Below are 57,671 nucleotides of genomic sequence, written 5' to 3' on the forward strand. Positions count from 1 at the left end.
TTACGACGCTCCATTTCATCACGTAAGTTTTGCTGCATCTTATGCCATTCAGTTACATCATGGCTAATTGACAGCGTCCCTATCATTTCCCCAGTTTGAGACACTAGTGAATTCTGATTCACTTCTAGCAAACAACTGCGTCCTTGAGGATCCGTTGTCCAACGACGGTCACTTTTTCTAGCAGACATCGAACTGGATTTTGAAGTGCATGCTTCGTTTTCTCGACCTTGCCAAAATTGATCAAACGCGCGGTTAGTGGTCAGTACTTTACCTTTTTGATCTTGCAAACAAATCAATTCAGACAACGAGTCCAAGGCAGAACGAGCAATGTTTAGTTGGGCCAGTTCTTGTTGCTGATCTTTCTGGGTCATTTGATGACTTTGAGCATACAGAATCCATACTCTTTGCCTACGCAGTAAGCTCTTTCGACCAGATAACTCAACTTTGATGCTTTCACCATCGGATAAACGCCAGTCAAAAATTTGCTGGCTAAATTGTCGGTTTGAAAAGCTATCAAGCAATACGACAAGTTCATCTAAATTAAATGAAGCCGGATAAAGAAAACCAGAACCTAAAGGACGAATAGCCAATAGTTGCATCGCGGGATGGTTAGATAACAGAAGCTGCCCATGGTTAGCATCAACCACAAGCACAGGATAAGGAGAATCAGTAACAACGTACTTTAAAGCGGTTTGAAAACGTAAATAAATTAATGTAACGGCAACGGCAAACACGAAAAAGAGCAGGACTACAAATTCGTAGTTGCCCCACCCATCCCATAACCAATCGAGTAACTGATCCATTTTTCCGACCTTTAATGCAAATCGGGAAAAATATACCAGTTATTAATCGATCAATCTGCCTTTAATTCTGGCTTACTATAGATGAAAGGGTCACCATTCAAACTGCCCTGAGCCCCCTCGCGATCCAAAGCTCTTCCTATCTCTGTCATCGCTAGCCAACGATTTTCACACCACAACGGGGAGAGCAATGTTGGGCGACGTGCAGCCGAAGAGACACGATGATAAATCACCTCTTTAGGGGTCATACGGATCATTTCACTGGCAATCGCTACATACTCTTCCAATTCTGGAGCTTCTAGTTTTCCAGCACGCCATGCCTTTGCCATCGTGCTACCATCAACAATATGCAAGCCATGCAACTTGATGCCATCAGTGCCTACTTCAAGGACTTTACGCAGTGTTTCAATGTTATCGCTGCGTGTTTCTTTTGGTAAGCCAACAATAAGATGAGTACATACTTTGATACCTAGCGCACGAGCGCGCTTGGTGATATCAGCATAGCACTCAAAATCGTGACCTCGGTTGATTCGCTTAAGTGTGTCGTTCTTGGCAGTTTGAAGGCCCAATTCCAACCAGATCTCATAACCTTGATTGACATAATCCGACAACAGATCCAATACGGCATCAGGAACACAATCTGGACGAGTGCCTACACACAACCCCACGATGTCAGCGGCCTTGAGAGCTTCTTCATACATATTTTTCAATACCTGCACTTCCGCGTATGTGCTGGTATAGGCTTGGAAGTAAGCAAGGTACTTTTTCGCACGATGGATCTCTCCCGCACGATCTTTCAATTGATCATGAATGCTTTTGATCTGGACTTCTTCATCCGCAAAGGACGCGACATTACAAAACGTGCAACCACCTCGACCAATGGTGCCGTCGCGGTTTGGGCAGCTAAAGCCACCATGTAAAGTCAGCTTATGGACTTTTTCGCCGTAACGACGCTGAAGGTCTTGACCTAGTGTGTTGACCAACTCATGTAACTGCATAGATTCTCACCAATCGTAAACCGTAATAAATCTCACTACGATCTATGTAAATAAATTACATCCCTGCAAGAAAAAACAAATAATTCTAGTCAATTCAAACAAGAGCATAATGGTTTGAAATCAATAAAACTGCATAAAACCAACCTAAAAGCAGCCATGTTGCGCAATTGTTAAACAAAAAGTGCATATTTAAACGAAAAAATTGGGTCACAAAAGCGACTTTTCATTGCATTACGAAGTCACAAAATTGTAGGATACTTACACAACCCCGCTGTTTTTGTGACTTTTATTACAATGACAACTGCGGGAATTGTCGGCGATACCCCGCTCCCACCGATATAAATCACTAGATAGTGATAATAAATAAAGGGATATCACCAAGGATTGTTTTTCTCGCAAAATTTTTCCTGCGAGATACGGAAAGGAATCAAAACTGACCAACCTAGGTCGGTTTCGAATCATAAATATAAAGGACAAGACGCACAGAGTGTACCTAAGACAGCCAAGATCTGTCTGGGATTCTTGCGTCGACATTGAACTGGAAGGATGTATCTATGGTAGATAGAGAGCAAAATTCACAGGGTCTGTACACTCCGGAGCTGGAGCATGACGCTTGTGGTATCGGTTTTGTTGCTCACCTTAAAAACCGTAAATCTCATGAAGTAGTGACTCAAGCACTAGATATGCTGGCTCGCATGGAACACCGTGGTGGTCAAGGCTGTGACCCATGTAGCGGTGATGGCGCAGGTATCTTGCTACAGAAACCTCATGAATTCCTATTAGAAGAAGCCGTTAAGCTAGGCATTAAACTGCCTTCGTTTGAAAAGTATGGTGTTGGTGTCGTTCTTTTCCCGAAAGACGAATACAAACGCGAACAATGCCGTGACATTCTAGAACGTAACGCACAACGTCTAGATCTTGAAGTTATCGGTTACCGAGTACTGCCAACCGACAATTCAATGATCGGTGCAGACCCACTAAGCACAGAGCCTCAGTTTGAGCATGTGTTTATCTCTGGCGGTCCTGGCATCACACCTGAAGAGCTAGAACGCAAACTGTACGTACTTCGTAACTACACTGTACGTGTTTGCCTAGAAAGCGTTTCGAACATTGGTGACGACTTCTACATTAACTCAATGTCTTACAAGACATTGGTGTACAAAGGTCAGTTAACAACCGAGCAAGTACCTCAGTACTTCCTTGATCTGCAAAACCCGACCATGGTGACTGCACTAGCACTTGTACACTCTCGTTTCTCTACCAACACCTTCCCGAAATGGCGTCTTGCACAGCCTTTCCGTTACATTGCCCACAACGGTGAAATCAATACAGTTCGCGGTAACTTGAACTGGATGAAAGCCCGTGAAGCAATCCTAGAATCAGACCTGTTTACTCAGGCTGAAATCGACATGCTTCTTCCAATCTGTCAGGAAGGCAGCTCGGATTCATCTAACTTTGACATGGCACTTGAGCTCCTAGTTCTTTCTGGTCGCAGCCTGCCACACGCATTGATGATGATGATCCCGGAAGCATGGCAAGAAAACAAAAACATGGATCCGAAGCGTCGCGCGTTCTATCAGTACCACGCGAACATCATGGAACCATGGGATGGTCCTGCTTCAGTATGTTTTACTGATGGTGTTCAAGTTGGTGCGACACTAGACCGTAACGGTTTGCGCCCTTCTCGCTACACAGTGACCAAGGATAACTTCCTAGTGATGGCATCAGAGTCTGGTGTTGTGGATATTGAACCAGAGAACGTTGAGTTCCGTGGTCGTCTACAACCAGGTCGTATCTTTGTTGCAGACCTAGAGCAAGGTCGCATCATCTCTGATGAAGAAGTGAAAGACACCATCGCAACGGCGCAGCCTTACGAGAAGTGGGTAGAAGAAAACCTACTGAGCTTGAAAAAGCTGCCAGACGCGAGCAACCAGTTCAGCCAACCTTCTCCAGAACGTTTGCTACACCGCCAACAAGCTTTCGGTGTGAGCACTGAAGAAGTGAACGAAATCATCGTTCCAATGGCGAATGATGCGAAAGAGCCATTATCAGCAATGGGTGCCGACTGGCCTCTTGCGGTTCTATCTCATCAATCTCAGCATCTTTCAAACTACTTCAAGCAGCTGTTTGCACAGGTAACTAACCCACCGATCGACCCGATCCGTGAGCGTATGGTTATGTCGCTGAACACTTACTTGGGTAAAGACCAAAACCTTCTGACTGAAACACCACTTCACTGTCAGAAAGTAGAATTAGAATCACCTGTTCTGGCGAACTCAGAGCTTGAAAAACTGCGTGCGATCGATAACGAGCACCTGCAAGCGAAGACGCTGGATATCGTATTCCAAGCTAATGAAGATCAAGGCAAGCTTGAGCGCGCACTAAAACGTATTTGCCAATACGCAGAAGACGCGGTTATCGATGGTTACTCAATCATCCTACTAACTGACCGTGCAGTGAACTCAAACCATGCGGCGATCCCAGCAATGCTGGCGGTTGGTGCAGTACACCACCATTTGATCCGTAAAGGTCTACGTGCGAAGTGTGACATCGTGGTTGAAACCGGTGACGCACGTGAAACGCACCACTTTGCAACGCTACTTGGTTACGGTGCGAATGCAGTTAACCCATACCTAGTGATTGAAACCATCATTGAGCTTCAACGTACTAAGAAATTGGATCCAGAAGCGAACCCTCGCGATCTGTTCAACAACTATCGTAAAGCGATCAATGGCGGTCTTCTGAAGATCTTCTCGAAGATGGGTATCTCTACGCTACAGTCATACCACGGCGCGCAAATCTTCGAAGCCTTGGGCATCCACAAATCAGTGGTCGACAAATACTTCACAGGTACAGTTTCTCGTATCCAAGGTCTAACCCTTGATGATATCGCCAAAGAAGTGCTGATCCGTCACCGCATCGGTTACCCACAACGCGAAATTCCAATTCAAATGCTGGATGTTGGTGGTGTTTACCAATGGAAACAGCGTGGTGAGAAGCACCTATTCAACCCAGAAACCATTTCTCTACTGCAAGAGTCTACACGCAACAAGAACTACGATCAGTTCAAGCAGTACGCGACAGCAGTAGATAAACAAGGTGACAACGCGGTAACTCTGCGTAGCCAACTTGAGTTTATTAAGAATCCAGCCGGTTCTATCTCTATCGACGAAGTCGAGCCAATTGAAAGCATCGTGAAACGCTTCGCGACAGGTGCTATGTCATTCGGTTCTATTTCTTACGAAGCACACTCCACACTGGCAGTTGCGATGAACCGTCTTGGCGCGAAATCGAACTCTGGTGAAGGTGGTGAAGACCCAATGCGTTTCGAGCGCAAAGAGAACGGCGATTGGGAACGCTCTGCAATCAAGCAGGTGGCTTCAGGTCGTTTCGGTGTAACCTCTTACTACCTAACTAACGCTGAAGAGCTGCAAATCAAAATGGCTCAAGGTGCGAAGCCAGGTGAAGGTGGTCAGCTACCAGGCGATAAAGTGGATGATTGGATCGGTGCAACACGTCACTCGACTCCGGGCGTTGGCCTTATCTCGCCACCACCACACCACGATATCTATTCAATCGAAGATTTGGCTCAGCTTATCTACGACTTGAAGAACGCGAACCGCGCGGGCCGTGTAAACGTGAAGCTGGTATCGGAAGCAGGCGTAGGTACGATCGCTTCTGGTGTAGCGAAAGCGAAAGCGGACGTTGTACTAATCGCAGGTTTTGACGGCGGTACTGGTGCATCACCAATGTCTTCAATCCGTCATACCGGTCTTCCTTGGGAACTTGGTTTGGCAGAAACGCACCAAACACTACTGAAGAACGGTCTACGTAACCGTATCGTGGTTCAAGCAGATGGTCAGATGAAGACACCTCGTGACCTTGCAGTGGCAACACTACTTGGTGCAGAAGAATGGGGCGTGGCAACCGCAGCATTGGTGGTTGAAGGTTGTATCATGATGCGTAAGTGTCATAAGAATACCTGTCCTGTTGGTATCGCAACTCAGAACAAGACGCTTCGCGAGCGCTTTGATGGCCGCGTAGAAGACGTCGTAACCTTCTTCCAATACATGGCACAAGGTCTGCGTGAAATCATGGCTGAACTTGGCTTCCGCACTATCGATGAGATGGTCGGTCAAGGTCAGAAACTGAAGATTCGCCAAGACGTTTCTCACTGGAAATACAAGAACCTAGATCTGTCTCCTGTTCTCCACGTTGAGCAACCACGCGAAGCTGATGGTGTATTCAACCAAGCTCAGCAGAACCACAACCTAGAAGAAGTGCTAGACCGCAAGCTGATTCAAGCAGCGATTCCTGCACTCGAGAAAGGCGAAGCGGTGAATGCCGAATTCCCTATCGTCAACACAGACCGCTCTGCAGGTACCATGTTGTCGAACGAAATCTCGAAAGTGTACAAAGATGCGGGTCTACCTCAACCAATGAACGTGAAGTTCAAAGGTTCTGCGGGTCAGTCATTCGGTGCATTCCTAGCTAAGGGCGTGAAGTTCGAAGTGGAAGGCGACGCGAACGACTACTGGGGTAAAGGCTTATCTGGCGGTACGTTAGTACTTTACCCAGATGCGAAATCAAGCATTGTCGCGGAAGACAATATCGTGGTTGGTAACGTGTGTTTCTACGGTGCCACTTCGGGTGAGTCTTTCATTCGCGGTATGGCTGGTGAACGTTTCTGTGTTCGTAACTCAGGCGCGAAAGTAGTAGTAGAAGGCGTTGGTGACCACGGTTGTGAATACATGACGGGCGGTGCAGCCATCATCCTTGGTTCAACAGGTCGTAACTTTGCCGCAGGTATGAGTGGCGGCGTGGCTTACGTATGGGATAAATCAGGTGACTTTGAGTCAAAACTGAACCCAGAGCTAGTAGACCTAGATCCAATCGAGCAAGAAGACAGAGATCTATTACTCGACATGCTAACTAAGCATGTTCAATTCACAGGAAGTGAAGTCGCTCAGTCTTTCCTAGACAACTTTGAAGCAAGCCTAGCCTCTATGGTTAAGGTAATGCCGCGTGACTACAAAGCGGTTCTTCAAAAGCGTAAAGCTGAAGCACAGTCTCAAGGAAACGAAACTCAAGTGGAGGCCGTATAATGGGTAAGCCTACTGGATTTTTAGAGCATGGTCGTGAACTACCACAGAAGATCGACCCAGCTGAACGCATCAAGAACAACAAAGAGTTCGTTCTGAACGAGGAGTTTGGTGACAAGATCAATACTCAGGCTTCTCGTTGTATGGATTGTGGTGTGCCGTTTTGTCATAACGGCTGCCCTATCGGTAACATCATCCCAGAGTTTAACGATGCGGTTTATCGTGATAGCTGGGAAGAAGCATGGAACATTCTAAGCTCAACCAATAACTTCCCAGAGTTTACTGGTCGTGTTTGCCCGGCTCCATGTGAAAGTGCTTGTGTACTTGGCATCAACCAAGATCCAATCACTATCTGTAATATCGAGAAAACCATCGTAGAAACGGCGTATCGTGAAGGGTACGCCAAGCCAAAAACACCACGCTCTCGCACTGGCAAAACCGTTGCGATCATCGGTTCGGGCCCTGCTGGCCTTGCGGCTGCTGAGCAGCTAAACAGCGCCGGTCATACTGTGACGGTATTCGAGCGAGACGAGAAAGTAGGCGGTCTGCTGCGTTTTGGTATCCCAGATTTCAAACTGGGTATGGACGTGATTGATCGTAAGATCAACCTGATGGCAGAAGCGGGTATTGAATTCAAAGTTAACCAACATGTTGGTGTTGATGTGAATGCTCAGCAGCTGCGTCAAGAGTTCGATGTGGTTCTACTGACTGGTGGTTCAACCGTTCCTCGTGATTTGCCAGTTCCGGGTCGTGAACTAAAAGGCGTTCACTTCGCAATGGAATTCCTAGGTCAAAACAACCGCCGTGCCAACGACATGGATCTTAAAGGTGAAGAACTTCACGCCGCGGGTAAACATGTTGTCGTTATCGGTGGTGGTGATACGGGTTCTGACTGTGTAGGTACCTCAAACCGACATGGCGCAGCAAGCATCACTCAGGTTGAAATCATGCCGATTCCACCTGAGAAACGCCCTGCCAATATGCCATGGCCACAGTACCCAATGATCCTGCGTACTTCGACGTCTCATGAAGAAGGTGTTGATCGTCACTGGAACATCCTAACCAAAGAGTTCATCGGCAATGACAAAGGTGAAGTTACAGGCCTTCGTTTAGCTGATATCGTTTGGCAAGATGCGAAACCAGGCGAGCGTCCAAGCTTCAAAGAAGTAGAAGGCAGCGAACGTGTGATTCCATGTGATATGGCATTCCTAGCGATGGGCTTCCTGCACCCAGAACCAACTGGCGTGCTTGCTCAACTGGATATTGCTCTAGATGATCGCGGTAACGTAGCAACTCAAGGTTTTGCTACTAACCAAGAAGGTGTATTTGCTGCTGGTGATATGCGAACAGGCCAATCTTTGGTGGTTCGTTGTATCAATGAAGGCCGCGAATGTGCCCGTGCTATCGATGATTACCTAATGGGTGGCACAAACCTAGAAGCAAAAGCAGATTCACTGATGCTTTCTGCTTAAAGGGAGTGCGCTCACTTCCTCTTTTCGAGGCATAAACCCAGCCATCAGTACTATCGATGGTTGGTTGTCAGGAAAGAAAACAGTTCCTTCCAATCTTTTTATTTTGACCAGCATTTTGTGCTGGTCTTTTTTATTCCCGCCAGAATCAAATGTTACTTTTTTGTAACAATCACTTTTCTATCTCACTGTTTTTCTTGAACTATTTCAGCCAATTAAATGGTAAATCGCATATTCACGCGATGATTCACTAATAACTTGACCTTTTTTACAATAAGCTATAGCTTGTGAAGTTGGTGAAAATAAAACACACAATTTTTGTTAAGATATTTGACGAATTTTATTGAATAGATATACATAAAACTTAGAAAGTGACGCATAGTTAGTCATCATTATCAACTTGAGCAGTGTTGATATATCTGTCGGGATGACAGATAAGCAAAGGGAGAATTGCAATGGCTCTTTATGATCCAAGTCTTGAGAAAGACAACTGTGGATTTGGCTTGATCGCGCACATGGAAGGCGAGCAAAGTCACAAGCTGGTACGTACAGCAATTTCTGCACTTGACCGCATGACCCACCGTGGTGGTATCGCCGCCGATGGTAAAACCGGTGATGGTTGTGGTCTTCTTCTACAAAAGCCCGATTCCTATTTACGCCTTATCGCTGAAGAAAATGGCTTCAACCTTGGCAAGCAATACGCCATAGGGATGATTTTCTTCAACCAAGACCCGGTGAAAGCTCAACTCGCCAAAGACATCATCAACAAAGAGCTCGCACAAGAGACTTTGACGGTAGCAGGGTGGCGTGAAGTACCAACCAATTCAGAAGTACTCGGCCCAATCGCCGCCGATTCACTTCCAGACATTCAACAAGTCTTTATCTCTGCTCCGGCAGGTTGGCGCGAGCGTGACATTGAGCGTCGTCTCTACATTGCACGCCGTCGCATCGAGAAACAAATCACCGAAGATCCTGATTTCTACATCTGTAGCTTGTCGACACAAGTTTTGGTGTACAAAGGCTTGTGCATGCCTGCGGACTTACCGCGCTTCTATCTTGATCTTGCTGATCTACGCATGGAATCTGCTATCTGCCTGTTCCACCAGCGTTTTTCTACCAATACTCAACCGCGTTGGCCACTAGCTCAGCCGTTCCGTTACCTTGCTCATAATGGTGAGATCAACACCATTGAAGGTAACCGCCAATGGGCACGAGCGCGAGCTTACAAGTTCTCGTCACCACTGCTGCCAGACCTACAAACCGCAGCACCGTTTGTGAACGAGACAGGTTCAGATTCTTCCAGCTTAGATAATATGTTGGATCTATTCCTTTCTGGCGGTATGGATATCTTCCGTGCCATGCGCATGCTTGTGCCACCAGCATGGCAAAACCACCCAGACATGGACCCGGATCTGCGAGCGTTTTACGACTTCAACTCTAAGCACATGGAACCATGGGATGGTCCGGCAGGTATCGTATTGTCTGACGGCCGTTACGCTGCCTGTAACCTAGATCGAAATGGTCTGCGTCCTGCACGTTATGTGATTACCAAGGACAAATTTATCACCCTAGCATCAGAGGTAGGGATTTGGGACTACGCTCCCGATGAAGTTGCCGAGAAAGGCCGTGTTGGTCCGGGTGAGCTGCTGGTTGTCGATACTCGTAAAGGTAAGCTTTGGCAGTCTAGCGAGATCGATAACGATCTGAAATCCCGCCACCCTTACCGCGAATGGATGGAAAACAACGTTCGCAAACTCACTCCTTTTGCTCAGCTACCTGAAGATCAAGTGGGTGAGCGCAGCTTTGATGAAGACTTACTCAAGACTTATCAAAAGCAATTTGCTATGAGCAATGAAGAGGTCGATCAAGTACTGCGTGTTCTTGGTGATATGGGCCAAGAAGCGGTCGGCTCCATGGGTGATGACACCCCAATGGCCGTTCTCTCGTCGAAAGAGCGCTTGGTGACTGATTACTTCCGTCAGAAGTTCGCTCAGGTAACCAACCCGCCAATCGATCCATTGCGTGAGAAACACGTAATGTCACTGGCGACCAGTATCGGTCAGGAGATGAACGTCTTCTGTGAAACCGATGGCCACGCCTACCGAGTGACCTTCGATTCGCCAGTATTACTTTACTCAGACATGCAGCAATTGCTTGAGCTTGGTGACGATCACTACCGTAATACCATTCTCGATATCAATTACGATCCACAACAAAAAGATCTCAAACAAGCCATTGATGATCTGTGTGAACAAGCAGAACAGGTCGTACGTGAAGGCACGGTTCTAGTCGTGCTTTCAGATCGCGCTTTAGTCAAAGGCAAGCTGCCAATTCCTGCAGCAATGGCGGTCGGTGCGGTTCAAACTCGCTTGATCGATGCCAACTTACGTTGTGATGCCAACATTGTTGTTGAGACCGCAACAGCTCGTGACCCACACCAATTTGCTGTCTTGCTTGGCTTTGGTGCTACTGCGGTTTATCCATACCTTGCTTATGAAGCACTAGGTAAGCTGATTGATGATAAAGCGCTAGAAAAAGACTATCGCGATGTGATGCAAAACTACCAATACGGCATCAACAAGGGTCTGTACAAGATCATGTCGAAAATGGGGATTTCTACTATCGCCTCTTACCGTTGCTCACAATTGTTTGAAGCAGTTGGCTTGAGCCAAGAAGTCGTCGCCTTATGCTTTAAAGGCGTGACGACTCGTATTGAAGGCGCGAACTTCGACGACTTCCAACAAGATTTGTACAACCTTTCTCGTAAAGCTTGGGCGAAACGTAAAGCCATCGAGCATGGCGGCTTATTGAAATACGTCCACGGTGGTGAATATCACGCCTACAACCCAGACGTGGTTGGCACACTGCAAACTGCGGTGAAATCAGGCGAAAGTAACGATTATCAGAGCTTTGCTAAACAGGTGAACCAACGTCCTGTTGCCATGCTGCGTGACTTAATGGCACTGAAAAAATCGGATTCCCCATTACCACTTGAGCAAATCGAGCCAAGCACAGAACTCTTCAAGCGTTTTGACTCTGCGGCAATGTCTATTGGCGCACTCAGCCCAGAAGCGCACGAAGCACTTGCAACAGCGATGAACCGGCTTGGTGGTTACTCCAACTCGGGTGAAGGTGGTGAAGATCCACGTCGCTTCGGTACCGAGCGTAACTCGCGTATCAAACAGATTGCTTCTGGGCGATTTGGTGTCACGCCTCACTACCTAACCAATGCAGACGTGCTGCAGATCAAGGTCGCACAGGGTGCGAAGCCGGGCGAAGGTGGTCAGTTACCGGGACACAAAGTCACCGCAGAAATTGCAAAACTGCGTTATTCGGTACAGGGGGTAACTCTGATCTCCCCTCCTCCACACCACGATATTTATTCGATTGAAGATTTAGCCCAGCTGATCTTCGACCTAAAACAAGTCAATCCAAACGCATTGGTTTCGGTGAAGTTAGTTTCTGAACCAGGCGTCGGCACCATCGCAACAGGTGTAGCGAAAGCTTACGCTGATCTCATTACCATCTCGGGTTACGACGGCGGTACCGCAGCAAGTCCATTAACTTCAGTGAAATACGCAGGTAGCCCTTGGGAATTGGGACTGGCAGAGACACAACAAGCACTGGTTGCTAATGGTCTGCGTCATAAGATTCGTCTACAGGTAGATGGTGGTCTAAAAACGGGGCTAGACGTGGTGAAAGCGGCGATTCTCGGTGCTGAAAGCTTCGGTTTTGGTACTGCGCCAATGGTGGCAATGGGTTGTAAATTCCTACGTATTTGTCACCTCAACAACTGTGCCACAGGGGTTGCAACTCAAGACGAGACATTGCGTAAAGAGTACTTCAAAGGCCTACCGGAAATGGTGATGAACTATTTCATTGGTCTGGCGGACGAAGTGCGCGGATTACTCGCTGAACTTGGTGTTGAAAAACTGACTGACTTGATTGGTCGCACGGATTTGTTGGAAACCGTTGAAGGTCTTACGGCGAAACAAACCAAGCTAGATCTGTCGAATATCCTTGAGGCGCCAGTCTCTCCAGAGGAACACCCTCTTTACTGGACACAGCCAAATACACCATTTGATAAAGCAGAGCTAAACAACAAGATCATCGAAGACGCACTACAAGCGGTTGAAAAACGTCAATCTGCTAGCTTCTTCTACAACGTGATCAACACCGACCGTTCTGTGGGTGCTCGCCTATCTGGTGAAATCGCTCAGCGTTACGGCAACCAAGGCATGGCGGCGACGCCAATCAAACTGCATTTGGATGGCACTGCAGGCCAGTCATTTGGCGTTTGGAACGCGGGTGGCGTAGAGCTTTACCTCACTGGCGATGCCAACGACTACGTAGGTAAAGGCATGGCTGGCGGTAAGGTGGTTATCAAACCTCACCTTGGCACTGCATTTAAGTGTAATGAAGCGACCATCATTGGTAACACCTGTCTGTACGGGGCAACTGGCGGTAAGTTGTTTGCGGCAGGTAAAGCCGGTGAGCGTTTCGGCGTACGTAACTCAGGTACGATTGCCGTCATTGAAGGTGCTGGCGATAACGCTTGTGAGTATATGACTGGTGGTATTGTTGCCATTCTTGGTGCGACAGGCGTGAACTTTGGCGCCGGCATGACTGGCGGATTTGCTTACGTATTGGATGAGAACCAAGACTTCCAAGGTCGCGTGAACAACGAATCGGTTGAAGCGATTTCTCTGTCGGATCTCTACATCCATCAAGAGCACTTACGTGGTCTGATTGCCGAGCATCTTGAAGAAACTGGCTCTAGCCACGCAGAAGATATCTTGGCGAACTTTGATGAATGGATTCCAAAGTTCTACTTGGTGAAACCACAAGCGGCGGACTTGCGCACGCTACTTGGTCACCAGAGTCGCAGTGCCGCAGAACTGCGCGTTCAAGCCCAGTAATCATGGAGGATGTTTGAATCATGAGTCAGAACGTTTATCAATTTATCGATGTTCAACGCGTAGACCCTGCGAAGAAGCCTATCAAAGTTCGTAAGATCGAATTCGTTGAAATCTATGAACCGTTTACCAAGCAACAAGCGACTGCGCAGGCGGATCGCTGCTTGGATTGTGGTAACCCATATTGTGAATGGAAGTGCCCAGTCCACAACTACATTCCTCAATGGCTAAAGTTAGCCAATGAAGGTCGTATCCTTGAGGCCGTTGAGCTATCGCACCAAACTAACAGCTTGCCTGAAGTTTGTGGCCGAGTATGTCCGCAAGATCGTCTGTGTGAGGGTTCTTGTACTCTCAATGAAGACTTTGGCGCTGTTACCATAGGTAACGTTGAAAAATACATTACCGACAAAGCCTTTGAAATGGGCTGGAAACCTGACATGTCTAAGGTGGAGTGGACCGATAAAAAGGTTGCCATCATTGGTGCAGGCCCAGCAGGCTTGGCTGCCGCTGATATCCTAGTGCGCAATGGAGTGAAACCTGTCGTATTTGACCGCTATCCTGAAATTGGAGGCCTACTGACCTTCGGTATCCCTTCGTTCAAGCTTGAAAAAGGCGTGATGGAAAACCGCCGCCGCGTCTTCACCGAGATGGGCGTAGAGTTCCAGATGAATGTCGAAGTAGGTAAAGATGTGCAGATGCAAGAGCTACTTGATGAGTACGATGCCGTCTTTTTAGGTGTTGGTACTTACAAGTACATGCGTGCGGGACTAGAAAATGAAGGTGCGCCGGGTGTCTACGATGCTCTGCCATTCTTGATTTCAAATACTTACAAGGTCATGGGCTTGGAGCACGACAAACCTTTTATCGACATGGCAAAACAACGCGTCGTCGTACTCGGTGGTGGTGATACCGCAATGGACTGTGTTCGTACCTCAATCCGCCAAGGCGCATCAAACGTGGTATGTGCTTACCGTCGTGATGAAGCCAATATGCCTGGCTCTCGACGCGAGGTGAAAAACGCTAAGGAAGAAGGCGTGAAGTTCATGTTCAACCTTCAGCCTTTAGGAATTGAAGTGGATGCGTCAGGCAAAGTCTCAGGGGTCAAAGTGGTGAAAACTGCCCTTGGTGAGCCTGATGAAGCGGGTCGTCGCCGTCCAGAACCAGTAGAAGGCAGCGAGCACGTTCTACCAGCAGACGTCGTTATCATGGCGTTTGGTTTCCAGCCACACAAAATGGACTGGCTAGCTCCGTTTGATGTCGAGTTGGATCAATGGGGCCGTATCAAAGCTCCTGCGAAACAAGAGTTCCAATTCCAGACCAGCAACAAAAAGATCTTCGCTGGTGGCGATGCGGTTCGAGGCTCAGATCTGGTCGTGACCGCGATTGATGAGGGTCGAAAAGCCGCAGAAGGTATTCTCGATTACCTTGAAGTTTAATCACTGTTAACGTCTCAAAAAGGATCCTACTATTGGATCCTTTTTTCTTTTATTACATATAATTAAATTCCTAAGATAAGGGATAAAACCAATGAAAAAAGCCGCTCTCCTTTCCATTACTTTGCTCGGCTTAACCGCTTGTAGCCAAGGAGTCACAACCATGACTGATCGTTCTCAATCACCTTGTGGTGACAAACCAAACTGTGTCTCCACCCAAGACACGCGTGAAGAATACAACCTAACACCATTCACCCTAACCGAATCCACCAACATCGATGCAATTGAGCAAGTGGCGCTTGAACTGCCAGGCGCGAAGACTGCCGTCAAAGAAGGCAATTACCTACGTATCGAATGCACATCTAAAATAATGCGCTTTGTGGACGATTTAGAGCTTAAGATCGAAGGCGACCAGCTTATTGTTCGTTCTGAATCTCGCGTTGGCTATTCAGACTTTGGCGTGAACCGTAAGCGTGCTGAACAATTACGTTCACTGTTGGCGAATGCTGAGTTAATCAAATAACGACCACATATTGGTGCAGAGTGGTATACTCTCGCCAACTTAAATTTTTATCGAAAGAGAGTGTTATGAAAGTTGGTATCATCGGTGCGATGGAACAAGAAGTCACCATCCTGAAAGAAGCAATGACAAACTGCCAAACAGTAAGCAAAGCAGGTTGTACGTTTTTCTCTGGTCAGATTAACGACGTTGATGTGGTACTGCTTCAATCTGGCATCGGTAAAGTAGCGGCTGCAGTAGGCACAACTATTCTGCTAGACGAGTACCAACCAGATGTGGTTATCAACACTGGCTCTGCAGGTGGCTTCGATTCAAGCCTAAACCTAGGAGACGTTGTTATCTCAACAGAAGTTCGTCACCACGATGCAGACGTAACTGCGTTTGGCTACGAAATGGGTCAAATGGCAGGTCAACCAGCAGCATTCAAAGCGGATGAGAAGTTAATGGACCTTGCTGAAAAAGCACTGGCTCAAATGGAAAACACGCACGCTGTTCGCGGACTGATCTGTACTGGTGATGCGTTTGTTTGTACGGCAGAACGCCAAGAGTTTATCCGTAAACACTTCCCTTCAGTTATCGCTGTAGAAATGGAAGCATCTGCTATCGCCCAAACTTGTCACCAATTCAACACACCGTTTGTTGTTGTGCGTGCTATCTCTGACGTAGCAGACAAAGAATCACCAATGAGCTTCGAAGAGTTCCTACCGCTAGCAGCGAAAAGCTCTTCAGAAATGGTATGCAAAATGTTGGAACTGACTAAGTAAGTCCCCAGAATTTCATGGAAGAAATATTTCAACAGCTCTATGCCAATGGTGCGCTCCTCGTCATGTGGGGCGCATTACTATTCCACTTATTAATCCCTATTCCTCACGCTGCTCATCCTGTGACTTTATGGCATAAATTCGCAGAACAACTGGCGAACAAAGTTAATAACAACCACGCCTACTCACAAAGCATTCTCTCTGGCGGGCTCGCACTGCTTCTTATGCTTGTACCTTGCTTGATATTACTGCTCGCGATGAAGCCCTTAGTTTGGCAAGCGCCCTTATTTGAGCTGGCATTACTGCTTATTGCTCTCGACTGGCGAAACAACGAGTCACTTGCTAAACAACTCGTCACCGCAATGTCGAATGAGAACAAAGTACAGTGCCGAGCGTTACTCAAGCCTTACCTTAATCGAGATACCGAGAGCTTATCACTGCTTGGTATTGGTAAAGCAGGCGCAGAGACCATCATCATGGGTTACGGACGTAACGTTGTGTGCGTGTTGTTCTGGTATGGATTGACTGGTGGAATTGGCGCATTAATGTATCGCCTAACAGCAGAACTTGCTCGTGCTTGGTCTCCAAGTCGCCGTCAGTATTCACCTTTTGGTAAGCCTGCTATTCAGCTAACGGCTGCATTGGAGATTGTTCCTTTGCGCTTGTTTGCCGTGTTCATTAGCATGGGTAAAAACCTATCGAGTGTTTCGACTGGCATGCTTCAACAAGCGAAGTCTTGGCCACTTCCGGGGCCAGCTTGGTTGTTGTGCTCGATTGGTAACAAGCTTCAATTGTCACTTGGCGGCCCAGCGCTGTACCAAGGTCAACGAGCTGAACGAGCGAAAATTGGTGGTCGTATAGCGCCATCTGCTATTCATTTAGCACAAATCCAAACCCTCATTGTATGGCGTATTTTTGCTTGGATCGTTATCCAAAGCCTGATTCTCGGACTCATTTATCAAGGACTATGATGAACAAACTTTGCTTTGCTCTTCCTCTTATCTTCTCTGCCGCTTCTTTTGCCAATGAACCTGCTCAGCGCGTCATCAGCCTGGCTCCACACTCAACAGAAATCGCCTATGCTGCAGGTCTTGGTGACAAGCTGATTGCGGTCAGCGAGATGAGTGACTACCCCGAGCAAGCTAAAGGTTTAGAGAAAGTATCAAACTATCAAGGCATCAAGTTAGAGCGCATCATTGCCCTTCAACCCGATTTAGTTATCGCTTGGCCAGCAGGTAATCCAGCCAAAGAACTTGAAAAGCTCAAGCAGTTTGGCATTCCTATCTACTACTCAACTACTGGAACGTTAGAAGACATCGCTACGAACATTGAGCAACTTAGCCAGTACAGTGAGAAGCCAGAAGTTGGGCAAAAAGCCGCCGCAGAATTTCGCGCGCAGTTGGAAGCACTAAAAGAAAAGTACGATACCGAAGATAAAGTCAGCTACTTTTATCAGTTAAGTGAAAAGCCGATCATCACGGTCGCAGGTAAGAACTGGCCAAGTGAAGTCTTCACCTTTTGCGGTGGTGAAAACATCTTTGCTAAGGGCAGCGCTCCTTACCCACAAGTCAGCATCGAGCAAGTGATTACTCGCCAACCCGAAGTCCTGTTTACCTCTCGCCATGCCATGAGTGATGATGGCATGTGGGCAGAGTGGAAAAACGACATCCCTGCGTTAAAAAACAACCATGTTTGGTCACTCAATTCCGATTGGATCAACCGCCCGACCCCAAGAACCTTAAACGCGATCACAGAGGTGTGTGAACACTTTGAAACCGTTCGGCAAAAACGCTAACGTTTTCGTTGGAAATCCCGTACAATTTCCGTCCCATTTCTGTTCCCCCACAATTTGTTTAAAAGGTACCAAGTAACATGGACTCCATGCTGCTTTATATGATCGATTTATTCGGTACTGCTGTCTTTGCGGTTTCTGGCGTTTTACTCGCAGGCCGATTAAAGATGGATCCTTTCGGTGTGATCGTACTCGGTAGTGTGACAGCTATTGGAGGCGGCACTATTCGTGATATGGCGCTTGGCGCAACCCCGGTCTTCTGGATCACTGACACCACTTATCTTTGGGTAATTTTCATCACTTGTTTACTCACGATGATTCTCATTCGTCGTCCTAAGCGCTTACCTTGGTGGGTCTTACCTGTCTGTGACGCAATTGGTTTGGCGGTATTCGTCGGTATCGGTGTTGAGAAAGCTCTCGCCTACAATGCTTCTGGCATGGTTGCGGTGATCATGGGCGTTATCACTGGCTGCGGTGGCGGCATTATCCGTGATGTGCTGGCTCGCGAGGTACCCATGGTACTGCGAAGTGAAGTCTATGCGACCGCATGTATCATCGGTGGTATTTTCCATACAACCGCATTGAGTATGGGACACGACCATTCAGTCGCCCTACTCGCAGGTGTCATCTCAACTTTGATTATTCGCCTTGGTGCGATTCGCTGGCACTTGTCACTGCCAACCTTTGCTATCAATCGCTAATCGATACCAATCAATTTACGCAAAAGAGCTGACTGAAACGTCGGCTCTTTTTGTTTGTAAAATCACCTATCGCTTCTCATCTCAAGCTTGGCTATATTAGGCCTATTATTCCCAACATTCATGGATAGACATGTTACTGGAAGGCATCGAAACACTATTAGTTTTAAGCAAAGCGAAAACCATGAGCCGCACTGGGAGTTTGCTGTATATCAGCCAATCTGCAGTGAGTAAACGAATCGCGAACCTAGAGAAAAAACTGGGAAAGAAGCTAGTAGAACCGTCAGGGAGAACCATTAAACTCACACCTGATGGCATGGCTTTGATCGAGAATATTGGCCCATCTTTTAACGAGTTACGTGGCCTTATTTATGAACAGCAAGAGCTAGAAGATACATCATTAATCACCCTCGATAGCTCAAAGTCTCTTATTGCGGGTTATCTTGGAAAAACCATTGGTGATTACCTCAAGCAAGATCAGTACTTAACCATAACCACCAACCACAGCCCTAGAATCGTTGAGCGGGTTCAATCCGGTAAAGCGACCATTGGGCTTTGCGCTGGTTTGCTTCCACCACATCACGGCTTGATGGCTTTCCACTTATGTGATGAACCTTTCTTCCTCGTTAGTGATCAACCACTAAATGAATTACCGAAAAAAGTCATCACAAATGATTTAACTAACCCGTCCAATAGCTACCAACTGCCTGCATTAGAGAAAATCGGTATCAAACCATTGATGGAAATGGATGCCTACACTGCAGCTGCACAACTTGCACTTGGAGGGGCAGCGCCAGCATTAATACCGTTATCGATCGTTAGAGCGTTAAAGATCCCTGACCATAACTGCTTCATGTTCGAACAACTGGCATCTTTAATTCGACCGATTCATATCTGCGTTAGGCAAAACGTGTACCAGTCACCAAGAGTTAAAACAGTGATAGAAACCATTGGTGATGTTGTTGCCAAAGAAGTTTTGTCGCCATCAACATAGACATGGTAATCACTAAAGGTCGAATCCATTTTTGGCCTTTAGTAACAACAACTTTGGCACCAAGTTGAGCACCAATAAAGCCACCTACCGCCATGGTCAGACCGATTTCCCACACAGGCAAGCCAGCAAGAATAAAGAACAGCAGAGCCGCGATATTTGAAGTGAAGTTGAGAATCTTAGTACGAGCAGTCGCATCAACCAAAGAGAAGTGACCAAGTGCGACAAAGCAAAGCGCAAAGATAGAGCCAGTACCTGGGCCAAAAAAGCCATCGTAAAAGCCCACGCCGCCACCAACGCACAAAGCGAACATCGCTTCAGAAAGCTTCGGCTCCCCTTCCGCTGTTTTAGAGGTCGAGGAGAGCAAAAAGTAGAGAGAAATCGCAATCAGCAATACAGGGATAAGGCTAGTGAGTATACCTGCATCGATAAACTGCACAGCCTCTGCCCCAATAGCAGAGCCAATAAAGGTACATAGAATCGCTAGGCGCATCTCTTTAAGGCTAACAATACCATTACGCACAAAGTACCAACTAGCAGAGAAGCTTCCGAATGAGCTTTGGAGTTTGTTCGTCGCCAATGCCTGAGTTGGGCTAAGCCCCGCTGCCAGTAGAGCTGGCAATGTTAATAGACCACCACCACCAGCCATGGCATCAATAAATCCTGCTGCTGATGCGACAAAAAACAATGCAATTAACATCTCGAAAGTGATTTCCACTCGTGCGTCCTTGTAAATATTTGTAACCAGATGAGGCAACGATAGCATTGCCTTACAAACGCACAAAAGGAAACTCAAGACACCAACCTATTCCAGGTTTTCATCAATCTAAAAATCTAACAAATGATACGTTAAATGTATCAATTACATTTCCGATAGAATTCACTCTCAAGAGCATTTCAATTTTTTGATGGAAAAAGAAAACACTGGCTTAATCTTATCAATTCAACCTTATCGAAAGTGAAAACAATGGATGTTTTAAGGGCTCGCCCTTCAATAAAAGAGCAACAGCTACGCTCTCGCATCGAACAAACCGTAAATCTAAAACAGCTTTTCAAAGTCATAGACTCTAGGCCCGAAACCTCGGGAGCTGGGGTCGTTTATATCGACAACATGTTTACCATTGTTCGGTTGAGAGACTTCACTGCCACATGCCGCATCAATCCTATTTTCATCATCTTGCGGGAACCGATGAAAAACCAAACATCATTCGAGTTTGCAAAAACAATAAAGCAAGAAGAGTCTAAATCTAAGTTTAACCAAGAGCTTTTATCTGCAAGCATCAGCTGTGTTGGTGCCGCGATTGGATGGATTGGTGTTATTGGTTCTGGATTAACAGTACCAATAAGTGGTCCAGCAGGTGTAACAATGTCCTACATTTCATATGCGGCAACTGCAGCAGCTACAGCCCAGTGCTCCATAGGCGTAGCAAGAACCTTTATGGCGTCAAAATCACCGGAAAAATTATCTAATTTAGACAACAATGAATGGTATCAAAACACCACAAAGGCCTTAGATTACATCTCTTTGGCCGGAGCTGGTGCAAGTGGTTACCAAACAACAAGAATGGTTTTATCTCTAAAGCAAACTACAGGGAAAGGCATTCAAGAAGTATTAAAAGGTTTAAATAGACAAGAGAGAGCAAGATTAACGAAAGAGATTGTCCGCAGAAATCTTCCTTCCTTCTCGAACAAAGCACGAAAACAACTTGTCTTAGCAGGATTAATACCCAAGAGATATTCACAAGCCACTGTATCCGCATCCATTTCCCACCAACTCCTCGACGCGATTGGAGGTTCTATTAGCATAATAGGAAGCAGTTATTCTGGAGAGGTAAAGAACCTTGCCATTGGTATTTATGAGGAGTTGAAAGTTGAATACTAAATCGATCGACCTAGTGAACATATTAATAAGCATATGTTTATATTTAGCATTAACTATTGGTTTAGCAATAAGCCTAAGCATCTGGAATGAATGGTTTTCTCTCTCTCAACGAATTGATCTCGATACTTACTTCACTCTCTTCGGCGCCATAACTGCGACAGTAATATGCGTACCAAACATCCTAACAATCAGCAAAGGCCTGAGTATTGCTGCAAAGGTAAACTTGCTCACCATTGCATTTATTCTTGTTACTTGCAGCGCTAATTTTGTTATTACAAATGGCAGTACTATTTCTTCATCTTTAGGGACGTTACTTTCAGTTATCAGTTTGATGCTATACAAAAGTCCTCTCTACCAAGCTTTCTTAGCGCACTTCAATTATCTCCATTTTAAGAAACCCTAAAGACAAAAAAACCCGCTCAAATGAGCGGGCAATGAGGTTGTCATATAAGCCCTAATAAACGGGCTTACTGATTTTTATCTATTACGCTTCTAGGCTAGCTTTCACTTTTGCGTGTAGCTCTTGAACCGAAGTTACTGTGCTCTTCGCATCTGCCGTGTGTGCCATACAAGTTGCGAATGCCGCATTTAGCGTAGTCGTGTAGTTCACTTTCTCAGCCAGTGCACCACGACGAAGAACTTTAGAGTCTTCAATCGCTTGACGGCCAGCTGCAGTGTTCACGATGTAGGTGTACTCGTTGTTCTTGATACGGTCCAGAATGTGAGGACGACCTTCGTGTACCTTGTTAACTAGACGTGGGTTGATGCCCGCTTCGCCTAGGATAACCGCAGTACCGTGTGTTGCATCTAGTTGGTAACCAAGCTTAGACAGCTTAGATGCTAGGTCTACAACGCGCTCTTTGTCGCCTTCGCGAACAGAAAGAAGTGCACGACCGCCTTCTGGGTAGATGTTGCCACAACCCAATTCAGCTTTAGAGTAAGCTTCTGCAAACGTTGCACCAACACCCATAACTTCACCAGTAGAGCGCATTTCTGGGCCTAACAGTGGGTCAACACCAGGGAACTTATTGAATGGAAGTACAACTTCTTTCACTGAGTAGTAAGGTGGGATGATTTCTTTCGTAAAGCCTTGAGACTCTAGCGATTGACCCGCCATTACACGTGCTGCGATCTTAGCGATTGGCGCGCCAGTCGCTTTCGATACGAACGGTACCGTACGTGCTGCACGAGGGTTAACCTCGATTAGGTACACTTGGTTGTTCTTAACAGCAAACTGCGTGTTCATCAGACCACGAACACCCAATTCAAACGCTAGCTTTTCAACTTGCTCACGCATTACGTCTTGGATTTCTTGGCTTAGCGTGTATGCAGGAAGAGAACATGCTGAGTCACCTGAGTGAACACCCGCTTGTTCGATGTGCTCCATGATACCGCCGATAACTACGCGCTCACCGTCACAGATAGCATCGATATCCACTTCAACTGCGTCATCTAGGAAGCTATCAAGAAGAACTGGAGATTCGTTCGATACGCTTACTGCTTCGTTGAAGTAGCGACGTAGGTCTTGCTCATCGTATACGATTTCCATCGCACGACCACCAAGTACGTAAGAAGGACGTACAACCAATGGGAAGCCGATTTCGCGAGATTTCTCTACCGCTTGTTCCATTGTTGTTACTGTCGCGTTCTCTGGCTGTAGAAGGCCTAAGCGGTCAACAGCAACTTGGAAACGCTCACGGTCTTCTGCACGGTCGATTGCGTCAGGGCTAGTACCGATGATTGGCACGCCAGCCGCTTCAAGTGCGCGAGCCAATTTCAGTGGTGTTTGACCACCGTACTGAACGATAACGCCTTTTGGCTTCTCAACACGAGCGATTGCTAGTACGTCTTCCAGTGTTACTGGTTCGAAGTACAGACGGTCAGATGTGTCGTAATCCGTTGAAACAGTCTCAGGGTTACAGTTAACCATGATAGTCTCAAAGCCATCTTCACGTAGAGCTAGTGATGCGTGTACACAACAGTAGTCAAATTCGATACCTTGGCCGATACGGTTTGGACCGCCGCCAAGAATCATGATCTTGTCTTTGTCTGTTGGGTTTGCTTCACACTCGTCATCGTAAGATGAGTACATGTAAGCCGTATCTGAAGAGAACTCAGCCGCACACGTATCAACGCGCTTGTAAACAGGGTGGATATCGTATTGGTCACGTAGACGACGGATTTCACTTTCCGCTACACCTAGAATCTTAGATAGGCGCGCATCAGCAAAACCTTTACGCTTCAGCTTGTTTAGCTCGTCTTTGTTCAGACCCGCGAAGCCTTTTGCTTTTAGCTCTTGCTCAAGTTTAACGATGTCTTCGATTTGAACTAGGAACCAACGGTCGATTTGCGTTAGGTTGAATACGCCATCTACTGACATACCCGCACGGAATGCATCTGCGATGTACCAAATACGCTCTGCGCCAGCTTCTTTCAGCTCATGACGGATTTTCGTCAGTGCGTCTGGTGCATCTAGGTCAACCATTTCGTCAAAGCCAGTCGCGCCAACTTCTAGGCCGCGAAGCGCTTTTTGTAGAGATTCTTGCTGGTTACGGCCGATAGCCATAACTTCACCAACAGACTTCATTTGCGTCGTTAGACGGTCGTTAGCACCTGCAAATTTCTCGAAGTTAAAACGAGGAATCTTAGTTACTACGTAGTCGATTGTTGGTTCGAATGATGCTGGCGTTGCGCCGCCAGTGATGTCATTCATTAGCTCGTCTAGCGTGAAGCCAACTGCCAGTTTCGCTGCAATCTTAGCGATTGGGAAACCTGTTGCTTTAGAAGCTAGAGCAGAAGAGCGAGATACACGTGGGTTCATCTCGATGATAACCATACGGCCATCTTTCGGGTTGATACCAAACTGTACATTAGAACCACCAGTTTCAACACCAATCTCACGCAGTACTGCTAGAGATGCGTTACGCATTAGCTGGTATTCTTTGTCTGTTAGTGTTTGCGCTGGTGCAACCGTGATTGAGTCACCCGTGTGGATACCCATTGGGTCGAAGTTTTCAATCGCACATACGATGATACAGTTGTCCGCTTTGTCACGAACCACTTCCATCTCGTACTCTTTCCAACCGATAAGTGACTCATCGATTAGAAGCTCGTTAGTTGGAGAAAGGTCCAGACCACGACGACAGATTTCTTCAAATTCTTCTTTGTTGTAAGCGATACCACCGCCTGTACCACCCATAGTGAATGATGGACGGATGATACATGGGAAGCCAACCATATCTAGAACGCCGTAAGCTTCTTCCATGGTTTTAGCCGTATCCGCACGTGGACACTCAAGGCCGATAGACTTCATCGCTTTATCGAAACGAGAACGGTCTTCTGCTTTATCAATAGCGTCAGCCGTTGCACCAATCATCTCAACGCCGAATTCTTCAAGAACGCCATGCTTCTCTAGGTCTAGAGCACAGTTCAATGCTGTTTGACCGCCCATTGTAGGTAGAACTGCATCTGGCTTTTCTTTCGCGATGATGTTGCGAACCACTTCCCACTGGATTGGCTCGATATAAGTTGCATCCGCCATGTCTGGATCAGTCATGATGGTTGCAGGGTTAGAGTTCACAAGGATAACTCGGTAACCCTCTTCACGCAGTGCTTTACACGCTTGTGCGCCAGAGTAGTCAAACTCACATGCCTGACCGATAACAATCGGACCAGCACCAAGAATAAGAATACTTTGAATGTCAGTACGTTTTGGCATTATCTACTACTCCGAATTAAGCGCTGTGTTTTTTGATTAGTTCGATAAAGTGGTCAAATAGCGGTGCCGCGTCGTGTGGACCTGGGCTCGCTTCTGGGTGACCTTGGAAGCTAAATGCTGGCTTGTCTGTACGGTGAATACCTTGTAGAGAACCATCAAATAGCGATACGTGAGTAGCACGTAGATTTTCTGGCAACGTTGCTTCATCTGCTGCAAAACCGTGGTTTTGAGAAGTGATCATCACAACATTACGTTCCAAATCTTTTACTGGGTGGTTTGCGCCGTGGTGACCAAACTTCATTTTCACTGTTTGTGCACCCGATGCTAACGCAAGGATTTGGTGGCCTAGACAGATACCAAAGATTGGCAGACCTTTCTCTAGGAAAGTTTTTGTTGCTTCAATCGCGTAAGTACATGGTTCTGGGTCACCAGGGCCGTTTGATAGGAAGACACCATCTGGGTTTAGAGCCAGAACTTCTTCTGCTGACGTTTCAGCAGGAACAACCGTTAGGCGGCAGCCTCGGTCAACCAACATGCGCAAGATGTTGCGTTTTGCGCCGAAGTCGTAGGCAACAACGTGATATGGCAATTCGCTGTCGTCTTTCGCTTCAGGAAGTCCACCTTCAAGCGTCCACGAACCTTGTTTCCATTGATACGCTTCTTTTGTTGTAACCTCTTTCGCAAGATCCATACCTTTCAAGCCAGGGAATTCTTTTGCTTTTGCTAATGCCAAAGCTTCATCTAGGTTGTTACCTGCAACGATACAACCGTTTTGCGCACCTTTCTCACGTAGGATACGAGTTAGCTTACGAGTATCGATGTCTGCAATGCCGACGATATTTTGCGACTTGAGGTAATCAGAAAGGGATTGTTCATTACGGAAGTTAGAAGCGATAAGAGGAAGATCGCGAATCACAAGGCCTTGTGCGTGGATTGAAGAAGATTCTTCGTCTTCGGAATTGGTTCCGGTATTGCCAATGTGAGGATAAGTGAGAGTAACGATTTGTTGAGAATAGGAAGGATCAGTGAGAATTTCTTGGTACCCCGTCATCGAGGTATTAAAAACAACTTCACCAACGGAAATACCATCTGCTCCAATGGAAACACCGCGGAACACTGTCCCATCTTCTAGGACTAACAGTGCTAATTTACCCAAGACAACCTCCAGAATAAAAATGCATAAAAAATAAATTAAGCTGCAAATTTGCCTTCCTTTACCTTGAAAACTTACATAAACAGGTATTTTTGACAAATTGGCGGTATTCTAATGACGGACTTCAAAACTGTCAACACACATTGAAAAATAAATTATCACTTTCTAGCGAGTAAGGGCATTTAAACAGAAAAAGCCCTAAAATTGTAAGTTTTATCGTTATTCATTCCCGACAGTTGGCCTTTTTTGTAAATTTTACAAATTTGAACTTATTGCAGATCACAAAATTTTGTGAGTTTTTTGCGCAAACGTTCATCACACAAAAACAACCCATACTTTTGAGTAATTCAAGCGCTTTTCACAACAAGACACCCAAAAACACACAATAACTCAAGATGAAATCACAGATGATACGACTCAATTTATTTACATACTTTCCTCTAAATACAAAAAAGCCGGCTTACGCCGGCGAATAATTATGTATTTAAAGCTCGTTCAAGCCGAGCACATCGGTCATGGTATAGAAGCCTGATGGCTTCGAATGCAGCCAAACGGCGGCTTTTACCGCGCCATTAGCAAAGGTCATACGATCTGTTGCCTTATGAGTAATCTCAACACGCTCGCCGATATCAGCAAACATAGCAGTATGCTCGCCGACAATGTCACCGGCACGGATAGTGGCAAAGCCAATTTCATCTTTAGTACGTTCACCGGTAATGCCTTCGCGTGCGTACACAGCAACATCACTCAGTTTGTTACCCATCGCTCCAGCTATCGCTTCCCCCATGCCAATCGCGGTGCCAGATGGCGCATCCACTTTATGGCGGTGATGCGCTTCTACGATTTCAACATCACAGTAGTCACCCATAACTTTCGCTGCTTTCTCAAGAAGCTTGAAGACAAGATTCACGCCAACAGAGTAGTTTGGAGCCATGACAACTGGCACCTGCTTAGCTGCCTCGTCAATCAGTTCCCGTTCTTCTTCGCTAAAGCCCGTCGTTCCAATAACAATGCACTTACCATGTTGCTTACATAGCTCTAGATTCGCCAGTGTGCTCACTGGAGCAGTAAAATCGATAACAACATCAAAGTTGTCGACTTCTTTTGCTAAATCATCCGTCAAAAAGACATCAAACTTACCTTCACCACACAGTTCACCCACATCAACGCCAACAAGTGAAGACTCTGGACGCTCTGAACCAGCCGTTACAGCGGCTTCTGAATTGAAGTGTGAAGCTTTTACTAAGTTGCGACCCATACGGCCAGCCGCTCCTGCGATTGCAATACGAACCATTGCGCTTTCTCTCCTTCTCTGGATAACGAGGTTTGCACTCGTTCTCTTTCGTTTCGCGGTATCTTTTTAAACTAACAATATCCCGTGTTAACCACAAGACAGTTAGATACAGGTTAGGAAAACTCTTTCACTACACGCTCTAGAATCGGCACATTAGCTTCTGGGAAAGCGTAGTTAGGTAACGCAATAATATCGACCCAACGCCCTTCTTGCCCTTCACGTCCATAAGGCTGATTGTTGAATTGAGAAACGGTCATGAAATCAAACTTTAAAGATTTATCTGGGTAGTCGTATTCCAAATGCTCAAACAAGGCTTGTTCTGTGACTGTGATACCAATCTCTTCTTCAAGTTCACGAATCATCGCTTGCTCGACTGTTTCATTTTGCTCCACTTTGCCACCAGGAAACTCCCAAAATCCACCTTTGTGTTTATCGTCCGGACGTTTAGTGATGAAGATTTGCGACCTGTCTTGATTGAAGATAATCGCCGCAACAATGTGAATTCTTTTCATTAGATTCATTCCTAGATCTATACCCAAGTGACTTCAAGATGCTAGTTTCAGAGCGTCGTCACTGATTCAAGTTCAAGGAAAACAACGAAGCGGAATAGCACGCTATTTCCAAGTTGTTTGACGATGAAGTTGCTTCAGTGACACGCTCCCGAAGGGCGAGTTGCCTTGGTTCACATGCTTCGTTAACAATTTTCGATTTAGAACCACTAGATCTTCAAATTGTTGCCTCGCCTTCAAACCAAGTCATTCTCGCTGACCCAAGCATCTCGAGGTTACTTGGGTATATCAATACAAAAAGAGCCGCCTAAGCGACTCTTTCTTAATATCTTCTGACTGTATTAGTCAATTTTACCGTGGCACTGTTTGTATTTTTTACCGCTGCCACATGGACAAGGCTCATTACGGCCCACTTTACGTTCGTCACGAACCATTGGTTGGCTAGAGCCTTCCTCTGCTTCTTCACCTTCTGTCAGTGGGTTTTGAGCTGCCGCGTGTTGAGCTTGAGCACGGCGAGCCGCTTCCTCAGCTTGAGCACGACGTTGCTCTTCCATGCGTTCTACTTCTTCTTGCTGTTGAACACGCACGCGTGACAATACTGTAATTACGTCTGTTTTCAGCGCTTCTAGTAGACCTTCAAACAATTCAAACGACTCACGCTTGTATTCTTGTTTCGGGTTCTTCTGTGCGTAACCGCGAAGGTGAATACCTTGGCGTAAGTGATCCATCGCCGCTAGGTGTTCTTTCCATAGCGTATCTAGCGTTTGAAGCATGACCGACTTTTCGAAGTTGCGTAGTACTTGTGCACCAACCACTTCTTCTTTTTGCTTGTAAACTTCTACTGCTAGGTTAACGATCTTCTCACGCAATGCTTCTTCGTAAAGCTTGTCATCTTGCTCAAGCCACTCTTTGATAGGAGCATCTAGATCGAAGTCCGCTTTCAAACGCTCTTGCAGGCCTTCAACATCCCACATGTCTTCTAGAGATTGTGGCGGAATGTACTCGTCGATGATCGCTGTGATTACGTCTTCACGGTTTTGTTCGATCATATCGCTAATGTCGTCAACACTCATTAGCTCGTCACGCAATTCGTAAACCACTTTACGTTGATCGTTCGCAACGTCATCGTATTCAAGAAGCTGTTTACGGATATCGAAGTTACGACCTTCTACTTTACGCTGTGCTTTTTCGATTGAACGAGACAGCATCTTCGATTCGATCGCTTCGCCTTCTTCCATACCACTTTGGATAAGGCTCGCCATACGGTCTGAAGTAAAGATACGAAGTAGTGAGTCTTCCATTGATAGGTAGAAGCGAGAAGAACCCGCATCACCTTGACGACCAGAACGACCACGTAGCTGGTTATCGATACGACGAGATTCGTGACGTTCCGTACCAATGATGTGCAGACCACCCGCATCTAGTACTTGATCGTGAACCTGTTTCCACTCTGCTTTAATCGCATCAATTTGTTCTTTGGTTGGATCTTGTAGCGTTTCAACTTTTGCCTGCCAGCTACCACCCAATACGATATCGGTACCACGACCTGCCATGTTGGTTGCGATTGTTACCGCACCTGGCGTACCCGCTTCCGCAACAATCTCAGCTTCGCGTTCGTGGAATTTTGCGTTCAATACGTTGTGTTTGATCTTCGCTTTCTTAAGTGCATTAGAAAGAAGTTCTGATTTCTCGATAGAAACCGTACCTACAAGAGATGGTTGACCTTTTTCTACACGCTCTTTGATGTCTTCGATGATTGCAGCAAATTTTTCTGCTTCAGTACGGTAGACCACATCTGGCATATCATTACGGATCATTGGTTTGTTGGTTGGAATAACCACCGTTTCAAGACCGTAAATCGATTGGAATTCGAACGCTTCTGTATCTGCTGTACCTGTCATACCCGACAGTTTTTCGTATAGACGGAAGTAGTTCTGGAAAGTAATAGAAGCCAGCGTTTGGTTTTCGTTTTGAATCTTAACGCCTTCTTTCGCCTCAACCGCTTGGTGAAGACCTTCAGACCAACGACGACCTGGCATTGTACGGCCAGTGTGTTCATCAACGATAACCACTTCACCGTCATCGTTTACAATGTAGTCTACGTTCAGTTCAAATAATACGTGCGCACGAAGTGCCGCATTTACGTGGTGCAATAAACTAATGTTGGTTGGAGAGTAAAGCGTGTCACCCTCTTCCATCAAACCGTTCTTAACCATCAGCTCTTCAACGAACTCTTGGCCCGTTTCGGTTAAGTGAACTTGTTTAGACTTCTCATCCACAGTGTAGTGGCCGTCACCGCGGTACTCTTCAGAATCTTCTTTATCTTGTTTCTGAAGCTGTGGGATAAGCAAGTTGATGCGAGTGTATAGATCCGAGCTGTCTTCTGCTGGACCAGAAATGATCAAAGGAGTACGAGCTTCATCGATGAGGATTGAATCCACCTCATCGACAACAGCGAAGAAGCGTTCACGTTGAACACGGTCTTCATTGCGGAAAGCCATATTGTCACGAAGGTAGTCAAAACCAAACTCGTTGTTTGTGCCGTAAAGGATATCGGCTTCGTAAGCTTCTTTCTTAGCTTGAGGAGGCATGTTTGGCACGTTGATGCCAACAGTCATACCAAGGAACTCGAATAGTGGACGGTTTGTTTCCGCGTCACGTGTTGCTAGGTAATCGTTCACCGTTACAACATGGACACCTTTACCAGGAAGTGCGTTTAGGTAAGCAGGAAGAGTCGCCGTTAAAGTTTTACCTTCACCAGTACGCATTTCAGCAATTTGGCCACCGTTAAGGACCATACCACCAATAAGCTGCACGTCGAAGTGGCGCATACCGTAAACACGCTTAGATGCTTCACGAACCGTAGCAAATGCTTCTGGAAGTAGCTTATCAAGAGTTTCGCCTTGCTCTAGGCGCTCACGGAACTCAACAGTCTTTGCTTTTAGCTCTTCATCAGACAGTGCTTCGAACGTTGGTTCGTAGTTATTGATCTCTTTTACAATTTTTCTAAGGCGGCGCAGTGTTCGGTCGTTGCGACTGCCAATAACTTTTGTCAGTAGCTTAGCTATCATTTTTCGTGAATCTCTCTTTTATCAGACCGTTCCCGATCTACTCGTAATGCCTTCAGTCTCTGCCAGTTTAGAACTAAGAATACTGAGATAAATCATTTATCAAAGATATTGAGTTCAAACGTCCATATTTCAAGGCTTAATTTTGAATCAATGTGGCTTAGTGTAAGGATTTTTCATCGATACAACCATAAATAGACGTATTTGTTTGAAGCACTCGTAAGTTTTTAACCAAACTGATGACGGATTCGCCAGTATTACACATACATATCGCTGCTCAATCGGCATTATCAAAACAATCCGTCTCGCCATGCTATATCAAATATTTATGGGCGAGCTGAAGATAAAGGCCATAATGTAAACTATACCTAAGCAGAAAGCTGCTCTAGAATACCCATATCTCAACAAAATTAGATTTTACCTATGCGTGATCATCGCCCTACCTCAACAGACGATCTTATTGCCGAATCCCAGTTCAAAAAGATACAAGAACATGCGGGAGACATCCTGCAACTTAATCAGGCGCTGCAAGAGATCCTACCTAAGGGTACGGCAGATCATTGCCGAGTGGCTAACGTCCGTAACGGTCATTTGCTCATTGATGTGGCCAGCGCTTCACTAAAGATGAAGATCGATTACGATCGTTTAATGATCCTAAATAAGCTTCGAACTCAAGGCTATGCAAAGCTGATGAGTGTGGAAGTTCGAATCAACCCATCACTATACCGGAATCGTTTCGAGCACGATGACAGACCAAAGCGTCCACCTCTTACTGAAGCTGCAGCAAATTCATTAATGATCATCGCAGATATGGCGCCACCAAAGATTCAAGAGCGTTTGAAACGTCTTGCGGAAATGGCAGAAAAGAAGAAAGACAAGTGATAGGTAGAGCGAAGAAAGAACAGTGACCTCACTGTTCAAAACTCAGATAGTAAAAAACCAGGCGGCGGGCCTGGTTTTTTAATCTATTTTGCGTCAGCGTTGATTACGCAAGCACCATGTTTGGTTCTGCAAATGCAACTGGTGAACCGACTTCTTCTTCGAATGTTGTCCATTCCCATGCTTCTTGATCAGCAAGAACAGCACGCAGAAGTTGGTTATTCAGGCCGTGACCTGATTTATAAGCGCGGAATTCACCAATAATTGCATGACCACACATGTAAAGGTCACCAATGGCATCCAACACTTTGTGAGTCACAAACTCGTTTTCAAAACGAAGACCTTCTTCATTAAGAATACGGTAGTCATCCAAAACAATCGCATTATCAAAGCTACCACCTAGAACAAGGTTCTGAGATTGCAGGTATTCGATGTCACGCATAAAACCAAACGTACGTGCACGAGAAATTTCGCGAACGAAACCTTGAGAAGAGAAATCAAACATAAGGCGCTGCTCGTCTGATTCAATCGCAGGGTGGTTAAAGTCAATCTCGAAGTCCATGCGGAAGCCGTTAAATGGCACAAATTCTGCCCACTTATCGCCATCTTCAAAACGAACTGGTTTTTTAATACGAATAAAGCGCTTAGGTACATTTTGCATCTCGATACCTGCTTGTTGTAGCAAGTATACGAATGGGCTTGCACTGCCATCCATAATAGGGATTTCAGGTGCGTCAACTTCAACTACGATGTTGTCAATACCCATACCAGCGAGTGCCGCATTCAAGTGTTCAACAGTTGAAATACGAATACCTTCGTCGTTCACTAATGCCGTACAAAGCATAGTGTCACGTACAGATGCCGGATCAGCTGGAAAATCTACAGGTGGATTTACATCGGTACGACGGTAAATGATACCTGTGTTTGCAGCAGCTGGGCGCAGAGTAAGTGTGACTTTACGACCAGAGTGGAGACCCACACCAGTTGTTTTCACTATTTCTTTCAGAGTACGTTGTCTGATCATCTGCTTGCCTCTCTAAAATATGCTACAAAACACGGCCGTCTGTAACGTCGACCGTGAATGCTACCATAATTTTGAGCTATGTCAAATTTACGGGTTAAAGATTAATCAGCCTGACGACGCAAAAATGCCGGAATATCTAAGTAACCACTTTCTTTCTCTTGCTTCGGTGCCGCCGAACTTTGGCTTGCAGAAGAAGCTGGAGAAGAAACGGTATTTGTCGGCTGAGGAGTTACCTGTGGCTTCTCTTGCATTGGTGAAGTCTGCAAAGTTTGTGCCGGTTTCTCTTCAGCTTGCGGTGCCGCAGTTTGCTGCTGTGGTTGAGCTTGAGGAGCTGCCTGAGTCGGAGCCACTTTCGCTTTGCCACCCGCAACTAGCGTGATATCTGGTTTCTTCTCATTACCAATACCTGTTGCAACAACAGTTACGCGGATTTCATCCGTCATATCAGGGTCTAGAGATGTACCGATAACCACTGTTGCATTGTCAGAAGCAAATGCTTTCACTGTGTTACCTACGGTCTCAAACTCGTCAAGACGCATGTCCAGACCAGCCGTAATGTTAACAAGAACACCACGAGCACCCGCTAGATCGATATCTTCTAGAAGTGGGCTAGAAATTGCCATCTCTGCCGCTTCTTCAGCACGGTCTTCGCCTTTCGCGATGCCGCTACCCATCATTGCATGACCCATTTCTGACATCACAGTACGTACGTCTGCAAAGTCGACGTTGATCATGCCAGGACGAGTGATTAGCTCTGCGATACCTTGAACAGCGTTTTTAAGAACGTCGTTCGCACTCGCAAATGCTTCAAGTAGCGTAACACCACGACCAAGTACTTTAAGTAGCTTTTCGTTTGGAATCGTAATCAAAGAATCAACATGCTTAGAAAGCTCATCGATACCTTGCTCTGCAAATGCCAAACGCTTTTTGCCTTCAAAGCTGAACGGTTTTGTTACTACCGCAACAGTCAGAATGCCAAGCTCTTTAGCGACTTCTGCGATAACAGGAGCTGCACCAGTACCTGTACCACCACCCATACCTGCTGCGATAAACACCATATCGGCACCAGTTAGGGAATCTTTAAGTCTATCTCTGTCTTCGAGAGCTGCCTCACGGCCAACCTGTGGATTCGCACCTGCCCCCAGACCTTTAGTGATATCACCACCGATCTGAATAACATTGCCAACGCTTGTCTTACGAAGTGCTTGCGCATCAGTGTTGACGCTGATGAATTCCACACCTTCGATGGATTCACGCACCATGTGTTCAACAGCGTTACCACCGCCGCCACCAACTCCAACGACCTTGATTACTGCATCGTCAGACATTTCCATCATCGGTTCAAACATGTGTTGTCTCCGTTTATCCTGCAACTCAGGTTAAAACTCTTTTTGTATCCAATTACGCAATTTACCGAAGAAGCCAGTAACAGATGAGCGCTTAGGTTCATTATAATCGCTATCGTCGCTAGACTGCATGTCTCTCGCGTAATGAAGTAATCCAACTGCCGTAGAATGGTACGGCTCTTTTACATAGTCAGTTAATCCGCTGACTTCGAGCGGTTTGCCGACCCTTACTTGGTTGCGGAATACGCGTTCCGCACATTCTACCACTCCTTCGATTTGCGCAGCACCGCCGGTGAGAACTACACCCGCAGCAAGATGGTGTTTAATGCCTTCTTCGCGCAATTTCGCTTGTACAGAGTCGATAGTTTGGTTAACTAATCCCATCAGCTCAGAGTAGCGTGGTTCAATGACTTCTGACAAAGTCTGACGTTGCAGACTACGTGAAGGTCGACCACCTACGCTTGGGACGTTAACCGTGTCATCCTTACTGACCAGTTCACTCAAGGCGCAGCCATATTTGACTTTGATTTCTTCAGCATCGCTCACTGGCGTACCAAAAGCAAAAGCAATATCGCTAGTTACCGCATTTCCTGCGTAAGAAAATACTTCTGTGTGACGCAACGCACCACCGGTCCAGATAGAAACATCCATCGTGCCGGCACCGATATCCACCACACAAACCCCAAGCTCTCTTTCGTCCTCGGTAATTACTGCATTACTCGCAGCAAGCCCAGAAAACACAAGTTGCTCTACTTTAAGACCACAACGTTCTACGGCCTTAATAATATTGCGTGCCATATCATTATGGCATGAGATCAAATGGACGCTTACTTCCATTCTCACTCCAGATAAACCAAGTGGGTTTTTGATGCCCTCTTGGTAGTCGATGGTGAACTCTTGTGGAATCACATGAAGGATTCGTTGTTCATCACCGATTTTAATCGATTTGGCTGTATGGATAGCACGATCCATATCTTCTTGAGACACTTCTTCATCAGAAATTGTGCCCATGCCTTTTTCAATTCGGCTTGCGATATGTTTACCAGACAACGAAATGAATACTCGGCTGATTTGGCATTCCGCCATTAGCTCAGCTTGATCAATTGCGCGTTGTACTGATTTTACAACCGACTCCAAATCATTCACGCCGCCTTTATCCATGCCACGTGAGGGGCTGCTACCAGCACCAATAATATTTATTTGGCCATCAGGTAGAATCTCGCCCACTAGAGCTGATACGGTTGCAGTGCCTATATCCAGACCAACAATAATGTTGTCATCAGCGGCCTTAGTCATCTGTACTCTCTTGTTCTAACTCATGTTCAGGAAACCAACCAACCGCGGCTCCCGTATCGTATCGAAGATCGATATAACTGATTCTTTGAGTGTCACTGCCAAGCTTGTTATAAAGCGAGAAAAAGCGCTCTATTCGCTCATCCAGAGACTCTTTACCAAGCTCTAGTCGAATACCGTTATCAAGGATGATTTGCCAAGCTCGTCGCTCATTTAAAACCAGAGACGATATAGCCAAACCCAATTGTTGGAACTTAGGTCGGAGTTCGCGGTAGGTTTGCAAGACTTCCGGCCCAGTTGCATTGGGTCCATATAACTTAACTTTCTCTTCCTTTAGCAGGCCGACATCGCCTTCAAATACCAAACCGTTATTATCTAACAGCTCGATGCCATTCCAGATGGCGACAGGGCGATGTTCTGTCAAAAATACTTTTACCGTGTCTGGCCATTGCTTTCGGATCGCGGCATGCGCGACCCAAGGTAAGGCTTCAACACTTTGCTGCAACACATCGATGTCTTGCGACATAAACGTGCCGATATGATCAATCTTGCTAAACGCTGCTTGAACATCGTCTGCGGTTACGTACTCCAGTTTTCCTTGAAGCACGATTTTGGAGAGAGGTAACCTTTGGTCATCCCACATCCAACTGATCGCTGAGTACAAAACAGAACTGATTAAGGTCACGACGACAACGAAAAATAGCACACCCAAGATTTTCTCTTGGCGACCACGGTTAGTCTCCGTGTTAAGTCGCTCTTCATTCAGTGCAATATTCAACAATGTCTTTGTTTCCTGACTTTTGTCTTGTACTTTTCACCGTGTGAGTACACATCGGCAAAAGTATTGACTTTAACCTTGGGATTATACTGAGCTCTTGTAAACTATCAAACACTGATAGCGATAAATCACAACGATCTTGACGCAAAATCGAGATCTATGTCTTTCTCTGTGCTTTGCGTCAATTTTCGTGATTACCCGAGCATATTATTTATGTTCAACTCAAGCGTTGCCAATTGCTTAGCGACTTTACCAACATCACCGGCACCTTGAGTTAAGATCAGGTCGCCATCTTGTATAACGTTAGCTAAAACTGACGGTAATTGCTCTATTTCAGGCACAAAAATTGGATCTACCTTCCCACGACTACGAATCGTTCGGCATAAAGCACGACCATCAGCGCCAGCGATAGGTTTTTCACCCGCCGCATAGACATCGAGCATGATCAGTACATCAACTTGCTCCAGCACGTTAGCAAAATCATCGTAAAGGTCACGAGTTCGACTGTAACGATGTGGCTGGAAGATCATAACAAGACGCTTGTCTTGCCAACCGGCGCGCGCTGCATTGATCGTCACATCCACTTCTGTTGGGTGGTGACCGTAGTCATCAACAAGCATTGCATGGCCGTTGCCAGTATCAAACTCGCCTAAATGATCAAAACGACGACCTGTACCTTGAGTACCAGCCATTGCTTTTAAGATTGCTTCATCAGTGATGTCGTCTTCTGTCGCTACGGCAATCGCGGCTGACGCATTGAGTGCATTGTGGCGACCTGGGATATTTAGTGTGATATCCAGATTCGCACGCCCTTCACGAACCACGGTGAACTTGCCTTGCTGGCCTTCTTGGTGGTAGTTCTCGATACGTACATCGGCATCTTCAGAAAAACCGTAAGTGATCACTTGGCGGCTAATACGTGGAATCAGCTCGCGAATCACAGGATCATCTATACACACGATCGCTTGACCGTAAAACGGTAAATTATGAAGGAAGTCGATGAAGGTTTGCTTCAAAGTTTCAAAATCGCCGCCGTACGTATCCATATGGTCTGCTTCGATGTTCGTGACGATGCTCACCATAGGTTGTAGATGCAGAAATGACGCATCACTCTCGTCCGCTTCTGCAATCAAAATTCGGCTAGAACCTAGACGCGCGTTAGTGCCAGCACTCTTAACTAGACCACCGTTAACAAACGTTGGATCTAAACCTGCTTCAGAATAGATTTGTGTCACTAACGCAGTCGTCGTCGTTTTACCATGCGTGCCTGCAACGGCAATACCATGACGGAATCGCATTAGCTCGGCAAGCATCTCTGCACGGCGTACAATTGGAATACGTAATTCGCGAGCCGCGATGACTTCTGGGTTTTCTTCGTTGATCGCTGTTGAAACCACAACCACACTGGCTTTTTCCACATTGCTGGCTTGGTGACCGATAAACACGGTTGCACCTTTTGATACTAAACGCTCCGTCACTGGGTTCTCTGATAAATCAGAGCCCGTGATTTGGTAGCCTTCGTTCAACAGCACTTCTGCAATGCCGCTCATGCCCGCACCACCAATACCGATGAAGTGGATGGATTTCACGCGGCGCATCTCTGGCACCATTGCGCGAATCTGAGCTAAGTCTTGTGTATGTTGGATTGTCATCAATTCTATTCTCAATAATTCGTTAACGCTTTTCGGTCAAAGCGACAATGGCTTGTGCGACTGTTTTATCCGCATCTAACTTTGCTGCACTGCGTGCTTGCTCAGCCATTGTAAGTAAAGCTTGTCGATCCAATTGTTGGATCTGTTGAGTCAATGACTCAACGGTTAAATCTGGTTGTTCAATCATCTTAGCCGCACCGCAATCCACCAAGTGGTCTGCATTCAATGCTTGCTGGCGGTCTTTATGCATAAACGGCACAAAAATGGCACCAACACCGGCCGCTGAAACTTCAGAAACAGTGAGTGCACCTGAACGACAAACCAAAAGGTCAGCCCATGCATAAGCATTTGCTACATCGTCGATGAATTCGGTTACTTCTGCATTCACAACACCATTGGCTTGGTACGCTGTATTCACTTCTTCAGCAGCACCTTTACCCGCTTGATGACGAATACAGTAATCTTCGCCCAATTTAGCCATCACTTCTGGCAGAGTTTGGTTAAGAATTCGTGCGCCTTGGCTTCCTCCCATAACCAAAATCCGAATCGGACCTTGTCGCTCTTGCATCCGCTCAGTTGGCGCTTCCAATTGAGTCACGTCTTCACGAACTGGGTTGCCAACGACTTCTGCTTTTGGAAAAGCACCAGGAAAGGCTTGAAATACCTTTTTGGCAATTTTCGACAGCCATTGGTTAGTTAAACCCGCGACAGCATTTTGTTCATGCAGGACAACAGGAATACCACTCATCCAAGCAGCAACACCACCAGGACCACTCACGTAACCACCCATACCAAGCACGGCATCTGGCTGCCAGCGTTTCATGTGAGCACGAGCCTGCTTGATGGCATTAATAATCTGAAATGGTGCCACAAGAAGACGCTTAACGCCTTGACCTCGTAGACCTTTTACTTTGATAAAGTCGATTTCAATGCCATGTTTCGGCACTAAATCCGCCTCCATTCTATCCGCAGTACCTAACCAGCGGATCTCCCAGCCTTGCTCCTGCAGTTGTTTTGCAACCGCTAAACCTGGGAACACGTGACCGCCAGTACCACCAGCCATCACCATCAAACGTTTATTTTTCTTCATCAATTTGTTTTTCTAGTTCTTTCTGACCGTGCTTCAAACGGCATTCATGATCGATACGCAGCAATATAGACACCGCTACAGACATAATGATTAAACTCGAACCACCATAACTGATCAGCGGCAGAGTAAGACCTTTGGTTGGAACGATACCGGCCGCTGCGCCAACATTAACCAGCGTTTGGAAAGCAAACCAAATACCAATACCAAATGCGAGGTAACCGCCAAACATTTCGCCTTCTTCAAAAGCACGTTTGCCGATATAAACTGCTTTTAGCACCAAACTGAAAATCAGCATTAGCACTAACACGACGCCAACAAAACCCAGCTCTTCAGCCAGTACCGCAAACACGAAGTCGGTGTGCGCTTCTGGAAGATATTCCAGTTTTTGAATCGAGTTGCCTAAGCCTTGCCCAAACCATTCACCACGACCAAACGCCATGAGAGATTGAGTCAACTGATAGCCGCTACCAAATGGGTCTTCCCAAGGGTCGAGAAACGAGGTAACACGACGAATACGGTATGGCTCGACCAAAATCAAGCCAACCACGGCAGCAATACCAGCAATCATGAGCGCTAAAAACTGAGTCAGCTTGGCTCCAGCAATGAACAGCATGCCAAACAGTGTCACCAGCATTACAACCACGGTACCTAGATCGGGCTGCCCTAGAAGCAACACGGCGAAGAAGGCAAACACCATGATGGGCTTCATGAAACCGCCAAAGAAGGTTTGGCGAACTTCGTCTTGCTTACGCACCAGATAACCGGACATGAAGACAAATAGCGAGAGCTTCGCGACTTCGGCCGGTTGCAAGTTAAACAGTCCCAGCGGGATCCAACGCGATGCACCGTTTACCGACTTACCAGCCAATAATACGATGATGAGTAAACCAAACGAGATCCACAATAAGTAATGGCTTCGCTTAAACCATTGTTCTAGTGGGATTTGAAGAATGACGGCAGACACACCAATCGCCAGCACCAAGAAAGTGGCATGACGGAACATAAAGTGAAATGGCTGATCCGTCAGACGTGAGCTTATTGGAAATGATGCTGATGTCACCATCACCAAACCGGTTAACATCAAACCCAGTGCAATCCATACGAGTTGACGGTCAAAGAGCGCCTCTGGAGCAGGATGCTTAAGCCAAGTGCCAATGCTGCGTTTAACGTTACCTAAACCCACGAAGTGTGTGACCTTTAATTATGCATATTTCTCAGCAAGAGCCGCAAATGCGTCACCCCTTGCCATAAAGTTGTCGAATTGATCAAAGCTAGCACATGCCGGAGATAGCATCACCATATCGCCCGTATTTAACTGCGAAGATATCTGTTGAATCACATCTTCCATGGTGTCGAAACGAGTTGCGGATTCATGCAGTGGCATAAAATCATCGCCATCTTTGCCAAAGCAGCAAAGCTGCAAGTTAAGCGTCGCTAAGATCGGCTTTAATGGTGTGAAATCTGCGCCTTTACCAACACCACCAACCAACAAATACAATTTACCCATTGATTCTAAGCCAGAAAGCGCAGCCATAGTGCTCGCAATATTAGTTGCTTTGGAGTCATTCACCCATTTTACACCATGATTATCCGCAACCACTTGGCATCGATGTGTCAAACCAGTGTAAGTTTTCAGTGCATTCAAGGATTTGTGATAATCCACATCCGCCGCTTTAAGCAGAGCAAGTACGACGAGAGCGTTAGCCAGATTGTGCTTACCAACCAACTTCAATTCATCACTGGCAATCACGCGCTGACCATGCTCAAGCAGCCAAGTACGGTTACCGTCAACTTCAAGGCCGTATGCTTGTTCATCACTACCAAACGTCACCAACGGTATTTCAGTCTCAGGGAAGGTTTCTCGATCATCACGGTTAACCACTGCCAGTTCTGCGTTATTAAAAATGCGCAGCTTAGCTTGTCGGTAGTCCGCCATGCCGTCATAACGATCCATGTGGTCTTCCGAAAGGTTTAGAAACGCAGCCGCTTTAAGCTTCAAGCTTGATGTGGTTTCTAGTTGGAAGCTAGATAGTTCAAGTACATACAAATCTGCGTCTTGCTCTAGCAAATCGAGAGCAGGAACCCCGATATTGCCACCAACACTGACCGTTAACCCGGCAGCTTTTGCTAACACGCCTGTTAGGTCTGTTACCGTGCTTTTACCATTAGAACCGGTAATCGCAATAACAGGTTTATCGACTGCCCACGCGAAGAGCTCGATATCACCAACAACTGGCTTTCCTTTCGCAAGAACCGATTGTATTTCTGGTGTCGCTAAGGCGATGCCTGGGTTAGTCACGACTAAGTCAGCTTCTGCGAGCCATTCGGTATTCCAGCCACCGCTGTGGAGTTCTACCTGCCCTGACAAACGCTCAGCCCCCGGAGGGTTAGTGCGCGTATCAATGACTTTGATCGTCAGTTGCGGTTGAGTTTTTGTGAGGTGTTTAACGACAGAGAGCCCGGTAATACCGAGCCCTACGACGACGACCTTATGTATGTTTTGCCAACGTTCCATATTTGATCACGCAATTTGTCTTGTTCTTGGAAAGTGCGATTAACGCACTTTCAGAGTCGCTAGACCAATCAGAACAAGAACCATAGAAATAATCCAGAAGCGCACGATTACGCGAGGCTCTGGCCAACCTTTTAATTCGTAGTGATGGTGAATCGGTGCCATACGGAAAATACGCTGACCACGTAGTTTATAAGAACCTACCTGTAGAATTACCGATAGCGTTTCCATTACAAACACACCACCCATGATCACCAGTACCAACTCTTGACGAACCAGTACAGCGATAGTACCAAGCGCGCCACCTAGAGCAAGTGAACCAACATCGCCCATGAATACTTGTGCTGGGTAAGTGTTGAACCACAAGAAACCAAGGCCCGCACCAACGATTGCAGTACAAACGACAACCAGCTCAGAAGCGTGTGGGAGGTATGGAATATGAAGGTATTCAGAGAAGTTAATGTTACCTGTTGCCCAAGCAATCACAGCAAAGCCAGCCGCAACCAGAACCGTTGGCATGATAGCCAAGCCGTCTAGGCCATCGGTTAGGTTTACCGCATTACTAGTACCCACAATAACGAAGTAAGTGAGGATAATGTACATCAAGCCAAGTTGCGGCATGATGTCTTTAAAGAATGGCACAACAAGTTGAGTAGCTGCGGTATCTTTGCCGTAAGCGTACAACGCAAACGCCACGACAAATGCAATCAGCGACTGCCAAAAGTACTTCCAACGAGCAATCAGGCCGTCGGTATTCTTACGAACGACTTTACGATAATCATCAACAAAACCAATCGCCCCATAACCAAGCAGTACCGTCAGCACCGCCCACACGTATGGGTTCGATAAATCAGTCCATAAAAGAATAGTGATTGAAATAGCAGCCAAAATCATGATCCCCCCCATTGTAGGGGTACCACGCTTACTAAAGTGAGACTCTGGACCTTCGTTACGAACAACCTGACCAATTTGTAGCATCTGTAGACGCTTGATCATGATAGGCCCCATCCATAAAGACAGACCTAAAGCAGTAAGTACACTAAGGATTGCTCGAAACGACAGGTATTCAAACAATCGGAAAAAAGACAGGTATGGCTGTAGCAGCTCGGCAAGCCAAATAATCATTAATAATACTCCTTCAAAGCAGCAGCGACTTCAAACATACGAGCACCGTTCGCTCCTTTCACCAACATTGTATGGTGTTGAGGTGCGGTTTGGTCTAGATGCTGCTTGATGTAGTCAATCATCTCTGGATGTGTCTCGAAATGGATGCCATCACAAAGTTCACTAATGACCTTCGTGTCTGCACCATACGTGAGAACGTGTTCAAATTTTTGTGGGGCAGCATGTTCCCCGACTTGACGATGAAGTGCAAGACTTTCCTCACCCAACTCCGCCATATTGCCTAAAATCAACCAACGCTCACCTTGGAATGCACTAAGCAAGTCCACCGCGGCCTTCATCGCTGGAACACTCGCGTTATAGCTGTCATCAATTAGCTTGATTTTATCGCTGAGTTCCTCAACTTCGACTCGACCTTTCACTTTATTTAAATGTTTAAGGCCATCACGAACTTCTTCTAACGTCGCGCCCATTTGTAACGCAATGATAGAAGCCGCAATCGCATTCGCAACGTTGTGTTGACCTATAATACCCAGAGACAGTTCAATTTCTTGTGAGTCTATTGCGAGATGTAGGTTAAAGCTTGCTTCGCCGGCGGCGTTCATTACAACATTTGTTGCATAAAAGTCAGCATCTGTGTTCGTTTGAGAAAATGTGATGACTTGCTTATCGGCAAGAACATGGTTCCACTTCTCACCACCATTGCTATCGAGGTTCACAATCGCAACACCGCCCGCAGGCAATCCCTGATAAATCTCGCCTTTAGCCTGTTTTACGCCATCAATCGAACCGAATCCCTCTAAGTGAGCGGCGGCTACGTTGTTGACTAACGCAATGTTAGGATGAACCAGTTGAGTCGTGTATTCGATCTCACCAATATGGTTGGCCCCAAGCTCAATCACAGCGTAATCATCGTCTTGTTGCGATCTCAATAACGTAAGCGGAACACCAATGTCATTGTTGAAGTTGCCCGCGGTAAACAGCACTTTGCCTTTCAACTGCAGGATACTTGCAACCATCTCTTTTACTGTAGTTTTGCCACAACTGCCCGTAATCGCCACTGTCGGTGTTTGACACGAATTGTGTACCCAAGATGCGACTTCACCTAACGCTATCTTAGTATCGGTAACAACAACTTGAGGGACATTCACATTAAGTTGCTTTTGCACTAACAGTGCACCCGCCCCTGACTCCACCGCTTGTTGGCAGAAATCGTGAGCATCAAAACGCTCTCCAACCAAAGCAACAAAAAGAGCCCCCTGTTCGATCGCTCGAGTGTCGGTAGAAACAGATTCAATAGATAGGTCATTGCCAACCAGTTCACCGCCAGTCATATCCGCGACTTGAGAAAGCGTTACTGTGATCATGATGAAAGCCCCAATAGCGTCATGGCTGACTCGCGGTCAGAGTAATGGATGGTTCCAGAGTTTAGAATTTGGTAGTCCTCATGACCTTTACCTGCCAGAAGGATAATGTCTTGCGGAGAAGCATGTTCCAGTGCGTAAGACAGCGCTTTAAAACGGTCATGCTGCACAATCGCCTCAGCAGGTTTTGTTAGGCCGGCCAGCATGTCTTTCATGATCAGCACAGGGTCTTCACTGCGAGGGTTATCATCGGTAAGCACTATCTTGTCACCCAAACGCTCAGCGATTTCCGCCATCATTGGGCGCTTACCAGCATCACGGTCACCACCACAGCCGAAAATAGCCCAAAGCTCACCCTGGCAATGCACACGCAATGCTTGTAGCGCTTTTTCTAGCGCGTCAGGCGTGTGGGCGTAATCCACCACGACTTTTGCCTTGTCGTCAGCTTGGAAGAGTTCCATACGACCAAGAACAGGCTGTAATTGACCTGCCGTTGCCAGCAAATCTTGCTTGCTAAAACCGAGACTAAGTAACGTTGTGAATGCCAACATCAGGTTCGCTGCATTGAACTCGCCAATCAGCGGCGCATGAAGTATTCCTTCACCAAACTTGCCATCAAACTCAATCGTAATGCCTGACTCTGCGTAAACAATGTCAGTAGCAAATACGGATTGTAGGAATTCTGAATTCGGCTTGAGTGAAACAGCTATGGCATTCGATAATTGCTTCGCCCACGCAGCTCCCACTGTATCATCGACATTGATGATCGCATGCTCGCATTGGTGAGTGGTAAACAGCATCAGCTTCGCCTTTGCATATTCTTCCATCGTGCCATGATAATCCAAGTGATCACGGCTCAGATTGGTGAACACACCAGCGGTAAAAGACAATGCTTTAACACGACCTTGAATCAGACCATGAGAGGAAACTTCAAGCGCAGTGTAATGTGCTTTTTGCTCGGCGAGCGAGGATAGGGTCTTTTGGATTTCAACTGCGTTGCCTGTGGTGTTTGCGGCTTCTTGCAGATCATCTAGAAAGCCATTCCCTGTTGTCCCCATTACCGCCGCTTTGGAACCGACCAAATCAATCCATTGGGCAATAAGCTGAGTGATGGTGGTTTTGCCGTTGGTGCCAGTGACACCAATCAGCTCCATATTGGGATAATGGTAGAACTGACCTGCGATTTGAGAAAGGCACTTATCCAGTGCATCGAGGTAAATCACTGGAACATTATCAACAATCTCAATCGTACCGTGTGCTTTTCGCTCACAGGCTTGAGCGATCGCCGCGTTAGCACCTTGCTGGATGGCCTTCGCGATAAAATTACGTCCATCGACAGCATGGCCAATGATGGCAACAAAAGTAGTGCCGGACTGAACTCGTCTACTATCGAGTTCCAGTTCAGAGACAAGAACGGACGACAAACTTGGGCAATCAACCCAATTGGAAAGCAGCGCGTCCATACTGATGGCTTTGGTCATATTTGTTCTCCGAGCTTTAGCTCAGCTTTCTAGATTTTGTTTCTCAGTAAACATCGAAGCCTACTGTTGGAATTTGTTTTCGTCAGGGGCAACATTCAGAATTTGCAGCGCGCCTTTCATGATTTCAGAAAAGACTGGCGAAGCAACTGAACCGCCATAGTAGTCATCACCTTGCGGTTCATTAACTACAACAACCAATGCAAGTCTTGGATCGCTCACAGGAGCAACACCGGCCGTGTAGTTGATGTACTCATCACTATAGCCACCAGCGGTTGCTTTTCGAGCCGTACCCGTTTTGGCGCCAACTCGATAGCCCGGAACCGCAGCACGACGGGCTGAACCGCCTTTTTGCGTTACCGTTTCCAGCATATCGAGTACAAGGCGTGCATTTTTTTGGCTAACAACTTGGCGAGCCATATCGTTGTCGTTACTTTCGATAATATGAATCGGCTCATATTTACCTAAGTTACCCAAGGTTGCGTAAGCATGCGCTAACTGAATTGGGGTCACCGATAAACCGTAACCAAAGGCGATAGTGGCGCGTTCAATTGGCGACCAACGCGAGCGACTCGGGAAAATACCCACAACTTCACCGACTAAGTTCAAGCCAGAAAGTTCTCCCAACCCAACAGAACTGTATAAACCAAGCAATGCTTCTACTGGCATACGCATAGCTAACTTGGTCACACCGATATTACTCGATTTCTTCAAGATGGTCGTTAAGCTCGCTTTTCCTACCTTTGGTGCATCACGAACACGGCTGCCACCCAATTGAAGAATACCGTTTCCAGTATCGACGATGGTGTCTTTATCTGCGACCTCATTTTCTAAGGCGGCTAAAACAACGAATGGCTTAATTGTAGAGCCAGGCTCTAAAGAGTCGGTGATTACTCGGTTACGCATTTTGTAACTTTGCCAATCGCTACGATTATTTGGGTTGTAAGAAGGTGCATTCACCATCGCGAGAACCGCACCCGTTTTCACATCAAGAATCACAACCGATCCAGATGTTGCACGGTGATCGGCTACAGCCTGCTTGATAGCACGATACGCCACCGCTTGAATGCGCTGATCAATTGTCAGTTGCAGTGGTTTACCTTCTTGTTTCTCTTCAAGAGCAATGTTTTCTACCACGCGCCCATAACGGTCTTTACGAATGGTTTTCTTGCCTGCAGCACCAGTTAACCATTCATCATAGCTTCGCTCTACACCTTCTAGACCATGACCATCAATCCCCGTAACACCGACTAAGTGAGCACTAACCTCACCAGCAGGATAGTAACGACGAGATTCAGATTTCAAGCCTACACCGGGTAGTTTGAGTTCACGAATGTAGTTAGCCATCGCAGGGCTTACCTGACGCTGAAGGTAAATAAAGCGACGCTTTTCATTTTTCTTGATCTTATTGATCAGGCCTTGTCGGTCCAAACCAAGAACGTCAGCTAATGCATACCAACTTTTGGTTTGCTGTAGCGCGCCCTCTTTGAAGATGGTTTTTGGATCGGCCCATACAGCCTCAACAGGAACACTAACGGCAAGAGGTTCGCCATTACGATCAGAGATGATACCGCGCGCAGAAGGAATGGCTTTAACACGGACTGAACGAAGGTCACCTTGCTTGATAAGGTTATCAGGCTCGATGATTTGAATGTAGGCAACGCGCCCAACGAGTAGGGCAAATGCACAAAAGACGAAAAACAGCAGTAACTGAAAGCGCCAGCGAATCAAAAAGGATTCGGGTTCAACAACGTCTGTTTCTTGGGGTTCTTTTGCTTCTTTGGTGGGTTGCGACTTTGCAGCAACCACTTTCTTTTCTTTGGCTGCTGGCTTGCGCGAATTTCCTTGTTTCGATTTGGCTTTCTTTCCAATCATTTTAGCGTGATAACCACTTCTTTATCGCCATCTGGTCGTTTCATTTCAAGATCCTTCTTTGCCAAGTCTTGAACGCGACTGTGTTCCGCGAGGGCTGTTTCTTCCAACATTAGGTTGCGCCATTCGCTATCCAATCGCTCTCGCTCAACCAATGTATGATCTTTTTCAGTGATCGCTTGACGCGCATGATGGGTGGCAAAGACCACTCCCATTGCCGATGAGAATATTAAAATCATCAACAATAACGACCAGCGACCAACGGAAATTAAATCCGTCGCAATCAACTTAGCAAGATTAGGAGTGGTTTTCGTCATAATAATTAAAGCTTTTCTGCAATTCTTAGTACTGAACTACGAGAGCGAGGGTTGAGTTCGATTTCTTGCTTCGTTGGCTTAATCGCCTTGCTCACCGCTTTCATGTTTGCACTGCCCAATGCTCGGATTTGTTCTTCCGTCATTGGGATGCCATGTGGCACTTCTGGGCCTTTGCTCTCTTTACGGATAAAGCGTTTCACCATGCGGTCTTCCAACGAATGGAAGCTGATGACCGATAGGCGACCTTCTGGAGCCAAAATGCTTGCCGCGCCTTTTAGTGCAGTATCAATTTCTTCTAATTCACTATTGATGTAAATGCGAAAAGCCTGAAAAGCACGGGTTGCTGGGTGTTTTTTCTCTTTGAAGCTCTTTGGTGCGGCGTCCGAAATCAACTTCGCTAGCTGACCAGTGCGAACCATCGGCTCGTTTTCTTCGTCTTCGCGGTATGCCACGATAGCTTTGGCAATGCGACGTGCATGTTTGTCTTCACCAAACTCACGAATCACCCAAGTGATATCATCAAGATCAGCTTCCATCAACCATTGTGAAACTGGAACGCCAGAAGTCGGGTCCATACGCATATCTAACGGGCCATCTTTCATAAAGCTAAAGCCACGTTCAGCATCATCAAGCTGTGGAGAAGAAACGCCAAGGTCTAGTAATACACCATCGACTTTACCCACAAGATCGTACTCTTCTGCATACTGTGCCATGCCTGAAAATGGGCCATGGATGATAGTAAAACGAGGATCGTCAATTTTGCCTGCTTCAGCAATTGCTTGAGGGTCGCGATCGATGCTGTACAAGCGGCCGTTTTCGCCTAATTTCGACAAGATAGTTCGGCTGTGACCGCCACGGCCAAATGTTCCATCGATATAGATACCATCGGGTTTGATAGCCAAGCCATCAATGGATTCATTTAATAACACTGAGATATGTTGAAATGTTTCGGTCATAGCTTTCTCGTTGAATGATCTTGAAGCGATTCTTTAGTGTACTGATTTCCCACATCATCGCCACCTCAAGTCTAAAGTTAGACGTGATTCAGCGCCAAGTTTATTGGTAATGACATAGTTTGCGTCAATAAAATGCAAAAAACCCATCACTACCGAAGTAGTGATGGGTCTCGAATAGGTGGAGCCGACACATAAGCCGGGTTCTGTTCCGCTTGCGCGGCGGTAGCCATTCGTCTAGGCCAGCAATCACTCACTGGCTCGAGCAACCTACCCGCCTCCTTACGCGAGCAACGCAATGTGGAGGCCTATTTGGTCTTGCTTCAGGTGGAGTTTACCCTGCTACGAACTATTACTAGTCGTCCGGTGCGCTCTTACCGCACCCTTTCACCCTTACCTGTGCCCTAAGGCCATCGGCGGTCTTCTCTCTGCTGCACTTGTCGTAGGCTTGCGCCCCCCAGGCGTTACCTGGCACCTTGCTCTATGAAGCCCGGACTTTCCTCCCCTTTGTCAGTCTCCCGAAGGACGTCAACGTCAGTCTCCCAAAGGGACCTCAACGTCAGTCTCCCGAAGGACATCAACAAAGCAGCGACTACCCAGTCAGCTCCGAGGGCGGATTGTATAGAGTTATCTACTCAGAGTCTAGTGAGATCACAGAATTGCTGAAAACGGCGGGTTAAGTGCTCAAAAAGACAGCAGCGAATGAAAACGCTTCGCTCCGAGAGAAAGAAAAATGGAGCACTAAGGTTTGGAACTCGAGATCATGATGCTCCGAAGGATGGCCTTGAAAGTTAAAGTGGGAAAATAAATGCACAGTTACATTAACAACGCACTTCTTATCCCTGTCTATGTAAGATTAAAAATCTCCTGCACTCATAAACAACAAAAGGAGAGTCGCGTTAACGACTCCCCTTCTTAATCTTATCTAGATAACTCTGAAAACTAACGGCGCTTAAAGGAAACTACCGAAGCGCCAACGCTCTACGGACTTCTAGTTGAGATTCTCTAAGCCCCACTTATAAAGTGCGTTCTTTTTCAGGCTGTAGATTTCTGCGGCTAATGCTGCAGCTTTCTTTAACGGCAGTTCTTTCGTCAGAATAGCCAAAGTGCGGGTCGCTTCGTCTGGTAGCGATTCTTCGCTTGAATCACGGTGACCGTGAATAAGGAGTACCATCTCACCACGTTGTTGGTTTCCGTCACTTTTCACCCATTCAATTAGTTCGCCAAGTGGCATTCCCTGAATAGTTTCAAAGGTTTTCGTTAACTCACGAGCTAACACGACTTCTCGTTCTGGGCCAAGAACGTCTAACATGTCTTGTAGAGAGTCTAAAATGCGATGCGGTGATTCATAAAAGATACAAGTGCGTTCCACTGACGCAATTTCTAAGAACTTGTCTTTACGGCCTTTGCTTTTCGGTGGTAGAAAGCCTTCAAAGCTAAAACGATCCGATGGCAAGCCCGACGCACTTAACGCAGTGATGACCGCACACGCACCAGGAAGAGGCACAACTCTAACGCCCGCTTGACGACATTTTGTTACCAAGTGGTATCCTGGATCGCTTATTAGCGGCGTACCAGCATCAGACACCAAAGCGATTGACTGACCTGATAGTAGCTTTTCAACCAAAACTTGCGCTTTTTGCTGCTCGTTATGATCGTGTAGCGCGAAAGTTTTGGTTTGGATATTGAAGTGAGACAGTAATTTGCCCGTATGTCGAGTATCCTCAGCGGCAATGATGTCCACATTCGACAGAACTTCGATAGCACGTTGAGTGATATCCGCTAAATTTCCGATTGGAGTCGGTACGATGTAGAGAGTTGGCCCCTCATTCGGCAACTTATTTTTATCTGTCATTTGTTTACGATCACTTCAACGATTAATATAGAGACAATTTTGTACAAAATTATAGAGAACTCACGGCAATGATGAACCATAAGAGACTCAGTGTACCACGCTTACTCACTCCTGTTGCACTGGCAATTACGCTCGCCGCCTGTTCTTCAGGCCCGCGCCAACCAGATAGCGTAGACATTACACTAGAGCCTACACAGTCTGCTCAGAACTACATGATTCAAGCTGATAGCACGGAAGGTAGCCTACAAAACGACTGGTTGATCATGGCTGCAAAAGCGGCGATTCAAGCCAACGAATTGGATCAAGCAGAGTTGCTTATCAAGCGACTTGGCCGCCAGCAATTGACCGAAGTTCAACAAGCTGAATGGCAACTGGCTCGAGCGACCATACAACAAAAGCAAGGCAATTACTCTCAATTGCTGCAAACGTTGAACTTCCAATCATGGTGGAAGCTGCCAAGTGAGCAGTGGAAAGACTACTACCAATTGCGTGCTGACGCTTATCAAAGTCTGAACCAACCGTTCGAAGCAAACCGTCAGCTCGTAGCTCAAGGTCAATATGCTTCATCCGCAGAACAACGTGAGATCTCTAGCCGAATTTGGATGAATTTTGGCAGCTATTCTGAAAACGAATTAACGTCATTGCAAACAGCGCCAAATGAAGATGTGCTGGACGGGTGGCTGCAATTAGCTATCTACGCCAAAACACTTTCAAGTAACTTACCTCAATTACAAAACACCTTAGAGCGCTGGTTAGACGAAAATCCATCACACCCAGCTGCGGTTTATACGCCAGCAGAAATCCAAAATATCTTGTCGCTGGATATTGTGAAACCAAACAATACGGCGCTGTTGTTACCACTAACCGGTAAATTTGCACCGCAAGCTCAGTTGATCCGTGATGGTTTCATCTTCGCAATGATGAATGATGATGCACGCGACCCAAGTGCAACGTTAACCGTAATTGATACTCACGCGTACAGTGCAGACCAAATCAAACAGCGCTTAATCAATGAGAATATCGACTTTGTTGTGGGACCACTACAGAAAGAAAACGTTGAGAAACTGCAAGCAACACTAGATGGCTCAGAAACTGGTGTGAAGATCCCAGCACTGGCATTGAACATCCCAGAGGAAGTTCAACCAGGAACAGACATGTGTTACCTAGCACTGTCTCCAGAGCAAGAAGTCGCACAAGCGGCGAAGTACCTTTTCAATCAGGGCTACCAATTCCCAATGATCTTGGCTCCGAATGGCGCCTACGGTCAGCGTGTGGTTGAAGCCTTCAATGAAGAGTGGCGCAAGTACAGCTCAAATAAAGTGGCTTCGAGCTACTTTGGCGATAAACGTCAGTTACAGAAGAACATTAACAATGTATTCGGTCTACAAGAGAGCCAGCAGCGTATAGCCCAAATGCAGTCACTCATGCGTATTTCTTTAGAGAGCCCACCACGCAGTCGTCGTGATGTCGATGCGGTTTACATTGTCGCACGAAGCTCTGAGCTAACACTGATTAAGCCCTTTATTGAAGTAGCGATTAACCCAGATGCGAAGCCGCCAAAACTGTTCTCAAATTCACGCAGTAACAGTGGTGGTGCAACGTATGAAGATCTATCTGGTGTGGCTTACAGTGACATTCCAATGTTGATCAACCCTGACCCTACCGTTATGGCAGAAATGAACGAGTTATGGTCAGATCAATCCAACATGGAAAAACGTTTAGAAGCACTTGGTATGGACGCCTATAAGCTCATTGGTGAGTTACCACAGATGAAGCTTCTGCCGGGTTACTCAGTAAGCGGCCAAACAGGTGTACTTAGCATTGACAACAACTGTGTTGTGCAACGCGAGCTAGACTGGGCCGAGCGTGGGGCTCTTTAGCAAGCGACAAATCGGTGATCAATACGAAACCCTGGCGAAGCAATATTTGCAGCGTCAGGGTTTACGCTTTATAGCTCAAAACTTTCTGACCAAAGTCGGCGAAATTGATTTAATCTTCCAACAAGGTGAAACTATCGTCTTTGTTGAGGTCAAATATCGTAATAATGATCGCTTTGGCTCAGCAGCAGAGATGGTCACTCGCGCAAAAATGCGTAAACTAGTCAAAACAGCCCAAATTTGGCTAAGCCAGCAAAAACGTATGGCACAAAATATAGATTATCGGTTTGATGTGGTCGCCATTCACGACAGTGGTAGAGACATTAACTGGATACAAAATGCAATCTCTGAAGGATAAACGATGCTAGACAGCATTAAAGACAGTTTTACAGAAAGTATTCAAATTCAAATTGCGGCAGCAGAAGCGCTGCCAGATGCCATCACTCACGCCGCTCAAGCAATGGTGTCGAGCCTGCTCAATGGCAACAAAATCCTATGCTGTGGCAACGGTGGCAGTGCTTCGAACTCGCAACAGTTTGTCTCTTGCCTTTTGAACCGATTCGAAACTGAACGCCCTAGCCTTCCAGCAATGGCTTTAACAGCAGACAACACAACATTGACTGCTGTAGCGAACGATTACCACTACCAAGAGATCTTCTCTAAGCAAGTACGCGCATTTGGTCAACCGGGCGATATCTTGTTGGCGATCTCAACCAGCGGCAACAGCAAAAACGTCATTAAAGCAATGGAAGCCGCAGTAACTCGCGACATGACGATCATTGCTTTTACGGGTAAAGATGGTGGTGAGATGGCTGGTCTACTGGGTGAGCACGACGTTGAAATTCGTATTCCATCCCACCGTACAGCGCGCATTCATGAAGTTCATATGGTGACACTTCACTGCCTGTGCGATCTAATCGACCAAGTGCTTTTCCCAGCTCACGAAGAATAATCCAGATTGAGAGTTTAGAATTATGATACGTAGTCTTGTCATTTTATGTGCAGCACTCAGTATGAGTGGTTGTGCAGGTTTATTTATTGCCGGGGCAGCGACAACTGCCAATATCGTCACTGATACGCGAACCACCAAAGAGATTTGGCAAGACAACAACATCGAATTCGAAGTTGCGGCCATCGGTAACAAAGCCCCCTTCAAAGGCAAGGCTCGTATCGTCGCTAGCGCATACAACGGAACGGTTGTTCTAATGGGACAAGCACCGACTCAAGAGCTCATCAATGAGTTTGAAAATCGAGCACGTGAAGTTGATGGCGTTGAGAACATCCATAATCAAATTAAACAGAAAGAGCCACTGAGCGTAACTCAAATCAGCAACGACAGTTGGATTACCACAAAAGTAAAATCCGCCTTGTTGACTGACAGCGATCTAAACGGAGTGAAAGTAAAAGTCATTACCGAAGACAGCGACGTATTCTTATTTGGTTACGTGACACCTGAGCAAAGTCAGAAAGCAACTGATATCGCACGAAACATTTCTGGAGTAAAACAAGTCATTAAAGGGTTCCAATACGGCGATGAAAAACCACTCGAAGTGGAAGAGTCCGAAGTGGTGAAAAGCCAAGAAGCTGAAGTCAGTGACTTGAATACCACAACAAAAGCAACGCCGATAGAAGAAACCGACATGAATTAGTGTTGCAGCGTAGATAAATGAAAAGAAAAAAGCAGCGTAAACGCTGCTTTTTTTATTTGATAACTCTTAAGCTTGGTCTGCCTTTCGGGCGAGGCGTTTCTTCCTCTTCCGATTCGGTTTCCGCAGCCTCAGAAGGCTCATCGCTTACGGTAGAGAACGTTGGAGATACATCTTCCTCAACAATCCCTTCTTCTTCGATGTGAGTGTAAGCTTCTTCAGGCTCAAACATAGTCCCAGCGCCATTCTCGCGAGCATAGATAGCTTGAACAGCATACACTGGCACGATAACGGAATGCGGGCGACCACTAAAGCGGGCTTGAAAGGTAATCGCATCATTACCCAACTCTAGATGACCAACAGCACGTGGAGCAATATTCAAGATGATTTGACCATCTTGAATAAACTCAACTGGTACACGCACACCTGGCATAGTTGCATCTACAACCAAGTGCGGAGTTAAGTCGTTGTCTACTAGCCAATCGTAAAATGCACGAAGCATATACGGACGGCGAGCAGTCATTTTAGCAATATCCATAACAAGTAAACTGAACCGTTAATTAGCGAACTAGGCGCATTTCACGTTCAGCTTCTGTTAGAGAAGCTAGGAATGAATCACGTTCAAACACGCGGTTCATGTAAACCTTGATTTCTTTTGAGCCAGGGCCAACAAGATCAATACCTAGTTGAGGTAGACGCCACAATAGTGGTGCTAGGTAACAATCGATTAGGCTGAACTCTTCACTCATGAAGTATTCGTACTCAGCAAAGATAGGCGCTAGAGTCAGAAGATCATTACGTAGTTTAGTACGCGCTTTTTCTGATTCTTCCGCGTTACCCTTAACCACTTTTTCAGCGAGTGAGTACCAGTTACGTTCGATACGGTACATCATCAAACGGCTGTTACCACGAGCTACTGGGTAAACAGGCATTAGAGGTGGATGAGGGAAACGCTCGTCCAGGTACTCCATGATGATTTTTGAATCGTAAAGAGCTAGCTCACGGTCAACAAGAGTTGGCACTGATTTGTATGGGTTTAACTCTACAAGCTCAGCAGGAAGGTTTGCTTCATCTACAAGCTCAACTTCAACGCTTACGCCTTTTTCAGCTAGTACGATGCGAACCTGATGGCTATACAAATCTGATGCACTTGAGAAAAGAGTCATCACAGAACGTTTATTGGCAGCTACAGCCATGGAGCCCTCCAGTACACTTACAAATAAAAATAATGGAGGCGCTAGCCTCCATTATTCGTCAATTAAAATTGGGAATTAGCACGGTATAATAGCACAATTAATGCACATCACGCCAATACTCTTTCTTGAGCAACACGACAACGATAGTTAATAGAACTAGGAAGCCCATAACCCACCAGCCAATTGCATGACGTTCTAGTTGAACAGGGTCACCGGAGTACACCAAGAAGTTCACGAGGTCGCCGACTGCTTTGTCGTATTCGCCAGAACTTAGCTCACCAGTACCGCTGGTTTGTGTGCCAACAACGACTTGTACTTCTTCACCATCTACGATTTTAGTGCCGTAAACTGGCATAGGAATACCTTGAAGCTCTTCAAGCACATGCGGCATACCAACACTTGGGAATACAATGTTGTTCACCCCAAATGGACGAGATGGGTCAACATAGAAAGAACGCAGGTAAGTGTATAGCCAATCTGCACCACGAACTCGAGCAACCAAAGTTAAGTCTGGTGGCGGAGCACCAAACCAGTCAGCCGCTTGCTTCGCAGGCATTGCATTTACCATTAGATCACCAACCTTTGCTTCTGGATCGAAGATCAGGTTTTCTTTCATTAGATCAATCGGAATATCCAAGTCTGTCGCAACACGCTCGTAACGCTGGTATTGCGTTGAGTGACAAGCAAAACAGTAGTTCATGAATAGTTTCGCGCCATTTTGCAGCGAAGCCTTATCCGTTAAGTCCACGTTCGCCTTATCTAACGGAACGTTGGCACCCGCTGCCATAACAAGAGACGGCAGCATAGCAAATAGAATTACAATCCACTTCTTCATTTGAATGTCACCCTCTCTGGTAATGGTTTGGTTGCTTCATTTTTGCTGTAGAAGAACAGCAATACAAAGAACATGAAGTAACACAAGCTAAAGATCTGAGACAGAATCGTGTACAACGGCGTTGCCGGCAATGCACCCAAAATACCCAGAGCAATAAAGGCGATAGTGAATTGAATAATATTAAATAGATGGATCTTACTACGGTAACGGTACGAACGTACTTTACAGCGATCCAGCCAAGGAAGAACAAACAGCACCACAATAGACGCGCCCATTAGGATTACACCCAATAGTTTGTCTGGAACCGCACGCAAGATTGCGTAAAACGGCGTGAAGTACCATACCGGAGCGATGTGCTCAGGTGTCTTCAATGGGTTTGCTGCCTCAAAGTTAGGCGGTTCAAGGAAGTACCCACCCATTTCTGGGTTGAAGAACAATACATAACAGAAGAAGAACAAGAAGCCAGCAACACCAACAAGATCCTTAACCGTACCGTATGGATGGAAAGGAATTGAGTCGATGATGTCGTATTTCTTCGTGTAGTATTCGTGGAACTTAAATTGCGTATTGTAATCGTCACCCATAGAGCCTTTTGGTAGCTTCGTTTCGATACCATCAGGGTTGTTAGAGCCGACTTCGTGCAGGGCCAGTACGTGTAGCACAACAAGAAGAAGCAGAACGATAGGTAGTGCAATTACATGTAGTGCGAAGAAACGGTTTAGTGTTGCACCTGAGATGATGTAGTCACCACGGATCCAAAGCGTTAGGTCGTCGCCAATAACAGGAATCGCACCAAATAGAGAAATGATTACCTGAGCACCCCAATATGACATCTGACCCCATGGTAGTAGATAACCCATGAACGCTTCTGCCATTAGAACCAAGAAGATCAACATACCGAAGATCCACAGTAGCTCACGAGGCTTTTGGTAAGAACCGTAGATCAGACCACGGAACATGTGTAGGTACACAACGACAAAGAACGCCGAAGCGCCAGTTGAGTGCATGTAACGCAATAGCCAACCGTACTCAACATCACGCATGATGTATTCAATAGAAGCAAACGCGCCATCGCCAGACGGAACGTAGTTCATCGTTAGCCAAATACCGGTAAGAATCTGGTTAACAAGTACCAACATTGCCAAGGAACCGAAAAGGTACCAAAAGTTGAAGTTCTTTGGCATTGGGTATTCAGACAAGTGCTTTTTATAAGCATTCATCGCTGGAATACGTTTTTCTACCCAGTCTAATATCGCTTGCATTATGCATCTCCCTCATCAACACCGATCATGAGCTTGGTGTCGCTCAAGTACATGTGCTTAGGAACGACCAAGTTCAGTGGCGCTGGAACACCCTGGAACACTCGACCAGCCATATCAAACTTAGAACCATGACAAGGACAGAAGAAGCCCGACTTAACGCCTTGTACTTGTTCTGAGAACGTATCTGGTAGGTAAGTAGGTGAACAGCCCAAGTGA

The 57,671-nt window shown here is 46.3% G+C and carries 44 protein-coding genes and 1 other RNA gene (2 of these 45 cut by a window edge); 16 read left to right on the forward strand and 29 right to left on the reverse strand.

All coding sequences use genetic code 11. The features are described from left to right. Both ITG12_RS08790 and ITG12_RS08795 read right to left on the reverse strand, forming a co-directional pair. Positions 1-803 carry the beginning of a diguanylate cyclase gene (locus ITG12_RS08790; RefSeq protein ID WP_038878184.1) on the reverse strand. Its footprint begins 943 nt before the window's first position, so only the first 803 of its 1,746 coding nucleotides appear in the window; it begins with the start codon at positions 801-803; the stop codon falls past the left edge of the window. Between the two features lie 50 nt (positions 804-853). Beyond that, positions 854-1,798: a TIGR01212 family radical SAM protein gene (locus tag ITG12_RS08795; protein ID WP_038878188.1), complete on the reverse strand. Its 945-nt coding sequence runs from the start codon at positions 1,796-1,798 to the stop codon at positions 854-856. 554 nt (positions 1,799-2,352) lie between these two features. Here ITG12_RS08795 and gltB (ITG12_RS08800) point away from each other — a divergent pair. From gltB (ITG12_RS08800) to ITG12_RS08845, 10 genes are all read left to right on the forward strand, one after another. Next, positions 2,353-6,903, forward strand: a complete 4,551-nt coding sequence (gene gltB / locus ITG12_RS08800; RefSeq protein ID WP_005425388.1) for a glutamate synthase large subunit — start codon at positions 2,353-2,355, stop codon at positions 6,901-6,903. After that, entirely contained in the window at positions 6,903-8,372 is a 1,470-nt protein-coding gene (locus ITG12_RS08805; RefSeq protein ID WP_009703022.1) for a glutamate synthase subunit beta, read from the forward strand. Before gltB (ITG12_RS08800) ends, ITG12_RS08805 begins: the two co-directional genes overlap by 1 nt. 452 nt (positions 8,373-8,824) lie before the next feature. Next, positions 8,825-13,288: a glutamate synthase large subunit gene (gltB, locus tag ITG12_RS08810; protein ID WP_038878193.1), complete on the forward strand. Its 4,464-nt coding sequence runs from the start codon at positions 8,825-8,827 to the stop codon at positions 13,286-13,288. 20 nt (positions 13,289-13,308) lie between these two features. After that, positions 13,309-14,721, forward strand: coding sequence for an FAD-dependent oxidoreductase (locus tag ITG12_RS08815; protein WP_020194019.1), 1,413 nt, complete (start codon positions 13,309-13,311; stop codon positions 14,719-14,721). A 91-nt stretch (positions 14,722-14,812) separates the two neighbouring features. Continuing rightward, positions 14,813-15,241 (forward strand): DUF1499 domain-containing protein, encoded by a 429-nt coding sequence (locus ITG12_RS08820; RefSeq protein WP_038878196.1) that lies wholly within the window; start codon positions 14,813-14,815, stop codon positions 15,239-15,241. A 65-nt stretch (positions 15,242-15,306) separates the two neighbouring features. Then, a complete protein-coding gene (gene mtnN / locus ITG12_RS08825) occupies positions 15,307-16,002 on the forward strand; it encodes a 5'-methylthioadenosine/S-adenosylhomocysteine nucleosidase (protein WP_005436177.1) in 696 nt (231 codons plus the stop codon). A 14-nt stretch (positions 16,003-16,016) separates the two neighbouring features. Beyond that, positions 16,017-16,970 carry a cobalamin biosynthesis family protein gene (locus tag ITG12_RS08830; protein WP_038878199.1) on the forward strand — a complete coding sequence of 318 codons (954 nt, stop codon included), beginning with the start codon at positions 16,017-16,019 and terminating at the stop codon, positions 16,968-16,970. After that, complete coding sequence (btuF, locus tag ITG12_RS08835; RefSeq protein ID WP_038878202.1) at positions 16,970-17,794, forward strand: vitamin B12 ABC transporter substrate-binding protein BtuF; 825 nt, start codon at positions 16,970-16,972, stop codon at positions 17,792-17,794. The genes ITG12_RS08830 and btuF overlap by 1 nt, the downstream gene beginning before the upstream one ends. A 77-nt stretch (positions 17,795-17,871) precedes the next feature. Further along, positions 17,872-18,492: a TRIC cation channel family protein gene (locus ITG12_RS08840; RefSeq protein ID WP_005425397.1), complete on the forward strand. Its 621-nt coding sequence runs from the start codon at positions 17,872-17,874 to the stop codon at positions 18,490-18,492. A 130-nt stretch (positions 18,493-18,622) separates the two neighbouring features. Further along, positions 18,623-19,483: a LysR family transcriptional regulator gene (locus ITG12_RS08845; RefSeq protein WP_038878205.1), complete on the forward strand. Its 861-nt coding sequence runs from the start codon at positions 18,623-18,625 to the stop codon at positions 19,481-19,483. Here the strand turns inward: ITG12_RS08845 and ITG12_RS08850 are convergent. Continuing rightward, complete coding sequence (locus tag ITG12_RS08850) at positions 19,419-20,198, reverse strand: TSUP family transporter (protein WP_038878208.1); 780 nt, start codon at positions 20,196-20,198, stop codon at positions 19,419-19,421. The genes ITG12_RS08845 and ITG12_RS08850 overlap by 65 nt on opposite strands. Positions 20,199-20,447: 249 nt before the next feature. On the opposite strand from ITG12_RS08850, the gene ITG12_RS08855 reads away from it, so the two are divergent. Continuing rightward, positions 20,448-21,362: a hypothetical protein gene (locus ITG12_RS08855; protein ID WP_038878211.1), complete on the forward strand. Its 915-nt coding sequence runs from the start codon at positions 20,448-20,450 to the stop codon at positions 21,360-21,362. Between the two features lie 484 nt (positions 21,363-21,846). Here ITG12_RS08855 and carB read toward each other — a convergent pair whose 3' ends face one another. The 5 genes from carB to secA form a co-directional block, all read right to left on the reverse strand. Continuing rightward, complete coding sequence (carB, locus tag ITG12_RS08860) at positions 21,847-25,080, reverse strand: carbamoyl-phosphate synthase large subunit (RefSeq protein ID WP_038878219.1); 3,234 nt, start codon at positions 25,078-25,080, stop codon at positions 21,847-21,849. A gap of 16 nt (positions 25,081-25,096) precedes the next feature. Then, entirely contained in the window at positions 25,097-26,236 is a 1,140-nt protein-coding gene (gene carA / locus ITG12_RS08865; protein WP_038866284.1) for a glutamine-hydrolyzing carbamoyl-phosphate synthase small subunit, read from the reverse strand. Positions 26,237-26,717: 481 nt separating this feature from the next. Then, the gene (dapB, locus tag ITG12_RS08870; RefSeq protein ID WP_038866282.1) at positions 26,718-27,527 is read right to left on the reverse strand and encodes a 4-hydroxy-tetrahydrodipicolinate reductase; all 810 of its coding nucleotides are present in this window, start codon (positions 27,525-27,527) and stop codon (positions 26,718-26,720) included. A gap of 113 nt (positions 27,528-27,640) precedes the next feature. Further along, on the reverse strand, positions 27,641-28,039 hold the full coding sequence (gene mutT / locus ITG12_RS08875) for an 8-oxo-dGTP diphosphatase MutT (RefSeq protein WP_038878221.1): 399 nt from the start codon (positions 28,037-28,039) through the stop codon (positions 27,641-27,643). Between the two features lie 338 nt (positions 28,040-28,377). After that, a complete protein-coding gene (secA, locus tag ITG12_RS08880) occupies positions 28,378-31,107 on the reverse strand; it encodes a preprotein translocase subunit SecA (RefSeq protein WP_038866278.1) in 2,730 nt (909 codons plus the stop codon). A gap of 420 nt (positions 31,108-31,527) precedes the next feature. Between secA and ITG12_RS08885 the strand changes: the two genes are divergently transcribed. Continuing rightward, positions 31,528-31,986, forward strand: coding sequence for a DciA family protein (locus tag ITG12_RS08885; protein ID WP_038866275.1), 459 nt, complete (start codon positions 31,528-31,530; stop codon positions 31,984-31,986). 103 nt (positions 31,987-32,089) lie between these two features. Here the strand turns inward: ITG12_RS08885 and lpxC are convergent, their stop codons facing one another. The 16 genes from lpxC to rsmI all read right to left on the reverse strand — a co-directional run bounded on the left by lpxC (position 32,090) and on the right by rsmI (position 50,639). Then, complete coding sequence (gene lpxC, locus ITG12_RS08890; protein WP_038878223.1) at positions 32,090-33,007, reverse strand: UDP-3-O-acyl-N-acetylglucosamine deacetylase; 918 nt, start codon at positions 33,005-33,007, stop codon at positions 32,090-32,092. Between the two features lie 101 nt (positions 33,008-33,108). Next, positions 33,109-34,356, reverse strand: coding sequence for a cell division protein FtsZ (ftsZ, locus tag ITG12_RS08895; protein ID WP_038878224.1), 1,248 nt, complete (start codon positions 34,354-34,356; stop codon positions 33,109-33,111). 30 nt (positions 34,357-34,386) lie between these two features. Beyond that, positions 34,387-35,649, reverse strand: a complete 1,263-nt coding sequence (ftsA, locus tag ITG12_RS08900) for a cell division protein FtsA (protein ID WP_038866269.1) — start codon at positions 35,647-35,649, stop codon at positions 34,387-34,389. Next, positions 35,642-36,427, reverse strand: a complete 786-nt coding sequence (locus ITG12_RS08905) for a cell division protein FtsQ/DivIB (RefSeq protein ID WP_038866267.1) — start codon at positions 36,425-36,427, stop codon at positions 35,642-35,644. The genes ftsA and ITG12_RS08905 overlap by 8 nt, the downstream gene beginning before the upstream one ends. Positions 36,428-36,618: 191 nt before the next feature. After that, complete coding sequence (murC, locus tag ITG12_RS08910) at positions 36,619-38,076, reverse strand: UDP-N-acetylmuramate--L-alanine ligase (protein ID WP_038866265.1); 1,458 nt, start codon at positions 38,074-38,076, stop codon at positions 36,619-36,621. A gap of 22 nt (positions 38,077-38,098) precedes the next feature. Continuing rightward, a complete protein-coding gene (gene murG, locus ITG12_RS08915) occupies positions 38,099-39,166 on the reverse strand; it encodes an undecaprenyldiphospho-muramoylpentapeptide beta-N-acetylglucosaminyltransferase (RefSeq protein ID WP_248872968.1) in 1,068 nt (355 codons plus the stop codon). Next, complete coding sequence (gene ftsW, locus ITG12_RS08920) at positions 39,153-40,349, reverse strand: cell division protein FtsW (protein ID WP_038866261.1); 1,197 nt, start codon at positions 40,347-40,349, stop codon at positions 39,153-39,155. Before ftsW ends, murG begins: the two co-directional genes overlap by 14 nt. A gap of 18 nt (positions 40,350-40,367) precedes the next feature. Then, positions 40,368-41,681, reverse strand: coding sequence for a UDP-N-acetylmuramoyl-L-alanine--D-glutamate ligase (gene murD / locus ITG12_RS08925; RefSeq protein WP_248872969.1), 1,314 nt, complete (start codon positions 41,679-41,681; stop codon positions 40,368-40,370). A gap of 39 nt (positions 41,682-41,720) precedes the next feature. Continuing rightward, complete coding sequence (mraY, locus tag ITG12_RS08930; RefSeq protein ID WP_038866256.1) at positions 41,721-42,803, reverse strand: phospho-N-acetylmuramoyl-pentapeptide-transferase; 1,083 nt, start codon at positions 42,801-42,803, stop codon at positions 41,721-41,723. Then, positions 42,803-44,167: a UDP-N-acetylmuramoyl-tripeptide--D-alanyl-D-alanine ligase gene (murF, locus tag ITG12_RS08935; protein ID WP_042605359.1), complete on the reverse strand. Its 1,365-nt coding sequence runs from the start codon at positions 44,165-44,167 to the stop codon at positions 42,803-42,805. The genes mraY and murF overlap by 1 nt, the downstream gene beginning before the upstream one ends. Beyond that, complete coding sequence (gene murE / locus ITG12_RS08940; protein ID WP_248872970.1) at positions 44,164-45,645, reverse strand: UDP-N-acetylmuramoyl-L-alanyl-D-glutamate--2,6-diaminopimelate ligase; 1,482 nt, start codon at positions 45,643-45,645, stop codon at positions 44,164-44,166. Before murE ends, murF begins: the two co-directional genes overlap by 4 nt. Positions 45,646-45,705: 60 nt before the next feature. Next, positions 45,706-47,517, reverse strand: coding sequence for a penicillin-binding transpeptidase domain-containing protein (locus ITG12_RS08945; RefSeq protein WP_248872971.1), 1,812 nt, complete (start codon positions 47,515-47,517; stop codon positions 45,706-45,708). After that, on the reverse strand, positions 47,514-47,831 hold the full coding sequence (gene ftsL, locus ITG12_RS08950) for a cell division protein FtsL (protein WP_038866253.1): 318 nt from the start codon (positions 47,829-47,831) through the stop codon (positions 47,514-47,516). Before ftsL ends, ITG12_RS08945 begins: the two co-directional genes overlap by 4 nt. A 5-nt stretch (positions 47,832-47,836) precedes the next feature. Further along, positions 47,837-48,787 (reverse strand): 16S rRNA (cytosine(1402)-N(4))-methyltransferase RsmH, encoded by a 951-nt coding sequence (rsmH, locus tag ITG12_RS08955; RefSeq protein WP_038866252.1) that lies wholly within the window; start codon positions 48,785-48,787, stop codon positions 47,837-47,839. A 176-nt stretch (positions 48,788-48,963) separates the two neighbouring features. After that, positions 48,964-49,392: RNase P RNA component class A (gene rnpB / locus ITG12_RS08960), an RNA gene on the reverse strand. Positions 49,393-49,775: 383 nt separating this feature from the next. Further along, complete coding sequence (gene rsmI, locus ITG12_RS08965) at positions 49,776-50,639, reverse strand: 16S rRNA (cytidine(1402)-2'-O)-methyltransferase (protein ID WP_038866251.1); 864 nt, start codon at positions 50,637-50,639, stop codon at positions 49,776-49,778. A gap of 68 nt (positions 50,640-50,707) precedes the next feature. On the opposite strand from rsmI, the gene ITG12_RS08970 reads away from it, so the two are divergent. From ITG12_RS08970 to ITG12_RS08985, 4 genes are read left to right on the forward strand one after another with little or no spacing between them, the layout of a single operon-like run. Continuing rightward, positions 50,708-52,519, forward strand: coding sequence for a penicillin-binding protein activator (locus ITG12_RS08970; protein ID WP_248872972.1), 1,812 nt, complete (start codon positions 50,708-50,710; stop codon positions 52,517-52,519). Continuing rightward, the gene (locus ITG12_RS08975) at positions 52,506-52,874 is read left to right on the forward strand and encodes a YraN family protein (RefSeq protein ID WP_038878239.1); all 369 of its coding nucleotides are present in this window, start codon (positions 52,506-52,508) and stop codon (positions 52,872-52,874) included. The genes ITG12_RS08970 and ITG12_RS08975 overlap by 14 nt, the downstream gene beginning before the upstream one ends. Positions 52,875-52,877: 3 nt before the next feature. Beyond that, positions 52,878-53,468 carry a phosphoheptose isomerase gene (locus ITG12_RS08980; protein WP_038866245.1) on the forward strand — a complete coding sequence of 197 codons (591 nt, stop codon included), beginning with the start codon at positions 52,878-52,880 and terminating at the stop codon, positions 53,466-53,468. 22 nt (positions 53,469-53,490) lie between these two features. Then, entirely contained in the window at positions 53,491-54,165 is a 675-nt protein-coding gene (locus tag ITG12_RS08985; RefSeq protein ID WP_248872973.1) for a BON domain-containing protein, read from the forward strand. A 52-nt stretch (positions 54,166-54,217) separates the two neighbouring features. On the opposite strand, the gene sspB is transcribed toward ITG12_RS08985, so the two are convergent. From sspB to petA, 5 genes are all read right to left on the reverse strand, one after another. Further along, entirely contained in the window at positions 54,218-54,700 is a 483-nt protein-coding gene (gene sspB / locus ITG12_RS08990) for a ClpXP protease specificity-enhancing factor (RefSeq protein WP_038866241.1), read from the reverse strand. Positions 54,701-54,722: 22 nt separating this feature from the next. Beyond that, entirely contained in the window at positions 54,723-55,358 is a 636-nt protein-coding gene (gene sspA, locus ITG12_RS08995; protein ID WP_005436105.1) for a stringent starvation protein SspA, read from the reverse strand. 97 nt (positions 55,359-55,455) lie between these two features. Next, positions 55,456-56,193 carry a cytochrome c1 gene (locus ITG12_RS09000; protein WP_038878240.1) on the reverse strand — a complete coding sequence of 246 codons (738 nt, stop codon included), beginning with the start codon at positions 56,191-56,193 and terminating at the stop codon, positions 55,456-55,458. After that, a complete protein-coding gene (locus ITG12_RS09005; RefSeq protein ID WP_038866236.1) occupies positions 56,190-57,455 on the reverse strand; it encodes a cytochrome bc complex cytochrome b subunit in 1,266 nt (421 codons plus the stop codon). The genes ITG12_RS09000 and ITG12_RS09005 overlap by 4 nt, the downstream gene beginning before the upstream one ends. Further along, positions 57,455-57,671 carry the end of a ubiquinol-cytochrome c reductase iron-sulfur subunit gene (petA, locus tag ITG12_RS09010; RefSeq protein WP_038866234.1) on the reverse strand. Its footprint extends 374 nt past the window's final position, so only the last 217 of its 591 coding nucleotides appear in the window; its start codon lies off the right edge, out of view — the gene reads right to left on this strand; the stop codon is at positions 57,455-57,457. The genes ITG12_RS09005 and petA overlap by 1 nt, the downstream gene beginning before the upstream one ends.

Origin of the sequence: Vibrio sp. ED002 (genome assembly GCF_023277445.1) — a bacterium.
Classification (GTDB): Bacteria; Pseudomonadota; Gammaproteobacteria; order Enterobacterales; family Vibrionaceae; genus Vibrio; species Vibrio jasicida.

Excerpts from the sequence above, each read along its gene's own strand:
- ITG12_RS08795 (WP_038878188.1), bottom strand. The coding sequence starts at position 1,798 with ATGCAGTTACATGAGTTGGTCAACACACTAGGTCAAGACCTTCAGCGT.
- gltB (WP_005425388.1), top strand. The coding sequence starts at position 2,353 with ATGGTAGATAGAGAGCAAAATTCACAGGGTCTGTACACTCCGGAGCTG.
- ITG12_RS08805 (WP_009703022.1), top strand. The coding sequence starts at position 6,903 with ATGGGTAAGCCTACTGGATTTTTAGAGCATGGTCGTGAACTACCACAG.
- gltB (WP_038878193.1), top strand. The coding sequence starts at position 8,825 with ATGGCTCTTTATGATCCAAGTCTTGAGAAAGACAACTGTGGATTTGGC.
- ITG12_RS08815 (WP_020194019.1), top strand. The coding sequence starts at position 13,309 with ATGAGTCAGAACGTTTATCAATTTATCGATGTTCAACGCGTAGACCCT.
- ITG12_RS08820 (WP_038878196.1), top strand. The coding sequence starts at position 14,813 with ATGAAAAAAGCCGCTCTCCTTTCCATTACTTTGCTCGGCTTAACCGCT.
- mtnN (WP_005436177.1), top strand. The coding sequence starts at position 15,307 with ATGAAAGTTGGTATCATCGGTGCGATGGAACAAGAAGTCACCATCCTG.
- ITG12_RS08830 (WP_038878199.1), top strand. The coding sequence starts at position 16,017 with ATGGAAGAAATATTTCAACAGCTCTATGCCAATGGTGCGCTCCTCGTC.
- btuF (WP_038878202.1), top strand. The coding sequence starts at position 16,970 with ATGAACAAACTTTGCTTTGCTCTTCCTCTTATCTTCTCTGCCGCTTCT.
- ITG12_RS08840 (WP_005425397.1), top strand. The coding sequence starts at position 17,872 with ATGGACTCCATGCTGCTTTATATGATCGATTTATTCGGTACTGCTGTC.
- ITG12_RS08845 (WP_038878205.1), top strand. The coding sequence starts at position 18,623 with ATGTTACTGGAAGGCATCGAAACACTATTAGTTTTAAGCAAAGCGAAA.
- ITG12_RS08855 (WP_038878211.1), top strand. The coding sequence starts at position 20,448 with ATGGATGTTTTAAGGGCTCGCCCTTCAATAAAAGAGCAACAGCTACGC.
- carB (WP_038878219.1), bottom strand. The coding sequence starts at position 25,080 with ATGCCAAAACGTACTGACATTCAAAGTATTCTTATTCTTGGTGCTGGT.
- dapB (WP_038866282.1), bottom strand. The coding sequence starts at position 27,527 with ATGGTTCGTATTGCAATCGCAGGAGCGGCTGGCCGTATGGGTCGCAAC.
- mutT (WP_038878221.1), bottom strand. The coding sequence starts at position 28,039 with ATGAAAAGAATTCACATTGTTGCGGCGATTATCTTCAATCAAGACAGG.
- secA (WP_038866278.1), bottom strand. The coding sequence starts at position 31,107 with ATGATAGCTAAGCTACTGACAAAAGTTATTGGCAGTCGCAACGACCGA.
- ITG12_RS08885 (WP_038866275.1), top strand. The coding sequence starts at position 31,528 with ATGCGTGATCATCGCCCTACCTCAACAGACGATCTTATTGCCGAATCC.
- lpxC (WP_038878223.1), bottom strand. The coding sequence starts at position 33,007 with ATGATCAGACAACGTACTCTGAAAGAAATAGTGAAAACAACTGGTGTG.
- ftsZ (WP_038878224.1), bottom strand. The coding sequence starts at position 34,356 with ATGTTTGAACCGATGATGGAAATGTCTGACGATGCAGTAATCAAGGTC.
- ftsA (WP_038866269.1), bottom strand. The coding sequence starts at position 35,649 with ATGACTAAGGCCGCTGATGACAACATTATTGTTGGTCTGGATATAGGC.
- murC (WP_038866265.1), bottom strand. The coding sequence starts at position 38,076 with ATGACAATCCAACATACACAAGACTTAGCTCAGATTCGCGCAATGGTG.
- murG (WP_248872968.1), bottom strand. The coding sequence starts at position 39,166 with ATGAAGAAAAATAAACGTTTGATGGTGATGGCTGGTGGTACTGGCGGT.
- murD (WP_248872969.1), bottom strand. The coding sequence starts at position 41,681 with ATGGAACGTTGGCAAAACATACATAAGGTCGTCGTCGTAGGGCTCGGT.
- mraY (WP_038866256.1), bottom strand. The coding sequence starts at position 42,803 with ATGATTATTTGGCTTGCCGAGCTGCTACAGCCATACCTGTCTTTTTTC.
- murF (WP_042605359.1), bottom strand. The coding sequence starts at position 44,167 with ATGATCACAGTAACGCTTTCTCAAGTCGCGGATATGACTGGCGGTGAA.
- murE (WP_248872970.1), bottom strand. The coding sequence starts at position 45,645 with ATGACCAAAGCCATCAGTATGGACGCGCTGCTTTCCAATTGGGTTGAT.
- ITG12_RS08945 (WP_248872971.1), bottom strand. The coding sequence starts at position 47,517 with ATGATTGGAAAGAAAGCCAAATCGAAACAAGGAAATTCGCGCAAGCCA.
- ftsL (WP_038866253.1), bottom strand. The coding sequence starts at position 47,831 with ATGACGAAAACCACTCCTAATCTTGCTAAGTTGATTGCGACGGATTTA.
- rsmH (WP_038866252.1), bottom strand. The coding sequence starts at position 48,787 with ATGACCGAAACATTTCAACATATCTCAGTGTTATTAAATGAATCCATT.
- rsmI (WP_038866251.1), bottom strand. The coding sequence starts at position 50,639 with ATGACAGATAAAAATAAGTTGCCGAATGAGGGGCCAACTCTCTACATC.
- ITG12_RS08970 (WP_248872972.1), top strand. The coding sequence starts at position 50,708 with ATGATGAACCATAAGAGACTCAGTGTACCACGCTTACTCACTCCTGTT.
- ITG12_RS08980 (WP_038866245.1), top strand. The coding sequence starts at position 52,878 with ATGCTAGACAGCATTAAAGACAGTTTTACAGAAAGTATTCAAATTCAA.
- ITG12_RS08985 (WP_248872973.1), top strand. The coding sequence starts at position 53,491 with ATGATACGTAGTCTTGTCATTTTATGTGCAGCACTCAGTATGAGTGGT.
- sspB (WP_038866241.1), bottom strand. The coding sequence starts at position 54,700 with ATGGATATTGCTAAAATGACTGCTCGCCGTCCGTATATGCTTCGTGCA.
- sspA (WP_005436105.1), bottom strand. The coding sequence starts at position 55,358 with ATGGCTGTAGCTGCCAATAAACGTTCTGTGATGACTCTTTTCTCAAGT.
- ITG12_RS09000 (WP_038878240.1), bottom strand. The coding sequence starts at position 56,193 with ATGAAGAAGTGGATTGTAATTCTATTTGCTATGCTGCCGTCTCTTGTT.
- ITG12_RS09005 (WP_038866236.1), bottom strand. The coding sequence starts at position 57,455 with ATGCAAGCGATATTAGACTGGGTAGAAAAACGTATTCCAGCGATGAAT.